At 53.6% G+C, this 49,522-nt stretch carries 49 protein-coding genes, 8 tRNA genes and 1 pseudogene; 9 read left to right on the top strand and 49 right to left on the bottom strand.

Going from position 1 to position 49,522, the window contains the following annotated elements:
• Positions 1 to 147 precede the first annotated feature (147 nt).
• The 5 genes from J2Z18_RS28900 to J2Z18_RS28880 all read right to left on the bottom strand — a co-directional run bounded on the left by J2Z18_RS28900 (position 148) and on the right by J2Z18_RS28880 (position 5,117).
• Entirely contained in the window at positions 148 to 1,200 is a 1,053-nt protein-coding gene (locus J2Z18_RS28900) for an ABC transporter substrate-binding protein (protein ID WP_144870176.1), read from the bottom strand.
• Positions 1,201 to 1,273: 73 nt separating this feature from the next.
• Positions 1,274 to 2,080 (bottom strand): ABC transporter permease, encoded by an 807-nt coding sequence (locus J2Z18_RS28895; RefSeq protein WP_007133009.1) that lies wholly within the window; start codon positions 2,078 to 2,080, stop codon positions 1,274 to 1,276.
• A complete protein-coding gene (locus J2Z18_RS28890; RefSeq protein ID WP_007133008.1) occupies positions 2,081 to 2,929 on the bottom strand; it encodes an ABC transporter permease in 849 nt (282 codons plus the stop codon).
• The gene (locus J2Z18_RS28885; protein WP_028406083.1) at positions 2,926 to 3,897 is read right to left on the bottom strand and encodes an ABC transporter ATP-binding protein; all 972 of its coding nucleotides are present in this window, start codon (positions 3,895 to 3,897) and stop codon (positions 2,926 to 2,928) included. Before J2Z18_RS28885 ends, J2Z18_RS28890 begins: the two co-directional genes overlap by 4 nt.
• Before the next feature lie 458 nt (positions 3,898 to 4,355).
• Positions 4,356 to 5,117, bottom strand: coding sequence for an SIMPL domain-containing protein (locus tag J2Z18_RS28880; RefSeq protein WP_028406084.1), 762 nt, complete (start codon positions 5,115 to 5,117; stop codon positions 4,356 to 4,358).
• Positions 5,118 to 5,393: 276 nt separating this feature from the next.
• Between J2Z18_RS28880 and J2Z18_RS28875 the strand changes: the two genes are divergently transcribed.
• Together J2Z18_RS28875 and J2Z18_RS28870 are read left to right on the top strand one after the other, a co-directional pair.
• Positions 5,394 to 6,842, top strand: coding sequence for an amino acid ABC transporter substrate-binding protein/permease (locus J2Z18_RS28875; RefSeq protein WP_028406085.1), 1,449 nt, complete (start codon positions 5,394 to 5,396; stop codon positions 6,840 to 6,842).
• A complete protein-coding gene (locus J2Z18_RS28870) occupies positions 6,835 to 7,563 on the top strand; it encodes an amino acid ABC transporter ATP-binding protein (protein ID WP_007133004.1) in 729 nt (242 codons plus the stop codon). The genes J2Z18_RS28875 and J2Z18_RS28870 overlap by 8 nt, the downstream gene beginning before the upstream one ends.
• 131 nt (positions 7,564 to 7,694) lie before the next feature.
• On the opposite strand, the gene J2Z18_RS28865 is transcribed toward J2Z18_RS28870, so the two are convergent.
• The 9 genes from J2Z18_RS28865 to J2Z18_RS28825 form a co-directional block, all read right to left on the bottom strand.
• On the bottom strand, positions 7,695 to 8,765 hold the full coding sequence (locus J2Z18_RS28865) for a sensor histidine kinase (RefSeq protein ID WP_210095694.1): 1,071 nt from the start codon (positions 8,763 to 8,765) through the stop codon (positions 7,695 to 7,697).
• On the bottom strand, positions 8,765 to 9,442 hold the full coding sequence (locus J2Z18_RS28860) for a response regulator transcription factor (RefSeq protein ID WP_210095693.1): 678 nt from the start codon (positions 9,440 to 9,442) through the stop codon (positions 8,765 to 8,767). Before J2Z18_RS28860 ends, J2Z18_RS28865 begins: the two co-directional genes overlap by 1 nt.
• Positions 9,443 to 9,490: 48 nt before the next feature.
• Positions 9,491 to 11,284, bottom strand: a complete 1,794-nt coding sequence (locus J2Z18_RS28855) for an ABC transporter ATP-binding protein (RefSeq protein ID WP_210095692.1) — start codon at positions 11,282 to 11,284, stop codon at positions 9,491 to 9,493.
• A 250-nt stretch (positions 11,285 to 11,534) separates the two neighbouring features.
• Positions 11,535 to 11,804: an HPr family phosphocarrier protein gene (locus J2Z18_RS28850; RefSeq protein ID WP_007133000.1), complete on the bottom strand. Its 270-nt coding sequence runs from the start codon at positions 11,802 to 11,804 to the stop codon at positions 11,535 to 11,537.
• Positions 11,805 to 11,904: 100 nt separating this feature from the next.
• The gene (gene whiA / locus J2Z18_RS28845) at positions 11,905 to 12,834 is read right to left on the bottom strand and encodes a DNA-binding protein WhiA (protein ID WP_028406089.1); all 930 of its coding nucleotides are present in this window, start codon (positions 12,832 to 12,834) and stop codon (positions 11,905 to 11,907) included.
• 5 nt (positions 12,835 to 12,839) lie between these two features.
• Entirely contained in the window at positions 12,840 to 13,820 is a 981-nt protein-coding gene (gene mgfK / locus J2Z18_RS28840) for a gluconeogenesis morphogenetic factor MgfK (RefSeq protein WP_007132998.1), read from the bottom strand.
• Positions 13,821 to 13,838: 18 nt separating this feature from the next.
• Positions 13,839 to 14,747 (bottom strand): RNase adapter RapZ, encoded by a 909-nt coding sequence (rapZ, locus tag J2Z18_RS28835; protein ID WP_007132997.1) that lies wholly within the window; start codon positions 14,745 to 14,747, stop codon positions 13,839 to 13,841.
• Between the two features lie 43 nt (positions 14,748 to 14,790).
• A complete protein-coding gene (locus tag J2Z18_RS28830; RefSeq protein WP_007132996.1) occupies positions 14,791 to 15,741 on the bottom strand; it encodes an ROK family glucokinase in 951 nt (316 codons plus the stop codon).
• 324 nt (positions 15,742 to 16,065) lie between these two features.
• On the bottom strand, positions 16,066 to 16,551 hold the full coding sequence (locus tag J2Z18_RS28825; RefSeq protein WP_051425170.1) for a hypothetical protein: 486 nt from the start codon (positions 16,549 to 16,551) through the stop codon (positions 16,066 to 16,068).
• Positions 16,552 to 16,959: 408 nt separating this feature from the next.
• Here J2Z18_RS28825 and J2Z18_RS28820 point away from each other — a divergent pair, with 408 nt between their 5' ends.
• From J2Z18_RS28820 to J2Z18_RS28805, 4 genes are read left to right on the top strand one after another with little or no spacing between them, the layout of a single operon-like run.
• A complete protein-coding gene (locus tag J2Z18_RS28820; RefSeq protein WP_007132994.1) occupies positions 16,960 to 17,886 on the top strand; it encodes an ABC transporter ATP-binding protein in 927 nt (308 codons plus the stop codon).
• Position 17,887: 1 nt separating this feature from the next.
• The gene (locus J2Z18_RS28815; RefSeq protein WP_007132993.1) at positions 17,888 to 18,634 is read left to right on the top strand and encodes an ABC transporter permease; all 747 of its coding nucleotides are present in this window, start codon (positions 17,888 to 17,890) and stop codon (positions 18,632 to 18,634) included.
• A 21-nt stretch (positions 18,635 to 18,655) separates the two neighbouring features.
• Positions 18,656 to 19,873: a sensor histidine kinase gene (locus tag J2Z18_RS28810; RefSeq protein ID WP_007132992.1), complete on the top strand. Its 1,218-nt coding sequence runs from the start codon at positions 18,656 to 18,658 to the stop codon at positions 19,871 to 19,873.
• On the top strand, positions 19,800 to 20,405 hold the full coding sequence (locus J2Z18_RS28805) for a response regulator transcription factor (protein ID WP_050954105.1): 606 nt from the start codon (positions 19,800 to 19,802) through the stop codon (positions 20,403 to 20,405). Before J2Z18_RS28810 ends, J2Z18_RS28805 begins: the two co-directional genes overlap by 74 nt.
• 342 nt (positions 20,406 to 20,747) lie before the next feature.
• Here J2Z18_RS28805 and J2Z18_RS28800 read toward each other — a convergent pair whose 3' ends face one another.
• From J2Z18_RS28800 to J2Z18_RS28790, 3 genes and pseudogenes are all read right to left on the bottom strand, one after another.
• On the bottom strand, positions 20,748 to 20,927 hold the full coding sequence (locus tag J2Z18_RS28800) for a hypothetical protein (RefSeq protein ID WP_007132989.1): 180 nt from the start codon (positions 20,925 to 20,927) through the stop codon (positions 20,748 to 20,750).
• 305 nt (positions 20,928 to 21,232) lie between these two features.
• Positions 21,233 to 21,849 (bottom strand): annotated as a pseudogene (locus J2Z18_RS28795) (DUF3891 family protein).
• A 61-nt stretch (positions 21,850 to 21,910) separates the two neighbouring features.
• Positions 21,911 to 22,114, bottom strand: a complete 204-nt coding sequence (locus tag J2Z18_RS28790) for a DUF4177 domain-containing protein (protein ID WP_007132987.1) — start codon at positions 22,112 to 22,114, stop codon at positions 21,911 to 21,913.
• Between the two features lie 174 nt (positions 22,115 to 22,288).
• Here J2Z18_RS28790 and J2Z18_RS28785 point away from each other — a divergent pair, with 174 nt between their 5' ends.
• Positions 22,289 to 22,663, top strand: coding sequence for a cupin domain-containing protein (locus J2Z18_RS28785; RefSeq protein WP_007132986.1), 375 nt, complete (start codon positions 22,289 to 22,291; stop codon positions 22,661 to 22,663).
• A gap of 300 nt (positions 22,664 to 22,963) precedes the next feature.
• Here the strand turns inward: J2Z18_RS28785 and J2Z18_RS28780 are convergent, their stop codons facing one another.
• The 5 genes from J2Z18_RS28780 to J2Z18_RS28760 form a co-directional block, all read right to left on the bottom strand.
• Positions 22,964 to 24,091: a VanZ family protein gene (locus J2Z18_RS28780; protein ID WP_210095691.1), complete on the bottom strand. Its 1,128-nt coding sequence runs from the start codon at positions 24,089 to 24,091 to the stop codon at positions 22,964 to 22,966.
• Positions 24,092 to 24,243: 152 nt separating this feature from the next.
• Entirely contained in the window at positions 24,244 to 24,651 is a 408-nt protein-coding gene (locus J2Z18_RS28775; protein WP_210095690.1) for a hypothetical protein, read from the bottom strand.
• Positions 24,652 to 24,912: 261 nt separating this feature from the next.
• On the bottom strand, positions 24,913 to 25,623 hold the full coding sequence (locus J2Z18_RS28770) for an HAD family hydrolase (RefSeq protein WP_210095689.1): 711 nt from the start codon (positions 25,621 to 25,623) through the stop codon (positions 24,913 to 24,915).
• A 113-nt stretch (positions 25,624 to 25,736) separates the two neighbouring features.
• A complete protein-coding gene (locus J2Z18_RS28765) occupies positions 25,737 to 26,231 on the bottom strand; it encodes a GNAT family N-acetyltransferase (RefSeq protein ID WP_210095688.1) in 495 nt (164 codons plus the stop codon).
• Between the two features lie 316 nt (positions 26,232 to 26,547).
• On the bottom strand, positions 26,548 to 26,880 hold the full coding sequence (locus tag J2Z18_RS28760; protein WP_210095687.1) for a DUF2642 domain-containing protein: 333 nt from the start codon (positions 26,878 to 26,880) through the stop codon (positions 26,548 to 26,550).
• 391 nt (positions 26,881 to 27,271) lie between these two features.
• Between J2Z18_RS28760 and J2Z18_RS28755 the strand changes: the two genes are divergently transcribed.
• Both J2Z18_RS28755 and J2Z18_RS28750 read left to right on the top strand, forming a co-directional pair.
• Positions 27,272 to 27,724 (top strand): GNAT family N-acetyltransferase, encoded by a 453-nt coding sequence (locus tag J2Z18_RS28755; protein ID WP_210095686.1) that lies wholly within the window; start codon positions 27,272 to 27,274, stop codon positions 27,722 to 27,724.
• A 92-nt stretch (positions 27,725 to 27,816) separates the two neighbouring features.
• Positions 27,817 to 28,299 carry a spore coat protein gene (locus J2Z18_RS28750; protein ID WP_144878565.1) on the top strand — a complete coding sequence of 161 codons (483 nt, stop codon included), beginning with the start codon at positions 27,817 to 27,819 and terminating at the stop codon, positions 28,297 to 28,299.
• A 288-nt stretch (positions 28,300 to 28,587) separates the two neighbouring features.
• On the opposite strand, the gene trxB is transcribed toward J2Z18_RS28750, so the two are convergent.
• The 27 genes from trxB to J2Z18_RS28615 form a co-directional block, all read right to left on the bottom strand.
• The gene (gene trxB, locus J2Z18_RS28745) at positions 28,588 to 29,541 is read right to left on the bottom strand and encodes a thioredoxin-disulfide reductase (RefSeq protein WP_007132977.1); all 954 of its coding nucleotides are present in this window, start codon (positions 29,539 to 29,541) and stop codon (positions 28,588 to 28,590) included.
• A gap of 126 nt (positions 29,542 to 29,667) precedes the next feature.
• The gene (locus tag J2Z18_RS28740; RefSeq protein WP_376773076.1) at positions 29,668 to 31,404 is read right to left on the bottom strand and encodes a tetratricopeptide repeat protein; all 1,737 of its coding nucleotides are present in this window, start codon (positions 31,402 to 31,404) and stop codon (positions 29,668 to 29,670) included.
• A 90-nt stretch (positions 31,405 to 31,494) separates the two neighbouring features.
• Complete coding sequence (locus J2Z18_RS28735) at positions 31,495 to 32,445, bottom strand: ribose-phosphate diphosphokinase (RefSeq protein WP_007132975.1); 951 nt, start codon at positions 32,443 to 32,445, stop codon at positions 31,495 to 31,497.
• Between the two features lie 173 nt (positions 32,446 to 32,618).
• Positions 32,619 to 33,473: a histidinol-phosphatase HisJ gene (hisJ, locus tag J2Z18_RS28730; RefSeq protein WP_210095685.1), complete on the bottom strand. Its 855-nt coding sequence runs from the start codon at positions 33,471 to 33,473 to the stop codon at positions 32,619 to 32,621.
• 12 nt (positions 33,474 to 33,485) lie between these two features.
• The gene (gene hisIE / locus J2Z18_RS28725) at positions 33,486 to 34,184 is read right to left on the bottom strand and encodes a bifunctional phosphoribosyl-AMP cyclohydrolase/phosphoribosyl-ATP diphosphatase HisIE (RefSeq protein ID WP_210095684.1); all 699 of its coding nucleotides are present in this window, start codon (positions 34,182 to 34,184) and stop codon (positions 33,486 to 33,488) included.
• Positions 34,181 to 34,939, bottom strand: coding sequence for an imidazole glycerol phosphate synthase subunit HisF (gene hisF / locus J2Z18_RS28720; protein WP_007132972.1), 759 nt, complete (start codon positions 34,937 to 34,939; stop codon positions 34,181 to 34,183). The genes hisIE and hisF overlap by 4 nt, the downstream gene beginning before the upstream one ends.
• A gap of 145 nt (positions 34,940 to 35,084) precedes the next feature.
• Positions 35,085 to 35,816: a 1-(5-phosphoribosyl)-5-[(5-phosphoribosylamino)methylideneamino]imidazole-4-carboxamide isomerase gene (gene hisA, locus J2Z18_RS28715; RefSeq protein WP_210095683.1), complete on the bottom strand. Its 732-nt coding sequence runs from the start codon at positions 35,814 to 35,816 to the stop codon at positions 35,085 to 35,087.
• Between the two features lie 24 nt (positions 35,817 to 35,840).
• Complete coding sequence (gene hisH / locus J2Z18_RS28710) at positions 35,841 to 36,449, bottom strand: imidazole glycerol phosphate synthase subunit HisH (RefSeq protein ID WP_007132970.1); 609 nt, start codon at positions 36,447 to 36,449, stop codon at positions 35,841 to 35,843.
• 5 nt (positions 36,450 to 36,454) lie between these two features.
• Entirely contained in the window at positions 36,455 to 37,060 is a 606-nt protein-coding gene (gene hisB, locus J2Z18_RS28705) for an imidazoleglycerol-phosphate dehydratase HisB (protein WP_007132969.1), read from the bottom strand.
• Positions 37,061 to 37,135: 75 nt separating this feature from the next.
• Positions 37,136 to 38,419, bottom strand: coding sequence for a histidinol dehydrogenase (gene hisD, locus J2Z18_RS28700; RefSeq protein ID WP_040740360.1), 1,284 nt, complete (start codon positions 38,417 to 38,419; stop codon positions 37,136 to 37,138).
• 113 nt (positions 38,420 to 38,532) lie between these two features.
• Positions 38,533 to 39,174: an ATP phosphoribosyltransferase gene (hisG, locus tag J2Z18_RS28695; protein ID WP_007132967.1), complete on the bottom strand. Its 642-nt coding sequence runs from the start codon at positions 39,172 to 39,174 to the stop codon at positions 38,533 to 38,535.
• Between the two features lie 64 nt (positions 39,175 to 39,238).
• A complete protein-coding gene (locus J2Z18_RS28690) occupies positions 39,239 to 40,435 on the bottom strand; it encodes an ATP phosphoribosyltransferase regulatory subunit (protein ID WP_007132966.1) in 1,197 nt (398 codons plus the stop codon).
• A gap of 246 nt (positions 40,436 to 40,681) precedes the next feature.
• A complete protein-coding gene (locus J2Z18_RS28685) occupies positions 40,682 to 41,905 on the bottom strand; it encodes an acyltransferase (RefSeq protein WP_007132965.1) in 1,224 nt (407 codons plus the stop codon).
• Positions 41,906 to 42,086: 181 nt separating this feature from the next.
• Positions 42,087 to 42,593, bottom strand: a complete 507-nt coding sequence (locus J2Z18_RS28680; RefSeq protein WP_007132964.1) for an acyltransferase — start codon at positions 42,591 to 42,593, stop codon at positions 42,087 to 42,089.
• A 14-nt stretch (positions 42,594 to 42,607) separates the two neighbouring features.
• A complete protein-coding gene (ppaX, locus tag J2Z18_RS28675) occupies positions 42,608 to 43,255 on the bottom strand; it encodes a pyrophosphatase PpaX (protein ID WP_007132963.1) in 648 nt (215 codons plus the stop codon).
• Between the two features lie 4 nt (positions 43,256 to 43,259).
• Positions 43,260 to 44,414 carry a prolipoprotein diacylglyceryl transferase gene (lgt, locus tag J2Z18_RS28670; RefSeq protein ID WP_007132962.1) on the bottom strand — a complete coding sequence of 385 codons (1,155 nt, stop codon included), beginning with the start codon at positions 44,412 to 44,414 and terminating at the stop codon, positions 43,260 to 43,262.
• 19 nt (positions 44,415 to 44,433) lie between these two features.
• Positions 44,434 to 45,372, bottom strand: a complete 939-nt coding sequence (gene hprK / locus J2Z18_RS28665) for an HPr(Ser) kinase/phosphatase (RefSeq protein WP_007132961.1) — start codon at positions 45,370 to 45,372, stop codon at positions 44,434 to 44,436.
• 348 nt (positions 45,373 to 45,720) lie between these two features.
• Positions 45,721 to 46,845: an ABC transporter ATP-binding protein gene (locus J2Z18_RS28660; RefSeq protein WP_007132960.1), complete on the bottom strand. Its 1,125-nt coding sequence runs from the start codon at positions 46,843 to 46,845 to the stop codon at positions 45,721 to 45,723.
• 104 nt (positions 46,846 to 46,949) lie between these two features.
• Positions 46,950 to 48,173: a PucR family transcriptional regulator gene (locus tag J2Z18_RS28655; RefSeq protein ID WP_007132959.1), complete on the bottom strand. Its 1,224-nt coding sequence runs from the start codon at positions 48,171 to 48,173 to the stop codon at positions 46,950 to 46,952.
• Between the two features lie 264 nt (positions 48,174 to 48,437).
• Positions 48,438 to 48,510 (bottom strand) — tRNA-Lys (locus J2Z18_RS28650).
• Positions 48,511 to 48,517: 7 nt separating this feature from the next.
• A tRNA-Tyr gene (locus tag J2Z18_RS28645) sits at positions 48,518 to 48,603 on the bottom strand.
• Between the two features lie 12 nt (positions 48,604 to 48,615).
• Positions 48,616 to 48,688: transfer RNA gene (locus J2Z18_RS28640), tRNA-Phe, on the bottom strand.
• A 91-nt stretch (positions 48,689 to 48,779) separates the two neighbouring features.
• Positions 48,780 to 48,856: transfer RNA gene (locus J2Z18_RS28635), tRNA-Asp, on the bottom strand.
• A 10-nt stretch (positions 48,857 to 48,866) separates the two neighbouring features.
• A tRNA-Thr gene (locus J2Z18_RS28630) sits at positions 48,867 to 48,942 on the bottom strand.
• A gap of 26 nt (positions 48,943 to 48,968) precedes the next feature.
• Positions 48,969 to 49,044, bottom strand: a tRNA-Val gene (locus tag J2Z18_RS28625).
• A gap of 9 nt (positions 49,045 to 49,053) precedes the next feature.
• A tRNA-Met gene (locus tag J2Z18_RS28620) sits at positions 49,054 to 49,130 on the bottom strand.
• Between the two features lie 33 nt (positions 49,131 to 49,163).
• Positions 49,164 to 49,255, bottom strand: a tRNA-Ser gene (locus tag J2Z18_RS28615).
• Positions 49,256 to 49,522: the final 267 nt, after the last annotated feature.

Genomic DNA, 49,522 nt, shown 5'->3' with positions numbered 1-49,522 from the left:
TGTTGGTCAAACCTCGATCTCTCCACCCGCATAGCGGGTGGTTTTTTGTTTCGCACGCTTCGCGAGCTCAACTGGCTAAAGCCGCAATAAAAAAAGCCCTGCCCCTATGGGCAAGGCTTATAAAAAAGGTGCTAAAGCACCAATTCTCTATCGTCCGCTCTTCAGCTCGGTCCACAAGCGATCATAGATCTGGAGAGCTTCTCCGACGTTATCGAGCCATTCCGTGCGGCCCAGCTCCTCGTCGGTCAAGTTGATCATGGTGTTGCTGCGATAGTCCTCGCTGTGGAATTCCATCGCTTTCGTATTCGGATTGCTGTATCCGATATATTCGTAGTTCTTCGCGCTGACTTCAGGCTCCAGCATGAAATTGATAAATTTCTCCGCCAGCTCCTTGTTCTTCGCGCCCTTCGGAATTGCATAGTTATCCGAGAAGATCGTTGCGCCCTCCTCCGGCACCACATACGCCACATCCGGATTTTCTTCCGCGATGAATGCAGCGTCACCGGACCATACCGTTGCAATCCAGCCTTCCTCTTGAATCATCTTCTGCTTGATGTTATCCGTGTCGAAGGCAAGGACGTTCGGCAGCAGCGTCTTAAGGTCCAGGGCCGCAGCGTTAATCTCGGCTTCATCCGTCGTGCTGTTGGATTTCCCTTGCTTCTTCAGCGCCATGCCGATCATTTCACGGTTGTCGTCCAGAAGCAGCACTTTGCCCTTGTATTCCGGATTCCACAAATCTTCCCAGCTGTTGATCTCATCCTTCACGTACTTCTTGTTGTAAGCAATCCCCGTCACACCGGACGTGTAGACGATGGAGTACTTGTTCCCCGGGTCAAAAGAAGGGTTCTTAAACGTCTCCGAAATATTGACGAAGTTCGGGATATTGTTCATGTCGAGCGGCTCCAGCAGGTCTCCTTCAATCATGGTCTTGACCATGTAATCGGACGGCTGAATCAGGTCGTAGCCGCTGCCGCCGGCCTTAATCTTCGCCAGCAGATCTTCATTGTTCGCGTAGTTGTCATACGTGACCTTTACGTTAAACTTCTTCTCGAAATCCTCCAGTACCTCAGGATCGAAGTTGTCAGCCCAGCTGTAAATGTGAAGTGTCTCCTTGCTTGATCCGCACGCAACCAGAAGGCTTGCGGACAATACGGCGACCAGCCCTGCAGCAAGCAGGCGGGTCCATCTTGATCTTTTCAATTCCCTATCTCCTCTCTTTCGTATCCATGATGGATATATCGGATCCTTCCCAAAAAGAAATGGAACATTTGCTTTAAATCGGCAGCGTTTTGTGTTTCTTATCCCCGCTGCCGCGGTTAAGAATATATTGAGCCAGCAGGATGAGCGTGATGCTCACCAGAATCAGTATCGTACATAACGCATTAATCTCAGGCGAAATTCCGCGCTTCACCTGGGCATAGATGTAGATTGGCAGCGTAGTCGAGCTTGGTCCGGCGACGAAGAAGCTGACCATGAAATCGTCAAGCGACAGCGTAAACGCGATCAAGGCCCCGGAGATAATACCCGGTGCGATCTGCGGCAGCGTCACATGCCGGAAGGCCTGCCAAGGCGTAGCGCCCAGATCCTGGGCCGCCTCGTCCAATTGCTTGCCCATTCCCGACAACCGGGCGCTCACCACTACATAGACATAGGATATGCTGAAGGTGATGTGGGCGATCATCACCGTCATCTTGCCGAGCGGAATATTTAATTGACTGAACAGCACGAGCAGCGACAGGCCCATGATAATATCCGGAATGATAACCGGTAAGTACAGGAGACCGTTCATGCCGCTGCGGCCTCTGCGTCCCAAATTTCGGAGCCCGAGGGCCGCCGCCGTTCCCAGCATTGTCGAGATGATCGTGGACACCACCGCCACGGTCAGACTGTTCATCAAGGCTTCCATCACGTTTCGGTTGTCGAAGAGCGAGATATACCAGTCGAAGGTGAAGCCTTCCCAGTTCCCGCTCAACCGCGTATCGTTGAAGGAATAAATGATGATAATCAGGATCGGCACATAGATAAACGCCATCATCAGGAAGGCGTGAATCGAAAGCAAAGGCTGGCGCTTCTTCTTCACTTATCTCCCCTCCCCTACACGTTGATGGCGGGCCTGCATCGCCCGGTTAAACAGCAGAATGAGCACCAGGGACGTGGCCACGAAAATGACCGACAACGCGGCGCCGAACGGCCAGTTGCGGGCTCCAAGGAACTGCGACTGGATGATGTTGCTGATCATGGAGGACTTGGCTCCGCCCAGGATGTCCGTGACGACGAACATCCCCGAGGTCGATACATAGACCAGCACCGATCCGGTCATGATGCCGGATTTGCTCTGCGGCAGCGTAATATGCCGAAATGCCTTCCATTTGGACGCGCCGAGATCGCTGGCTGCATCCAGGAGGCGCTTGTCCATCTGCTCCAGCGCTACATAGATCGGCAGCACCATGAACGGAATGAAGTTATACACCATGCCGAGCAGCACGGCGCCGTAGGTGTACAGCATCTGAATCGGCTCATCGATCCAGCCGAGCCACATCAGCAGGCTGTTGACAACGCCCTGTGTCCGAAGCAGCAGCACCCAGGCGTAGGTTCGAATCAAGAAATTAATCCAGAACGGAATCGTAATGAGAATCAGACCCCAAGTCTGGATTCGCGGGGATGCGCCCGCAATATAATAGGCAAGCGGATAACTGACCAGCAGACAGATGATGGTTGTTAGCAGCGACAGCACCAAGGTATCCCAATAGATCCCAAGATATAACGGATCGAAAAAGGTCTTGTAGCCTTCCATGCTGAGCTCGAACACCAAATTGCCTTGGGCATCCCGCGACAGGAATGAAATGCCGATCACAATCAGCATCGGGATGATCAGGAACAGGGACATCCAAAGCAGCACCGGGGTCAGCAGGAATTTCGATTTCCTCATGGCCCGATCATCACCTCATCCTTGTCGTTCCAATTCACCCCGACCCTCTCGCCGATCTTCCAAGGATGCTCCTCCGTAATATCGAGCGCGATCGTCACCTTCATCGGCTCGTCGTCCAGCTGGACAAGCAGCTTATGCACGCTGCCAAGGAACTGGACGTCTTCGATGACGCCTGTCTTCCTGCCGGCCACGCCGCGCTGCGGAACCAGCTTCTCGGGACGGACAGAGAACAGGCCCTCCGGCGAAGAGAAAACATTGTTCTCCCCAATGAATGTGGCAGCGAAGAGCGTTTGCGGCTTCGCATACACGTCGCGCGGCGTCCCGATCTGCTCGACCTTCCCTTGGTTCATGATGACGATCCGATCCGAGAGCATCATCGCTTCTTCCTGGTCATGCGTTACATAGACGAAGGTAATGCCGAGCGTCCGCTGCAGATGCTTCAGCTCCGACTGCAGGCTTTTGCGCAGCTGCAGATCCAGCGCGCCGAGCGGCTCATCGAGCAGCAGCACTTTAGGCTTGTTCGCAATCGCGCGGGCGATCGCCACGCGCTGCTGCTGTCCGCCGGAGAGCTGGTGCGGGAACCGTTCCCGCAGAGCGGTGAGCTGCGTCATCGCAGCCGCCTCCTCCACGCGTTCCTTGATGAGCTGGCGCGGCAGCTTTTTCATTTTCAACCCGAAGGCGATATTATCCTCCACCGTCATATGCGGGAACAGGGCGTAATGCTGGAATACGAGATTGAGATCCCGCTTATTCGCAGGCATCTCTGTCACGTTCTGACCCGCCAGCCATACCTGGCCCCCTGTCGGCTGTTCAAATCCTGCTATCATCCGGAGAATCGTCGTTTTGCCGCAGCCGCTGGGGCCCAGCAAAGTCAGGAATTCCCCTTCTTTAATAGAGAGCGACAGCGGATGCACGACCGCTTGTCCTTGGAAATGCTTCTCGATCTGGACAAGTTCAATCACATGCACCAACTCCTTGTTCAAAATGCGGCCTATCGGCACAGGGCCTCTTGATTTGACCGAACCTACAATTCCATTTCCATTAAGAAGAAACGGTAATTCCGCCCGTGTTCCAGCCTGTGCCGAAGGGGGATCCGTTTCTTGAGGGACGATGCTTTAAAGTCTCTTTAAGAAAAAAAAGCCATATCCATGGGTATGGCTTTACCGTTTGCTTCATATTTCGTTCGATGTTCACGCCGCGTACTGGCGGCTTTACGTTTTTCGCATATTCACTATACCTTGTTTTCCCTTTGTACACAACACTTTTCTTAGTAATTCGACAGGGGAAGCCCCGGATATTTCGCCGGATTCTGGATCCCATGGTGGATCGAACCGTCCAAGGCTTAGGGTTGCCAAATAGAAAAAACCGCCCCCCGCATTGCTAAGCGGTGACGGTCTCTTCTCTTGCCGGTTCCTCATAAAGGAGATTATTTCAGCTCATACTGCACGTACAGCTGGGTCGTGATTTTGATCTCGCCCGGCTTCACGGATGTCGCAGCGCCGCCGTCGGCCATCGAAGCCGTTTCCATCGACATCTTGTCATACATGCCGTACACAACGTTGTTGTTCACGGAGCCTTCGGTTACGTTTACGACAACCCCAAGCTGACGTTTGGAAGCCTTGGCGATCGCCTGGGCCTTGAGATCGGCATTCGCCATTGCCTTATCGATCACTTGAGCCTCGAATGTATCAGGATTCTCCACGGAGAAGCGGGCATTGCCGATCGAATTGGCCCCGGCTTCAGCCGCTGCATCCAGCACTTCGCCCACCTTGTTCAGATCGCGCAGCGTTACTTCAAGGGAATGATAAGCCGAGTAGTTTTGCACCTTGCGGCCTTCTTTTTCCGTATAAGAGTAATTTGGCTGCACATAGAACTGTTCGGTTTTAATATCTTTGTCGTCGATCTTCCAGGTCTCTTTCAGCACCTTGATAACCTTATCCATTTTTTGCGCGTTGGCCTTCTGCGCCGATTTAGCCGTCTCCGCATACGACTCTGCCCCAATGGACAAATATACGATATCCGGCTTCACGGATATCTCGCCCTTGCCGAGCACCGTCACGACATTTTGCTGCACCGCCTCGGCCGCATAGGCTTCCGTGGCGCCGCCGAATCCGGCCCAAGCCGTGCCGCCTGTCAGCAGAGCGCCTGCAATCATAATGGAACCTACCTGTTTGACCCATCTTTTCATGTGTGGTCAACCTCCTTTAATATTGGCCCGCTTCTGATGCTTGCCTTACCTCTCTAACGCAAACCGATTGGTAAATGTTGCATCACGTTTAAGCGGTTTCACAACTTTTTTTCCTTCATCGCCCCCTCTATTTCGCCATCCAGGAAATGCCAGTGGTTGCAGGCCGCTATGACAAATAAAATAGAAATAGAGGACGAAATAGGCAGCAGGATGTTAATGTAAGATGGTAAGTGGGTAACTAACTTAATATGTTGTTTTTAACATGAGGAGGTCATTATGAGATTAATACGGGGTGTAGTACTTGCCTTGGTCCTGCTGCTCGCTGCAACGACGGGCGTACCGGTGTTGGCGCAAAGCCAGGCGGATCAGCCGGGATCGGGCAAAACCTATCTGATCGGTACGGACGTCACGTTCGCTCCGTTTGAATTCCAGGATCCGAGCGGCGAATTCGTCGGCATCGACATGGATTTAATGAAAGCAATCGCCAAGGATCAGAACTTCAAATACGAGATCAGGCCGCTCGGTTTCAACGCAGCCGTTCAGGCATTGGAATCCGGCCAGGTGGACGGCGTGATCGCCGGCATGAGCATCACGGAGGAACGGAAACAGAAATTCGATTTCTCGGATCCTTATTTCGATTCCGGTGTCGTGATGGCCGTCCGTAAGGACCAAGAGGGTATTCAAAGCTACGAGGATTTGCGAGGCAAGAAGGTGGCGGTCAAAACCGGCACGGAGGGCTACAGCTTCGCCGAATCCATCGCATCGAAATACGGCTTCACGATCGTGCCGTTCGACGATTCGGCCCAGATGTACGATGATGTCAAAACCGGCAATTCCGTGGCCTGCTTTGACGATTATCCGGTGCTGGCTTACGGCGTCAAGCAAAATAACGGGCTGAAGCTCGTTACCGAGAAAGAACCCGGGGCATCCTACGGATTTGCCGTTCAGAAGGGGCAGAATCAGGAGCTTATGGAGAAATTCAACGCCGGGCTGGCTAATCTGAAAGCAAACGGCGAGTATAACCGCATTCTCGAAACATACGTTGGCGAGAACGCGGCCGGACCGGCTAACCAAAGCCGTCTCGGATTGATTGCCGAGTCGATGCCGATACTGCTCGCAGGCCTCGGCAAAACGCTTCTGCTCACATTCGTGTCGCTGTTTTTTGCCTTCTTCATCGGCCTGATCTTCGGCTTCATGAAGGTGGGCCGCAACAAATGGCTTCGGGGCATTGCGACCGTCTTTGTCGACATCTTCCGTGGCATTCCGCTGCTGGTGCTTGCCTTCTTCATCTATTTCGGTATTCCGCAGGCTCTCGGATTCACGATGTCGCCGCTGGTGGCTGCCATTCTGACTTTGAGCCTCAATGCCGGGGCTTACGTGACGGAGATTATCCGCGGCGGCATCCAGTCCATCGATCCCGGCCAGCTGGAGGCAGCACGCTCCCTTGGCTTGCCGTATCGCAAAGCCATGATGAAGATCATCATCCCGCAGGCTGTCAAAATCATGATTCCGACATTAATCAACCAGCTCGTCATTACGCTGAAGGATACGTCCATTCTGTCGGTCATCGGTTTGGTCGAATTGACCCAATCGGGTAAAATCGTCATTGCAAGAACGTTCGCATCGTTTGATATCTGGCTGACCATAGCGATCATGTATCTGATTGTTATCACCATTCTGACGAAGATTGCGAACCGTCTGGAAAGGAGGGTTCGAGTTGGGTAAAATCCGTGTAGAAGGACTGAAGAAGAGCTACGGCTCGAACGAGGTGCTGAAGGGCATCGACATGCAGGTACAGGAAGGCGAGGTCGTCTGCGTGATCGGCCCGTCGGGCTCGGGGAAGAGCACCTTCCTCCGGTGCATTAACCGACTGGAGGATATCACGGCCGGCAGAGTCATCGTGGACGAGCGGGACATCAACGATCCGAAGACCGACATCAACAAGGTACGGGAAAATATCGGCATGGTGTTCCAGCACTTCAACCTGTTCCCTCATTTCAACGTGCTGAAGAATATTATGTTTGCTCCGGTCGAGCTCGGCAAGCAATCGAAGGAGGAAGCGCGGGCCACGGCCCTGCGGCTGCTGGAACGGGTAGGGCTGTCCGATAAGGCGGAGGCCTTTCCTAGCCAGCTCTCGGGCGGACAGAAGCAGCGGGTCGCGATTGCACGGGCGCTCGCCATGAACCCTGACATCATGCTGTTCGATGAGCCAACGTCGGCGCTTGATCCGGAGATGGTCGGCGAGGTGCTCGGCGTCATGAAGGATCTGGCGCGCGAAGGGATGACGATGATGATCGTCACGCATGAAATGGGCTTTGCCCGCGAGGTATCCGACCGGGTCATCTTTATGGACGGCGGCTATATCGTGGAGGAAGGACCGCCCGCAGAGGTATTCGGCAATCCGAAGAACGAGCGGACGATCAGCTTCCTGGAGAAAGTGCTATGACGCTGAACGGCTGTAACCCAAGTGACAGCCGCAGCGTCTTGGCGTAAGGTTCCCACTTACCAACGCAACAAACAAAGACAAGGCTCACCGGACATCTCGCGATGGCAGGTGAGCCTTGTTGCGTCCGCCCCTCATTCGGGAGGAGGCGCAAGCGGCACCCTCACGGTAAAGACGGAGCCTTCTCCGGGCCTGGACAGCACGGTCACAGTCCCTTGATGGATGTCGACGATCCGCTTCACGATCGACAGCCCGAGTCCGCTCCCCCCGGCCTCACGATTTCGCGATTTATCCGCCTTGTAGAAGCGTTCGAAGATGCGCAGCTGATCCGCTTCCGACATCCCGATTCCCGTATCGGCAATCGTAGCAACGGCCTCTTCCCGGTCTGCCTTCAGCTCAATCGTAATCACGCCGCCCTCCGGGGTGAATTTGATGCTGTTGTGCAGCAGATTCATCCACACTTGACTCATTAAATCCTCCGACGCCCGGACTTCCACCTGCGCCAGCTCGAGATCCACTTGTATCCGCTTCGCCAGCCATTGCGGCTCACTTGCAAGCACCACGGCGCGAAGCTGCCCATCTAACCGGTAGGGCTGCATATCGAACGCGGTCCGGTCCCCTTCGAGCGAGGACAGCTTCAGCAGATTATCGCTAAGCTGGGACAAGCGTCTGCTCTCTCCCTCAATGATCTCCAGGTAATGATTCCTTCGCTCCTCCGTCAGCCGGGGATTGCGAAGCGCCCTTGCAAAGCCGCGAATGGACGTCAGCGGCGACTGGATTTCATGCGATACGTTCGAGATGAAATCCTGGCGCATCGTCTCCATCCGCCCAAGCCCTTCGGCCATGTCGTTAATGCCGGTCGCAATCATTTTAAATTCACCGGGCAGCTTATGCTCCTCCATCTTGACGTTGAAATCACCTTGAGAGATGCGGCGCATCGCATCAATCATTGCATTCAAAACGGCCATCTGCTTGTGTTTGAACATCAGTCCGATCAGCATAATGCATAAGAAGAATATCACGACGCCAAGAAACAAGTCGATGATCTGCGCGACATAAGCCGATGACGGCGCACCCGTCTTCGTGTACACGACCTTGGTCAGATAAGTCGCGGCCGTCCAGGAGACGGCCAGCACGGCGAAGAGGACAATGATCTGCAGGATCTCCCTCAGGATTCTCCATGCCCATTTGCCGGTTTTGCACACTAGTCCTCACACCCCTCCAGCCGGTAGCCGAGCCCGCGCACGGTGCGTATGCGAAACCGGTATTTCGCCTCGGGGAACCGCTCCCGCAGCCGGTTCACATGGACGTCGAGCGTCCGTTCATTCCCCTCGAAATCGTAGCCCCAAATATCCTCGATCAGCCGGTCCCGGGGCAGCGTGCTGCCCGGATAACTGGCCAGCTTGAACAGCAGCTCGAATTCCTTCAACGGCAGCGTGAATGTCTCCTCATCCGTCTTCGCTTCATAGGTGCGGCGGTTCATCTGCAGCTTGCCGGCGGTGACCGTCTGCGAGGCGGCCACCTGATACCGCTTCAGCAGCGCCTTCACCCGAACCACCAGCTCGGCCGGCTCAAAGGGCTTCACCAGATAATCATCGGTACCGAGCTCGAAGCCCTTCACAATCTGCCTGGTTTCCCCTTTGGCAGTCAGCATCAGCACCGGAACGCCGTCATGCCGGCGAATCTCCCGGCACAGCTCCCAGCCGTCCATATTCGGCATCATTATATCCATCACGACCAGATCAACGGGGCTCTGTTCCATCACGCTCAGCGCCGCCAGTCCATCCGGAGCTTCCAGGACGTCCATGCCGGCCTCCTCCAGAAACACCTTCACCAGCTCCCGAATATTCGGATCATCATCGACGACCAATATGTTTGCCATATCCATCCCTTTCTTTCCGAAGCATTATCCCCTGCCCCGGCCTGCTTCCTAGGCCTCCGGACTTTCGTTCATCTGTAACTGCTGAGCTGCAAATTCCCTGTACATCGCATGCTCCCGTACCAATTCCTCATGGGTGCCCCTTCCGGTAACGGCCCCCTTCTCGATGAAAATGATCTGGTCCGCGCCCACCACCGTCGACAGCCGGTGAGCGATAATAATCGTCGTCCTTCCGGCCATCAGGTTCTTCAGCGCCTTCTGGACTTCAATCTCGGAGCGGCTGTCCAGGCTCGAGGTCGCCTCGTCCAGCATCAATATTTTCGGATCCCGGAGCAGTGCCCTCGCAATCGCAATCCGCTGCCGTTGTCCGCCCGAAAGCTTGATCCCTCGCTCACCTACATCGGTATCGAAGCCGTTAGGCAGCTCATCGATAAATCCGTCCGCATAAGCCATTTCAGCCGCTCTCCGGATTTCCGCGTCGCTGATGTCCCGCTCCGTCCCATAACACAGATTCTCGCGGATCGTACCGACAATCATCGGGCTTTCCTGCGAGACATAACCGATCAATCCGCGCCAGGACCGTAGAGCAAATGTATGAATCGGATCCTGGCCAAGCTTAATCTGTCCCTCCTGCGGCAGGTAGAAACGTTCCAGCATGGAGAACAGCGTCGTTTTCCCGCCTCCGCTCGGCCCGACAACGGCCGTAACCGTCCCCGGCTCCATCCGGAAGCTAACATTCTTCAGCACCGGCTCACCCGGCTTGTAGCCGAAAGTCAGATGCTCAATCGATACCGGCTGGTTCGCATCAAGTACATCCATCCCGTCCTCGAACGCCTCTTCCTCGGCATCGAGCGCCTCCAAGATCCGCTCGGTAGCCCCCTTTGCCTTCTGAAGCTGGGTGAAGAACGTTGTCAGCTGCGTCATCGGCATGACGATCTGAATCAGGTATAGAATGAACGCCACGAGCTCGCCTGCCGTCAGCGCCCCGGTCGACACCTGCAATCCGCCGTAGCCGATGACGACGACGAGCAGCATCATCAGCACAAAGGACATCAGCGGCGCGATCCAGGCGGATACGATGCCTTCCTTAATGCCGAATCTCAACAGATTCCTTATACCTCTGCTGCCGTTAGCGTACTCCCGATTCTCCGCATTGGAGGCCTTGACCAGGCGGATCTCGGACAGCACCTGGCTGATATTCGCCGTAAACGATGCGGTCTCATCCTGCATGCCCAGCGATATTTTATACATTTTGCGTCCCAGTGGAACGAGGATTAGCGCAGCAATCGGTATCACAACGAACATGGTCAGCGTCATTTTCCAGTTCAGATACAACAGCACCCCGATGGATCCGACGATCGACACGATCCCGCTGGCGAAGCCGGCTGCATGATCGGAGATCAGGCCCTTAATGACGCTTGTATCATTCGTCATTCGGCTGACCGTTTCCCCTGACCGGTTATGATCGTAATAGCTTACCGGCAGCACCAGCAGCTTCTTCCACAGCCGGTCCCGCAGGGCGGCCACCATCTTCTGTCCCGTATAGCTCAGCAAATAGATCGAGAAGCCTGCGGCGATCGTCTGCACGATAAATGCGATGCCAAGCCCTATGATATGGCTCCGGTTCATATCCGTTAAGGAAAAGCCATCCACCAGGTTTTTCGTAAACATCGGAATGACCAGCCCGACCAGCGTCGAGACGACATTGAGCAGAATGGCGCCCACGAGCAGGGCCATCGGCGGCTTGGTCTCTTTCAACAGGCGGAAGAACGCCTGCGAGCCTGCCTTTCGATTCTCGTCTTGTGACGCCTGAAGATCGTCTGCCGTATTTTTCAGTACACTCATTGTTTCTCTTCCCTTCCCCGTCCGATTATTTATGGTGTAAGGTCAGAATAAAACAACAAGTTAAACTGAAGTTAAACAACAGCTTTCCGGCGCAGAAACAAAAAAAGGCGGAATCGCTTCCCCTTTTCTGTAAAGTCATATGTAGATCTAACATGCTCCGCGCGATGCATACTTGAGTACGGGGAACGTCGCCCGCCCATATATTAAAAAAAGCCTTGCAAACACAAGACTTTTCTTAAACATGGATGGCTTATTGGTTCTCGAGTTCCTCTTTGCTCACAAGATTAACCAGAGAAGTAACCGCTTGCTCGGCATCGGCTCCTTCAGCGCTAATATGCACTTCCGTACCCGAGCTGATTGCAAGGCTCATAATTCCCATGATACTTTTGGCATTTACTTTTTTATCATCTTTCTCAACAAAAATTTCAGATGAGTATTTATTCGCTTCCTGAACGAACAGCGCGGCCGGTCTAGCATGGAGCCCCGTCTTCAACCGAACGACTACCGGGTGCTTTGTCATGAAAATTACCCCCTATCTTATAAATCTGCGGTATTGAAAGCGTCTTGACATTTTATAATATTATACCATTTTAGCATACAGGACACTAGAAGAAAAAATGTCAGGTATTGCGGATCTTTTCGGCCATTTCATCGATCTTGCGCAGACGGTGGTTGACGCCCGACTTGCTGACGGTCCCCTTGAGGAGTTCCCCGACCTCTTTGAGGTTCATATCGGGATGAGCCAGCCGGATTTCGGCGACCTCCCGCAGTTTGTCCGGCAAATTCTCAAGTCCTACTTCCTTCTGAAGCAGCTTGATGTTCTCGATTTGACGAACAGCGGCACCGATCGTTTTGTTGAGATTGGCGGTCTCGCAGTTCACGATCCGATTCACCGAGTTGCGCATGTCGCGCATAATGCGGACATCCTCGAATTTAAACAGCGCTTGATGAGCGCCGATCAGATTGAGGAACTCAATGATCTTCTCGCCTTCCTTAATGTAGAAGATAAAGCCCTTCTTGCGTTCGATGCAGCGCGCATTCAGGCGAAACTGGTTAGCAAGCTCAACGAGGGACTGACAGTGCTCCTCATACATCGAAGCAATCTCGAGATGATACGAAGAACCCTCCGGATTGTTCACCGATCCGCCCGCCATGAAGGCACCGCGGAGATACGCCCGTTTACAGCAATTTTTCCGGATGATCTTCTCATCGATCCGGGACTGAAACAGAAATCCCTCGGACACGATGCGAAGCTCCTTCAAAATTTCCTGAACCTGGGCCGGAATCCGGACGATATATACGTTATTCTTCTTCAAACGCATTTTTTTACGCACCAAAAGCTCGGTATGCGCCTGGAAATGCTTCTTAATTAAGGAATAAATACGCCTTGCAATCGCGGCATTTTCCGTCGAAATATCCAAAATCACCTTTTTGTTGGACAGCTGAACAGAACCGTTCATCCGGATCAACGCGGACAGCTCGGCTTTCTCGCAGCAGTTTTGGCTTTCGACCATCGTTAGTTCCTTCTTCGTTTGTGCCGCAAAGGACAAGGTACTCACCCCTTTCGTGAAATCCAGTCTTGCACCAGCTGGAAAATATGGTTGCTCAGCTTGTCGGCATCATGCCGCAAGTATGTTCGAAATAGCACAAGCTTATCCGCAATGAGCTTATATCCACGGCTGGTCACCTCATCACGGTCCAAATAGACGGGCTTGGCACCCTTCTGGGCATACTTATCCTGAACCTGAGGCGGAATCTCTCCATCATTAACAATAACATAATCGAACAGGTGAAGACCAATATGGTCATACACCGCCTGGAGATGATCGCTCACCGTATAATTATCTGTCTCGCCGGGCTGCGTCATAACATTGCAGACGAAAATTTTAATCGCCTCCGAGGCGACGATCGCCTCAGACAGCTTCGGAACGAGCAGATTTGGCAAAATACTTGTATATAAGCTCCCTGGACCGATCAATATCGCATCCGCCTGCTGAATCGCTTCCAGCGCCTCCGGCAGCGGCTCGACATGCTCCGGCTCCAGGAATATCCGCTTGATGCGGCCTCCGGCCTCCGGGATTTTGGATTCACCGGTGACAATGGTGCCATCCTCCATCTCCGCGTGCAGGATGACGGCTTCACCGGCTGCGGGGAGCACCTGTCCGCGAACAACAAAAACCCGGCTCATCTCCTTGACTGCCGTGACAAAATCTCCGTGCAAATCCGTCATGGCAGCCAGGATCAGATTGCCGAGGCTGTGGCCGGCCAGTCCCGACCCTGACTTGAAACGGTATTTCAGTATATCCGATAGCAGCGGCTCCACGTCGGCTAGCGCCGTAAGCACATTGCGAATGTCTCCGGGGGGAGGCATCTGCAGCTCGCTTCGCAATATGCCGGAGCTTCCTCCGTCATCTGCGACCGTGACAATGGCCGTTATATCGAGCGGTTTTTCCTTAAGGCCCCGAAGCATAACGGACAGCCCGGTGCCTCCGCCCATTACGACAATGCGGGGGCGCTTTCTAGCTTGCACAGCCACATCTATCACTTCCCTTAATTAATGCCGATCCCGCTCGGAATCCCGGTGGCTCACCGATACGGACTCCGTCTCGCTTACGCCCAGCATCTTGCCGAGGTACTCCGCAATCGCTACCGAACGATGCTTGCCGCCGGTGCAGCCGATGCCGATGATGACCTGGCTCTTGCCTTCCTTGCGATACTGGGGGATCAAGAAATGCAGCATATCCAGCAGTTTTGTCAGAAAAGCCTGGGTTTCCGGCCATTTCATTACGTAGTCGTACACGTCGCTGTCCTGGCCCGTGTTCGGGCGGAGCTGCTCGACGTAATGAGGGTTCGGCAGGAACCGGACGTCAAAAACCAGGTCTGCGTCAATCGGAATGCCGTATTTAAACCCGAACGACGTAATGTTGACCGACAGAATGCTGCTTTCAAGATGCGTGAAACGCGAGATGATTTTCTCCTTTAATTTGAGCGGCTTCATATTGCTCGTATCGATCACTTGTGTTGCCGAGTTTTTCAGCTCTTCGAGCATTTTCCGTTCCAGTCGGATCCCGTCAAGCGGCATGCCTTCCGGAGCGAGCGGATGGCGGCGACGGGTCTCCTTATAACGCTGAACGAGTACGGAATCGGTCGCATCGAGGAACAGAATTTCACAGTGAATCGTGAAGTGATCCTTAATATAATTTAGCGATTCCGACAAGGCCGTGAAGAATTCACGTCCGCGCAGGTCGATGACCAGCGCAACCTTGCCGATCTTGCCCTTGGACTGATCGATCAGTTCCGCGAATTTCGGGATGAGCACCGGGGGCAGGTTATCCACGCAGAAGAACCCAAGATCCTCCAGACTTTGCACGGCCAATGTTTTACCTGCTCCCGACATCCCGGTAATGATGATCAGGGTGGCCATCGATGATGTGTTGCTGCCTCGTTCGGCTGCTTCCAGCATCAGCTTTCCCTCCCTTATAAGTTAAAATCGAATGATGAATTAACTACGAGCGCAGGTGAAGTCCGGCAGCGCCGACGACGCCGGCATCATTGCCAAGCTCGGCCGGCACAATACGCACGCCGCGCTGCAGCGGCTCCGGTGTCAGCTTCGCGAATACCGCCTTCACCTCATCGAACAGAATGTCGCCGGCTTTGGACACGCCGCCGCCGATAATATAAGCTTCCGGGTTCAGGACGGCCGATACGGCAGCCATCGATTTGCCCAGGTAATACGCTGCGCGATTTACGATGCGGATCGCCACTTCGTCGCCCGCCTTCGCCGCGTCGAACACTTCCTTGGCCGCGATGTTCTGCACGAGCGACAGGGAGGTGCGGTCTCCGCGCTCCACGGCGTCCTTCGCCATGCGAATGATGCCGGTAGCGGAGGATACGGTCTCCAGGCAGCCCATTTTCCCGCAGCCGCATTGGATGGCTTCCAGATCAGGGACAACCGAAATATGTCCGAGCTCGCCGGCCATTCCCCCGAAGCCTTGATAAATTTTGCCGTTAATGATGATGCCGCCGCCTACGCCGGTTCCCAGGGTATAGCATACACAGTTATCAACTCCGCGGCCCGCGCCGCTCCATGCTTCTCCAAGCGCCGCTACATTCGCATCGTTGTCTATTTTGATCGGCTTGCCAAGACGCTCCTCCAAAATGGCGCGAATCGGTACATCCTTGAATCCTACATTCGGTGCCAGAATAATGATGCCTTCACGAATGTTCGTGAAGCCTGCGAATCCGGCTCCCACTCCGGCCAGCTGATCCCAGGTGTATGGCGATTCCTCCACAATGTGACGCACATATTTTTCAATGTTGTCAATTACCGTGTCAACGCCCTTTGCTGTTTCCGTAGGCCCCTCAAACTTATGCAGAAGATGCCCTTCCTCGTCGCAAATTCCGACTTTGATTGCCGTTCCGCCCAGGTCGACACCGACGTAGATCTTCTCAGACATGTTACAAGCCACCTTTTTCCTTCTATAATTTATAGATTGCTCCTACTGTACCCACTATAATTGAAGGCACCCCTGCGGTCAAGAGAAGACAAGGGGATAGAAATCCCTTATAGGCCGCAGAAAGTCGGGATGTCCAAGGTGCTCATGACCCCCTTAACAAAAACAGGCACCGTTTCATTTTTTATACCTATTGCCAGCGTCACTAACGAATTGATCGCGCCAACCCTCAAATCATCCGGTACTGGGCATGTGGGCTAAAGGCTGCAGAAATGTTGGATAGCGAAAAAAGAACACCGAATCTAACTCCGGTATTCTTACTCGCAATCAATACAGGTCGTATTTCCGCAAAACTTGGTTTTTCAGGGAAGTTTTAAACGCAAGGTCCTGCTGCTCCATAGGCATATCGGAATCATCGGTATTATCCAGGTTAAATTTACCGTTGTTCATGTTGATGATGCTGTACTGGCCGAACGTATTGTCTTTTAGAAAAAGAATGTACCTGCTGCCCTTCTTCAATTCGCGGTAATCATCCATAATGATTTTCGTCTTTTGGTTCCCGGACTCTTCTATAATGCATAACGGTTCAATGAACTCCATCATCTCGCCGATGTCTATCCCGTCCGGTTGTTTGATAACCTTCTCGATCCTCAGCTCGGTCATTGTATAGAAATCCTGGATCATTCCATCTTCAAAATATTGCGCCATATGTTCCCGATCCTCAAAATCCTTAATCGGGGAACCGATAACGATCACGTCCGCGGCTTGATCGAGTTCCTCGATCGTATCGAATGCGATATATTTGGCATCCATATTAACTGTTCCTGTTATTGGACGATCTTTATCCGGATTCCCTGCACTCGTTGCAAAGTATAAAGATGATGCAGCAAGAATAGATACAGCTACTAAAAATATCGTGCTTTTTTTGATGAGAACTTCCCCCTTCCATCTATTCTCCCCATTGGCCTTATTGCATTTCTATTGTCCGTTCTTGGTAAGAATGTCAGCCGATTGATATATAGTAGACGCTCTAAGAATGGTAAAAGTTATATGGGAAAATGTTTGGCATGAATTCCATCACTAAACCAATCGTCCAGCTGTCTCCCTGCAACATGACAAAAGTCATTTCAAACCGGTGACATCCTTTACTAACGTGCCTTTCCCGCTCCCGATATCATGGAATCATAAGATCACGATAACGAAAACGGGGGTGCGTAACCTATGATTCAACAGCTAAGCGGCGAACCAATCGTCGAGCTGAAGCAGGTGACCAAAACGTTCGGAAGCAAGAAAGCCGTGAACCGAGTATCCTTTACGATTGAGCGTGGATCCATTACGGCCATTCTCGGGCCTAACGGGGCGGGCAAATCGACCGCGATCTCCATGATGCTGGGGCTCAAGGACACAAGCGAAGGCGAGGTCCTTCTCTTCGGCCAGAGCCCGAAAGATCTCAAGGTTCGGGAAAAGATCGGGGCGATGCTCCAAGAGGTGAGCGTCATGGACGGCCTGCGAACGCGGGAGATCATCAACCTGATCCGCAGCTATTATCCGAATCCGATGACGCTCGAGGAAATCGCAGCGCTCAGCGGGCTCACTCCCGAGGAACTCGGCAAATGGGCGGTGAAAATGTCCGGCGGCCAGAAACGCAAGCTCAGCTTCGCGCTGGCTATCGCCGGCAACCCCGAGCTGCTGTTCTTCGACGAGCCGACGGTGGGTCTCGACACGTCCGCCCGCCGGCTGTTCTGGCAGACGGTCCGAGGTCTCAAGGCCCAAGGCAAGACCATTTTGTTCACCACGCATTACTTGCAGGAGGCTGACGATATAGCCGAACGCATCGTGCTCTTTCACCAAGGCCAAGTGGCGGCCGACGGTACGCCTGAAGCCATCAAATCCAAGCTTACCCGGCGAACGGTTTCCTTCATCGCGGATGCGGACGGCCAGCAGGTGATACGGCTGCTTCATGAGGTGCCGGGCGTAACGGATGTCTACGAGCAGGACGGGCGGCTCATCGCCGTCACGAGTGATACGGACACAGCGCTGGCGGCACTGTTCCGTGCCGGACTCACCGTTCGCGATATCCGGATCGATCAGGGCAGTCTGGATGAAGCATTCGATCAGTTAACGATGAGTCAAGGGGAGGCGGGTTAACATGAAAAACCTGAAGTTGATTACGATTCAATGCCGGATGGAGCTGCTGCGGATGATTCGCAATCCGTACTATATATTCTGGTCTTTGGCCATGCCGATCTTGTTCTATTTCATCTTCACCCGCATCGTGGATACCGGCGCAGCCGAGGCTGGCCAGTGGCAGGCGCATTACCTCATGTCGATGACCTCCTTCAGCGTCATGGGCACGGCCATTATGTCGCTTGGCATCCGGCTCGTTCAGGAGCGGGTGCAGGGGTGGTCGATCTATATGCGGGTAACGCCGCTTCCGGGCAGCGTCTATTTCTTCGGCAAAATGTTCGTGCAGGCGATCATGCACCTGCTCTGCATCGTTGTTATTTTCACTGCCGGCTATCTCATCAACGGCGTCTCGCTCTCCTTCTGGCAGTGGCTGTTCAGCGGATTGTGGATCCTTATCGCCTCCATTCCTTTCCTCGCGCTCGGTACGCTGATTGGAGCCATGAGGCGCGTCGATACGGCCAGCGGCGTCAGCAACGGCATTTATCTGGCGCTGGCCGTGACCGGCGGCATGTGGTTCCCGATCGAGGCCATGCCAGGCTTCATGCAAGCGATCGGCAAGTGGATGCCTTCCTACCATTTCGGCGGCGGGGCATGGGCCATTACGCGCGGCGAGGCACCAGGCTGGGATCACATCCTGATTTTGACGGGATATTTGCTCGTATTTATGATACTATCCACCTATATTCGGAAAAAACAACAAGCCGATTAAGGGGATGAGTGTGATGGATATATGAGAGGACAAAGATTCGAGGTGTTTCCGCGCCACATGGGATTCTTCCCCTATCTGTGGCTGGTGTATGTAATATTGCCGATCTACAACATGTTCAAATTCGATTCGTGGAAAATGGGCATCGGCTTCTTCCTGCTAGCGGTATTTCTTTTTACGTACCGTCAGCTGTATTTTGAAGTAGAGAAGCGATCGTTTATGTATTGGCTGTTAGTCCAGCTTGCCGTCATCTTCATCTTGTCCACCTGGTATCACCCTACCTTTATGTATATGGGCTTCTTCTCCGCCAACTTCATCGGCTGGTACATTGATGACCGCCGATTCAAAACGGCTATGCTGATCTTCTTCCTTGTCGAAGCGATCCCGCTGGCGCTCTATGCACCAACGCTCGAAACCGCCGATCTCTTGGTGCTCATTCCATTCTTCTTGATCATGCTGCTGTCGCCGCTCGGCTTCCGTTCTCTGAGCAGGCGGCAGAAGCTGGAACAGGAGCTTGCGAAAGCCAATGAGCAAATCCGCAATTTGATTAAAGGCGAAGAACGGATGCGCATCGCCCGCGACCTTCATGACACGCTTGGCCATACGCTGTCGCTCATCACGCTAAAGAGCCAGCTCGTGGAGAAGCTGGTGACGAAGGACCCGATGAAGGCCCAGGCGGAAGCGCGCGAAATCCAGAATACGTCCCGTGCGGCCTTGCGCCAGGTGCGCGAGCTTGTCGCTGAAATGCGGACAGCCACGCTCCCCGAAGAAATCCGGGATGCCCGCATGATTCTGGACAGCGCCGGGATTGAGCTGGTTTGTGAAGGAAATGAGCGGCTGGAAGGAATTCCGGATCTGGCTCATAATATTCTCAGCCTCTGCCTGCGCGAGTCCGTAACGAATGTGGTGAAGCATAGCAAGGCCAGCCAATGCCGGATTCGGATGGAAACGCTGGAGAATGAGTGGCGGATGATCGTCGCCGATAATGGGGTTGGTCTCCCGAACGACAGTCCGCTTCCCGCTGAGGGGAGCAACGGCCTGAAAGGAATGGCTGAACGGCTGTCGTTGATCGGAGGGACGATCGAAGCCCGCTCTAACCAAGGAACGATCATTACCATTCGCGTACCGATCGTCATCAAGAACGAGAACCGGAAGGAGGAGGATACACATGAGCATCCGAGTGGTGATCGCCGAGGATCAGCGCATGCTTCGGGGCGCACTGGCTTCTTTGCTAGATTTTGAGGAGGATATCGATGTGATTGGGCAAGCAGGCAATGGAGATGAGGCTCTGTCTCTGATTGCAGCCCACCGTCCCGATATTTGCCTGCTGGATATCGAGATGCCGGTTCGCAGCGGCCTGGAGGTGGCTGAGGAGATCAAGCGTCTTGGCTATGAATGCCGGGTCATCATCCTGACCACCTTCGCAAGGCCGGGCTATTTCGAGAGGGCGGTCCAAGCAGGCGTTCAAGGATACTTGCTGAAGGATGAGCCGAGCGAGCGGCTGGCGGAAGCGATCCGCCGCGTCATGGACGGCCGCCGGGAGGTTTCGCCCGAGCTTGTCTTCGGGACGATGCGAGATGCGAACCCGCTTACGGAACGTGAACGGGAGGTGCTCCGTCTGGCTGCCGGCGGAAGCAGTTCGAGCGAGATTGCCGCCAAGCTGCATCTATCCTACGGCACGGTCCGCAACTACATGTCTGAAATCTTGAGCAAGCTGGGGGCGAAGAATCGAATCGAGGCGATTACGACTGCGGAGGAAAAGGGATGGATTTGAAGGAATTCTGCCGGGCCGCGTTGGTTCCTGAGTCTGAACGTTGCTCTTCGCCAAAAGACCTCTTGCGTGGAACTTTCGTCCTACCCGTCTCCCCGCCAATTCTCCACCGGTTGTCCTGGGTTCTGTCCCTTCGAAGGCAGCGGCAGCGGTCAGCGCCTTTGATGCCTGCACGTCCTCTCCTATCCTACGAGTGGAAGGCTTGGCTAGACCCCTATTTTAGATTTAGTGAATACTATCACATTCATATCAATGATTGGAAAGGGGCACCATTGACGCCAAGTTCAATTCGGGGGCATGGAGCCCCCAGTAGTATGCTGTTTATAACTCGCACGAGTGCTGCACCTACGATTTATTTTTAAAATGGAGGACGATATTGCCTATCCCGCCTAGCGCGAACAGCAGCGACACGAGGCCGAATCCCCACTTCCATGAGCTGCGGTCGGTGATAATCACCACGACCAAAAAGGCTATCGCCGCTAAAAAATTCAACATGGCTACGATCAAAAACTCTTTTTTCTTCATCCTTCAACCTCTACAATCTGACAGGATTTTTCCATGGCTTCAAACCGGATCATACCATATTCCAAAAGAAAAATGTCTCTCGACGTACTCACAGAATACAGACCGCGTTAAACGGTTAGTTTTTCTTACGGTATCGGGCAGCAGATCCTCCGAAGTAATTATTGTCTGATATCTTCAAAAATACGTATAGCCTGCACACTTCCGGCTACGGAACGAAGAGAACCTTCTGCTCGGTCCATGGAGCATGCTCAAATGCCTTCGCGATGCCTTCTTGTTTAATCTGCGCTTTCCGCACATGCTTATTCTTAAGGCACAACCGGCCACTCCCGCTCGAACAGAAACGGGCTCAGCCTGATCTCTTCGCCGCCCAGCCATTCAGCCGCAACCCGCTGTCCATCCACGGACATATCAAAGCCATCCCTGAACCACGGATGCTCCTCTTCCTTGGTCGCGCCGGGAGCGTTCATGCATACATAAAGCGAGAGATCATCGCACAGCTGAAGCAGCGCAAACTGCCGTTGGATTGTCTCCTCATCCGGAAAAGGATGCTGACTCTTCAGCCTCTCCTGGCGCTCCAGCTCCGCATGATAAAACTCCACGAAGGGCGCTTCGGTCGCATTTTTCATAAACGACGCATAATGAAGGCTGCATAAGTACCCTGCATAGGGGCTCATCGCTTCCGTTTCGTCAACCCCCTTGGCATACATCAGCAATTTCGGCAATGTCGGATAATCAACAAAAGTAAAGGGTACCCCGACCGCATCATCCAGATGGGCGTATCATCCATTGGCAGCCAGGCCCGATCATGCTCGGCGATTGCGAGCAGCACTTCTTCCACTACCGTTTCATCCAGGAACAGCTCTTTCCGGAAGCCCCGGGCAACGTCCCCGGAGAACCGGCCATGGTCGTCCTGAGTTGTCATCACAAACGCATCTTCCGTCTCCCGAATGATCACTGGATCCACTCCCTCTTTCCTTTGGTCACTACTCAAGATATGCTTTCCGCTTCAGAACGGCAATAATATCATTGGACTGGCCCTGATACATGCTTGTATCGAAGCACGACACCAATTCCCAACCGTCGATCCCGTAGCTGTTCAGCAAATCCTCGAATTCCTCCTCATCAACCTTGCCCCCGAGAAATCCCCGTGTCTTAAATTTCAAAGTTTTATACTCCCATTTATCCATGAAACGTCACTCCTGTATGTTGTTCTTCAAGGCTTCCATCAAATCCGCTTTGACATGTGTGGTTCGCGAGTACGGATCTCTCCCTTGTATGCGAGAATTCACCGTGGTGCTATTCACCTTATGTTATCATACAATAGATCGTTTTTGATGAATTTTCCAAGAGGAGATGAGGCTTTGAAGATATTCCGCTTTGACATGGACGCCGGACGCCCGATTTCCGTATACGGCAGCCAGCATCTGATTATGTCGAAAATACTCATGAGTCAAGCAGCCATCCCCATTCACCACATCGGCTGCATGCACATCGGCGCCGGGGGCGTGGTCGGAGAGCATCCGGCATCGTCGGACCAATTGTTTATCGTTGTTGAAGGAGAAGGCTGGGTTACCGCCAATCATGGACCGAGAACGAAGGTGATTGCTGGACAGGCCGTGCTGTGGAAAAAAGGGGAGTGGCATGAATCCGGCTCCGAGCTAGGCATGACCGTCATCGTTGTTGAAGGGCCCTTGATTGAGCCCGATATGCCCGAAGCTGACGTTTATATAGGTTGAATAATTGATTTCCATACTTTCGACCGCTATTGATATAGCATCCGGCTGCCCCTGCTGAACCTACCGGTTGGCCGACATAAATATAAAAGCCGGTGTCTTGGGCTTACGCTTATACACCGGCCGTACTTCTTGATCTGTCCTTCATGGACGATTTCATTGGATTTGTTTGCTTCTTCAGCCGACCTGAATCTCCATCCCCGGCTCCTGCCGCATGCCATGGTATGAATCGAGTGCAGGCACAATGGCCAATATCGATAATATCCTTGGCTTTATCGAGCCTCTTCTTGAAAGAAGTAACGATCAGACAGTATTCCCTTCGCTTCGCCCCGCCGCAGGCTGTCTTTTCTCCGCGATCACCTGTCTGGTTCCGCTCTTCGCCTCATGCAGCAGCGTCCGTTCATGGTTGAAGAGACACCGCAGCAGATGGACCATGACAACCCCGTCGATCAGCAGCATTCCCATGACATACAAGGCATACAGAAAGCCAGAGCCCGGGAAGCTCAGCGTTATCAGCAGGGCATGAATGCCGCCCCACACGACGTACAGCAGCCCATTCCGGATAATGATCTCCTTCAGCTTCAGATGTTCGCCCTGCCCTTGGATGCGAATCCGTACGATCCATTTGCCTACCGTCTGCCCCTCCAGCATATACGGAATTACGATATAGTACAGAATGACAACGATGAAATACGCGGCCTTCACGTTCAGCACCACGGACATAATCCCGATGACCGGCAACGTAATCATCGCATCGATGCCAAAAGCGATTGCTCTTCTTGTATAGCTGACCCGCTTCTTGGACAGGTCCACCTTCTCATCCAACCGATCCATCCGCGGCAGATGGTTCTTCATCCAATCGGCCAGCACGAAGCCGACCATCCCGCCGAGCGTGTTGGTCAGCAGGTCATCTACATCAAACAGCCGATAAGGGTGGTCATAGAAGCCGTAGATTCCGGTAACCTGGGTTACCTCAAAGAACAGCGACAGACCGAATGAAGCGACCAGGCACGTAAGCCAATTCACCCGGGCATAATAACGGAGGAACATGCCGAACGGCACGACCAGCAGGATGTTGAACACCACCTGCAGAAAAGCCCGTTCCTTGATCAAGTGGATATACGTCCCCGGCTCCGACAGAACCACCTGGGTTTCCTTCACAATATCGTGAATAAAATTGAGCGGAATCCACTGGATCACCGAGGACACGTCCATCGGTGCATTATGTCGAGATGCCGGCAGCGGGAGCAGCACGAGGTACACCGCATTGAGCAGATAGAGCAGGAACAGATACAGAAGAAACCCGCGAAATTTATTGAAATAGCCATACTTGCGGTATTGCACGATCAGAAACGGGACCGCACACAGCAAGGCTGCTATGGGAAAAGTCAAAAATGCATACGATATCGGGAACAAATACGCCTCCAGCACGCCCCGTTCACTCCCTTCATGATGTTTCTATTTATAGTTTACAAGGTCCAGGTTAAATCGGGGGAGCGCCTTCGTTTAAAAAAGGGTTAAAATCCACCAGCTCCGTCCCTTCTCCTTCTTGGAGATGGACGGTTCTTGGACAGGTATAGACCTCACCGTTTACGGGGAACCCTGCCGAAGCCGATTGAGGGTGGAAGGGTCAGCAGGAACTGTTCGCGTCCACTCCCCCAGTCTATGGTGAGGATCAGTTCCTTATCAGGATCCATCATATCGAGCAAAGAACTATAGTCCAAGGTGGAGAGGGTTTCTTTCATGCCGGCATAGTCCGTCCCCGCAATGATCTCGCCTTCCGAGAAGCGTCCTTTTCGATCCTCCAGCCGGTAGGTAATTCTACCGCTGCCTAGCGGCGCCTTCCCGACATACTGAAGCTTTAATTTCCCGCCAAGCTCGTCCTGAAATACGGTCTGCTTCGCATTAACCTTATCCTTATGCGTAACGGTATAGTCCGCCTTCCACGCCGCACCTTTGCCGGCAAACTGCATCGTTTTCGTTCGATTCATGCCCGCACCTTCTTTAACCTTGTGATCAGTACGTAGCTATAACGCAGTTTCGGGGTAAAAGGTTTGGGGTTATCGTAACCGAATTCTCCAAACCTGCTTCCTATCCGAGCCGGACTCCTTTAGCCGAAAAAACAAGCGTCTTCGGTTAGCCCGGGACGCTTGTTCAAGCTTGTTCTAACTTGTTATAGATTGTTAAAGCTTTCTAGTTCAGAAGCCGCTGGATTTTAGCGAACACAGTCCATATATGGCATTTTCGTTGCCTCACGTCCTTGCCTCTTCCTTATGATGGCCATGCAGCACCTGCTGAGCCTCATCCAAGGTTGTGCAAATGTAATCGGGCTCGATCCCTTCCGCCTGCGGTTTGCCCAGCCGGTTGAGCCACATCGCCCCAATGTCCAGGCTCTGCGCACCCCGGATGTCGCTCGTTAAAGAATCGCCGATATGGATCACTTCGTCTGCTTTTAACCGGTACTGCATGAATGCCTCCCGGAATAACTCCGGCCTCGGCTTGTACGATCGTACATCCTCGCTCGTAAGGATTCCTTGTACTTGAATGCCGTGATAGGTGACGGCAGACTCAATGTCCGACCTGTCGATATTCGACAAGATAAACACGGGCGTTCCGGTTCGCTGGAGCGACTCCAGGAAAGGCTTCGTATCCGGGTACAGCCTCGGCCTAATCCAATGCTCGAATTGAAGCTCGATGATTTCCTCTGCCCTCGCGCTTGATCCGAAGTGCCTGATCGTCTCGGCAAGCGACTCTATGCCAATCGTCCGCTGGGATTTAAAGCCTTCCCCATGGCTGCTGCGGAAGATGCGCGAAAACTCGCTCCACCAGTATCGTCCGATTTCCCGAAGCGTGCATTCGATCGAAGCGCTCTCCCGAATCTGTTCGCAGATCAAGGGAATGATATCGTCATCTTCATGAACCAGCGTACCGTAAAAATCAAGAAATACCGCGCGATACTTCACTTCACAGCTTCCCTTCTCCCATGATCTTTCGAGCCTTAAGGGTTCCGCAGCAAGCCCAATGCCTCCTCTGCCTGAATGGACCTTGATAGGGCTGATGCCGCCCGCCCTCATTTTTATACGACGTCCGCTACCATTGTAATGGATGTGCCAACCTCTTGAAACCCAAAGCGACTATATAATTTCACTGCTGCCGTATTCTCCGGCGCTACACTTAGGGATAACCGGGAGATGCCTCTGGATTTCGCTCCTTGAAGCAACGCCGTCATCAGCGCCGTTCCAATCCCTTGTCCCCTGCTCTCCGGCAGCAGGGCCATGCCAAGCTCCGGAATTTCGTCACTGACGTAGCCGAATCCTTTGTTCGCCTCGTCAAAATACCGCAGGGTAATCGAGCCAATCGGCTTTCCTTCCCCGTTGGTCGCGATATATCCCAGATCGCCCTCTCGGCCCCAGCCCTCCACATATTTCCTCATGAAGGGTTCGTTGAGGATATCCCTGCTAAAGGGCTCCGCCCCATCAGGCACATACAGGGATTCGTACAGCATATCCCAAAGGAAGGGCTCGTCCTGTGCTGTCGCCACTCGAATGTTATACGAATTTAATGAAGTCATGAAAAATCCACCTCCCTTGCTATCCCGCACTTTAGTCTCTGGATCTATAAAAAACGGTCGAAATATCACCGGATACATCTTCCTGCTTATCGTCGGTTGAGAACGAAAAGCTTAGGTAATATGGAAACGACACAAGCCTGCCCCATAGCTGGTGCTGCCATGAGAACAAACGAAGCCGGATCTGTCGTTTATAAAAGGCGTCTCCAATAGACGCCTTCCGGATCCTGTATACATATTGGCGGTTTATACCGCCCGATCCTGCTGCAGCGGCGGTAAAAATCAATTATAGCCAAACTAAGATGACGTAAGGCTCCTGCTAATAGGGAACCCCTTCAAAGTACACCACCTGTGCCAACCGAATATGCAGCGCCTTGTTATCCCCGACGGTCAGCTGGATATGGTCTGCGGCGACCCCGGAGAGGATGCCCTCTACTTTTCCCGCTGTCGTTACGACGGTAATTTTGGCCCCTTTATGCTTGAGCAGATGGTCCATAAACATTGGCTCTACAAGGGTTACGTAATTGACATGCTGCGGAACAGCCAATGTTCGCGGTGCATGGTACCCAGTAGTCGTGGGGGGGGCAGAATAGAAGCTGCTCGGCGAATATCCGGTCGGCGGCGGGTATCCGTAAAATCCATAGTTGTTCAAGCGCAAGTCCTCCCTTGTCATAAATCATCCTATACCTTATGTATGAGCGAATTCGGATCGCTATGTTTATCCTGGGGCATTTTTCGAGGGAATCCGCTCAGGTGCAAGAGTTAGCGCCTTTCCCGATTCCCATTTGCAGCCGAGTGTGGAGGCGCTAATTGGTATTCTTACCGCGTGCCTCTCCCGACGCGTGATTTAATGATCACTGCTGGTACGATGATCAGCATCGACGTTCGGACGACAAGCCATGCGCTTGCTCCACTCGCACAAGAAGCCACGGGGCGGGCGCTGCTTGCATGAGAAGCGTGAGCGAGCCCTTTTTTGTGATAAAATAGCAAACATAATGCTTCGATTTCGAGATTGGAAGTGGAAGATGAAAGGAGACGACGCTATGAACATCCGACGGCTTATTTCTGGTGAAACGCCTCCCATGGATCTGCTGCTGCTCGCGGACCCTTCAAAGCGCCTGGTGGAGGACTATATCCATCGGGGACATTGCTACGTCGGCGAAGTCGATTCCGCAGTTATCGGCGTATATGTTCTGCTGCCTACGCGGCCCGATACCGTCGAACTCGTCAATGTCGCCGTAGCGGAAGAGCGGCACGGCCAAGGCTTCGGCAAGCAGCTGGTCAACCATGCGGTCAGTCAGGCTAAAGAGCTCGGATTCGCCACCATTGAGGTCGGTACAGGAAGCACCGGTGTCGCCCAGCTCGCATTGTACCAAAAGTGCGGCTTCCGCATGACGGAGATCGACCGGGATTTTTTCGTCCGGCATTATGAAGAAGAGATTTACGAGAACGGGATGCGGCTGCGGGATATGGTACGGCTATCCCAGGATCTATAAACTCCTAAGAACTCCGGCAGGATAGGCACCTTCCTCCGCGTGATTGAATAGGCTATCACATATTTCATCACATGGAGGAGACAAGAGAGGATATGAAGCATAATCCCAAGCATCTGGCGTGGCATGAGACGCTCGAGATGCACGAATTAACGGCCTTCCAAGCTAACAACCTGATGGGGTTCAAGATGGCGCTCGGCGATATTCAAGACCCGCAGCTGCACAGCCTGTACATCGAGGCGATCCAAGGCGTGGAAAACAACCTGAAAGAGCTGCTTCACTATTTCCCGGAAGCCCCTGTCGGCACCCGCAAGCTGTCCGAGGCTGATTTGACCGCCTATTATGCCGGCCATCTGCTCGGCTTCGCCAAAACGTCGGTCCGCAATTACGCGATCGCCATTACCGAAACCGCGACCCCAAGCCTTCGCGAGACGCTGCAGAAGCAGCTGAACAAAGCGATTGAGCTGCACGGGAAAGTGTACTACTTCATGTATGAACGGGGCTTGTACCCTTCCTACAATCTGAAGCAGCTGCTTTCGAACGACGTCAAGAACGCCAATAAAGCGATCAGCTTGTAGTTGGAGTTCCGGCCGGCTCGGCTTTACTCTACCCTGCCTGGCCCGGACCCCTTCTCACGGCTTTCATCGGACATTGGAAGTGCGGCGGTTAACGGGTTACGTTAAGGTCCAACTGCAAGTTTGTTCAGGCAATGACTTACGGATGGATCCACAAGTTTGAGATCCGCATCATGCACAACAAAGCCCCCGGCTTCGGCTGCCCCGGACATGGCGACTTGTCGTCGACATCCGTAAGGCGCTGTAAGCTCGGGGGCTTCTTCGAACTTCCTGCTGTTTGAACAACCTCTATTATGGGTTGAGCGTTTCGCTCCAGTCATGCACCATATGGCCTTCGAGGAATTTCTCGCAGTCCATCGCAGCCATACAACCAGTGCCTGCTGCGGTGATTGCTTGACGATACCGCGTATCCTGCACGTCGCCGCAGGCAAATACGCCTGGAATATTCGTCTCGGTCGTGCCTGGCTTAACCAGGATATAGCCGGTCGGATCCGTTGTAATCTGACCGCCGAGGAAGCCGGTATTCGGGGTATGGCCGATCGCCACGAACACGCCTTCGGCTTCGATCAGCTCTTCTTCGCCGGTCTCATTGTTTCTTACCTTCAGGCCTTTCACGCCCGTTTCGCTGGTCACGACTTCTAGCGGCGTACGGTCGAGTGCCCATTCGATCTTCTGGTTCTCCCGGGCGCGATCCTGCATAATCTTCGAAGCGCGCAGCTCCGTACGGCGATGAACCACCGTAACGCTGGAAGCAAAGCGCGTCAGGAAGCTCGCTTCCTCCATTGCGGAGTCGCCGCCGCCGATGACGATGATCTTTTTGCCGCGGAAGAAGAAGCCGTCGCAAGTCGCGCAGGTGCTTACCCCACGGCCTACATTCTCCTGTTCGCCCGGAATGCCCAGATATTTGGCGGATGCGCCGGTAGATATAATGACCGACTCTGCCAGAAGCTGACCCATTCCTTCAACGTTCACCTTGAACGGCCGCTCGGAGAAATCAACGGACTCCACCCAAGCGCTCTTGAATTCGGCTCCGAAGCGCTCCGCCTGCTGGCGCATATTGTCCATAAGCTCCGGACCCATGATACCTTGCGGGAACCCTGGGAAGTTCTCAACTTCGGTCGTGGTTGTCAGCTGCCCGCCGGGCTGCATGCCCTCGATGACGAGCGGCTTCAGGTTTGCGCGTGCCAAGTAGATGGCTGCCGTCAATCCGGCAGGCCCGGTTCCGATTACGATGGATTTATACATAGATACAGCCTCCTAGTATATAGGGTGATTGAATGCTTCTACATCCTATTCATGACTTAACCGCGATTCCATGATGCAACAGGAACGCTTGCCTATCCTCTGATCCATTGATTCGCTAACCCATACTTAAATATTCTCTGTAAATGGGCGGAAATTATGATCCGATTGCGCCTCGTCCCCGCAAACACTGTTAATTTGACGTGCATACCGGCTGACCGTCGAAGGCGAAATCCCGTAACGGACGGCAACCTCCTCGTAGGTCAGATTGCGTCCGCGCTTCTTCGCGGTCCAATATTCCAGCGCCGCCGCCCAGCCCTCTACGTTTCGGATGTTCGGGATGTCCGGATACAGACGGCTGAGAAAGTCGGTCCAAAGATTCTCCATCTCTTTCTTCAAGAAGGCATCGGACCGCATGTCCATCGCCTGCTCCGCTCTCTCCAGAACTGCCTTCCAGGAAGGCAGCCAGTCGGGCAGCACCTCCCGGGTTTTGACCGGAGCGCCGTCGCGGTCTTCCCTGCGGTCCGCAATCCGGTTGCTTGCCGACTCCATATGCTGCAGCACAAGGCGGGCAGCCGTCTTCAGCTCCGCTTTCTCCCCAGGCTCCTGAAGGAAGGATTGCAGCGCATGCTGCACCTCTTCATCGGCAATCAGCTCGAGCGTACGGATAACCTGCAGCTTCGTCTGCGGATCACCATGCCGGAGCGCCCAGAAGAATGAAGAACGGATCAGCGGATTCTGCTTCGCTTCCTCGGTCAATTGATCCCCATCCTGCTCCCACCGTCTGAACTGCTCCTCAAACGGCAAGTGATAGTGATAGCTGACCTTCATTTGATCGGTTCCCGTCTCCTTGCGCTTCTGGAGCTGAGCCAGGTAGAAATCGGGAATGACCGACTCGGGATCAAGCATCGCGGCATGGCGCCAGTATTGCTCCGCCTTCTCGTAACGGCCGATATTGCAGGCAGCCACGGCGGTATAATGATACACGCTTGGATCGGAACTAAATTCTTCATGCTTCAGCAGCCGCCGGAAATGGCCGTATGCCACCTCATGCTGCCCAAGAATGCCCATCGTCGTTGCCAGCTTGAATACATGCTCCAGGTGAAACGGCACCGTGATGCGCAGCATGTCCATCAGACGGTCGCGCTGCTCCACGTCTCCCTCATGCTGATAGAAGATCGCCAGGTTGCACAAGCCGTGCAGATTCCCCGGCTCCTGATCCAGCACCTCGCCGATCGTCCGTTTCGCCGAATCGAATCGTCCCATATAATAATAGGCAAGCGCCAGATTGTTGCGCGCGGCAAGGAAATCCGGATGCTCCTTCACAATCTCCTCCAGCTGCTTCACCGCCTGCGCGAATTTGCCCTCTTCCAGCAAAGCGCGGGCATGCTCATGCTCAACGACGCCTTCCCGGCTCTTGATGCGGTTCAGCTTGGCAGGACGATTGAGCTCATACTGCAGCAGCTCCATCATCTCCTCCGCCTCATCCAGAAACTGCCCGTTCGGGTCTTCTTCCAGATAAGTGACCAGCGCTTCCTCCGCTTTCTCAAACTGCTCCATATTGGCATAGTTGTTGGCCATATAGAAAAAGCATTCCGTCATCGACGGATCGACCTGCTCCAAAATGTGGGCGAGCACCTCGTTCGAAGCTTTATAATCTCCCGTCTCTGATAATATACCCGCCATATTGCAATGATTCACCGGATTATCCGGTTCATATTCAACAGCTTTGCGAAAATATTTAAGCGCCTTGTCATATTGGTAACGATCCAGCGAGCGAACCGCCCGATCGAAGAAAAAGTTCGCATTCATTTCGATAGATATAATGTTGTTAGGGTCACTCGACCCGTATGGATTTCCATTCACGAAAAGCAAGGCACCTCCTTTTAACTTGCTCCTCTATCCAGAACAGTATAACACAAGTTACAACATCATTTGCAGAAAAAAGACACCAGCTTACACACCGGCGTCTTTGAATAAAGTGGCGATGGATCCGCCCTCAAGTATAATTTGGGTAGCCTGCGCCAGCATCGGCGCAACCGACAGTACTTTCAGCCGCATCCGGCAGTGATGCTCCGGCAGCACGATCGAATCCGTTACGACAATTTCTGCAATATGGCCATGATCCAGCCGGTCCAGCGCTTCGCCGGAGAATAGGCCGTGCGTCGCGCAGACGATCGCATCCTTCGCCCCGCGCTCCTTAAGTCCCTCCACGACCTGGACGATGGTGGTGCCGGTATCGATCAGATCCTCGATGATGATAGGCGTGCGGCCGGCCACATCGCCGATCACGTGCGTAATGACCGACTCGTTATGGGCCGGCCGCTGTTTGATCATGATCGCGAATGGGGATCCCAGCCTGCTCGCCAGCTTCTCCGCCGTTTTCGCCCGGCCTGCGTCCGGGGACACGATAACCGGCTGCTCGATGTTCTTCGTCTTCAAATACTCCGTAATGAGATCCAGCGCTGTCAGATGATCCACCGGAATATTGAAGAAGCCCTGGATGGCCGGCGCATGCAGATCGATCGTAATCACCCGGTTCGCCCCGGCTGTCGTCAGCACATCAGCCACCATCTTAGCGGAGATCGGCTCACGCGGAGCCGACTTGCGCTCCTGTCTCGCATACCCGTAGTAGGGTACGATAATATTGATTGTTCTTGCCGAAGCCCGCTTGGCCGCATCGATCATGACCAGCAGCTCAACGAACATTTCATTGATAGGCTGGGAAAAAGACTGCAGGAGAAACACATCGCAATTGCGGATGCTCTCCTCGTAGTGAACGTAGATTTCGCCGCTCTGGAAGCGGGAAATTTTAATCTTACCCAGCTCCACGCCCAGCTGCCGGCTGATGCTTTCGGCTAGCTGCGGATTGGACGTTCCGGCGAACAATCGAAGGGTACGATACATGGGGACCTCCTGACACAATAAATGGTTTAGGCGCATGCTGCACACCCGTCGATTAGGAAAGCGCTGTCGCGAAATCAGGCTGCCCCCTCCCCGCAAGGCCCGCACCTCGCGAGCATCGGGGAGGAGAACAGCCGTCCGTACGAGCATGTCCCGATCAATATCTATATATCTTATTATACATCGTTTTCTTCATCATTCAAAAAATGACCATCCAAAGGCACCATCTCCCGCTTTCGCCCGCGGAAGGTCGCAATGCGCCGTACCCCCAGATCAGCCAGCAGCGCCCGTGCCTTATCCAGATGCTCCCCGAGCTTCCCGGGCTGGTGCGCATCCGAGCCGAGCGTCAGCGGAATGCCAAGCGCAATCGCTTCCTCCAGCATACGGCGGCTCGGAAACATCTCCTCGCAGGCCTTGGATAGGCCGGAAGCATTCAGCTCTATCGCCTTGCCGCTTTTGGCGACGGCTGCAAGCGCAGCGTTTTCCAGAGCGATCACTTCGTCCGCCTGCTCCTTGCCCGGTCCGTAGCCGAACCGTTTGATCACATCCAGGTGGCCCATAATATCATAGAATCCGGTCGCTGCGGCCTTCTGCACCGCATCGTAATATTGGCGGTACACCTCGAGCGGGTCCTTCCCTTCCCAGCCTTGGGTCTGGCGATAATCCGTGATGTCCCACTCGCCCAGGAAGTGAACCGAACCGATGACATAATCCCAAGGATACTCGGCGATGATCCGTTCGATCTGCTCCTCATAGCCTTCGATATAGTCCCCTTCCAGTCCGATCCGGATATCGATCTGGCCTTGGTAACGGTCCTTTAGGAGGAGGCACTCCTCTACGTATCGGGGGAGCTCCTCCATGGGCATCGCCATTTCGGGATAATAGGAAGCAGGGTCAACGTGAATGAGCGGCATATGATCCGATAAGCCAAGCTGATCGTAGCCAAGCTCAATCGCACGCTGCACATATTCTTCGAGTCGCCCCTCCGCATGTCCGCAGCGGACATGGTGCGTATGATAATCGATATGCATCGATACTCCCCCCTAATCGCGGCGCGGACGTTCGTGACGGCGGCTCAGCTCGGCCATGATCTCATCAAGCGGAAGCTTCCGCTCCTGCAGAAGAACCAACAGGTGGTAGATGAGATCGCTGACCTCCAGCTTCAGCTCGGCGTTATCCTTATTTTTGGCAGCGATGATCGTTTCGGAGGCTTCCTCGCCGACCTTCTTCAGGATTTTATCGACGCCTTTATCGAATAGATAGGTCGTATAGGCACCCTCCGGCCGTTCCACCTCACGCTGCGCGATGACTTCTTCCAGCTCGGCCAGCACGGCGAACCGGTCACTAGCAGCTGCCTGTCTGTCAGTATGGCCTTGTGTCGTGTCTCCGGCCTTTATCTCCCGATAGAAGCAGCTCGTTTCCCCGGTATGACAGGCGGGCCCTTTCGGTTCCACCTGCACCAGCAGCGTGTCCCCGTCACAGTCATAGGCTATCGAGACCACCGCTTGAGTATTGCCCGAAGTGGCGCCCTTATGCCATAGTTCCCCGCGGGAACGGCTCCAGAACCAGGTTTCGCCGCTCTCCAGCGTCCGCTTGAGCGATTCCCGGTTCATATAAGCCATCATCAGCACCTGCTTGCTGCTTGCATCCTGCACGATCGCCGGCACCAAGCCGGCCGCATCCCAGCGAATATATTCGCTTGCCTGCTCCAGGATCAGATCCTTTCCTATATCCTCGCTCACCGTACATTCACTCCTTTTACTCTAAGCTGCCCTTTCAAATCGGGAATGGAAATTTCTTTATAGTGAAAAATGGTTGCCGCCAGCCCGGCATCGGCTTTGCCCTTCGTAAACACATCGTAGAAGTGCTCCTCGTCACCCGCACCGCCGGAGGCGATAACCGGAATCCGAACAGCCGATGATACGGCTGAGGTTAAGGCCAGATCGAAGCCGTCCTTCGTTCCGTCCGCGTCCATGCTCGTCAGCAAAATTTCGCCTGCCCCTAAGGATTCCGCCTGCTTCACCCAATCCAGCGCCTTGATACCGGTTGGCGTTCGGCCGCCGTGCGTGTAGACCTCCCATTCGTCCCAGTCCTCGTTGTACTTGGCGTCGACCGCCACCACGATACACTGGGAGCCGAATTTGCGTGCCCCTGCCGAGATCAGCTCCGGCTGCTTAACCGCCGCCGTGTTAATCCCGATTTTGTCCGCACCTGCGCGAAGGATCCGCTTCATATCATCCACGGAGGAGATGCCGCCGCCAACCGTAAACGGAATCGCGATTTCCCCGGCCGTCCGCCGCACGACCTCTTCCATCGTCGCCCGCCCCTCCACCGAGGCCGAAATGTCCAGGAACACCAGCTCATCTGCACCTTCGCGATCATACAGCGCTGCGAGCTCCACAGGATCTCCCGCATCGCGGAGATTTACAAAGTTAACGCCTTTTACTACCCGCCCGTCCTTTACGTCCAGGCAAGGGATAATCCGTTTTGCCAGCATGGTTTCGTCTCCTCCCCCTGTTAACCAACATATGATCGATACCATGGCGTTCGAATCCCTATGAACCGATCACCCATCAGGACCACTTGGCTTTTACTTTTGAGCAAAATCCAACGAATCCCTCCATCATCCTGCAGCGCGGGCCTTACCCGATTCGCTGAACCGCCTCGGCCAGGTCAATATGGCCCGTATACAGCGCTTTGCCGACAATGGCACCGCCAACGCCGTCTTCGCGGTGTGCGCTCAGCGCCAGCAAATCCTCAAGCCGGGTTACGCCTCCCGAGGCAATGACCGAACGTCCGCTTGCTTTAGCCAGCGCTACAATGGCCTCCACGTTCGGGCCCTGCATCATCCCGTCGCGGGAAATATCCGTGAAGATGAATGTCTCGGCGCCTTTGGCTGCCAGCTCCTTCGCTAATACTTCGGCCTGCACCTCGGAGGTTTCGAGCCAGCCCCGTGTTGCGACATATCCGTTCCGGGCGTCGATTCCGATCGCGACCTTGTCGCCGTACCGGCCGAGCACCTCCTCTGTGAAAGCGCGGTCCTCAATCGCTGCCGTACCGATGATCACCCGGCTGACGCCGAGTCCGAGCAGCCGCTCCACATCCGCCAAGGTTCTAAGGCCGCCGCCGACTTGAACCGGCACATTGACGCTCGACGCAATGCTTCCGATAATCTCATCATTGACCGGATGGCCGGCTTTAGCTCCGTCCAAATCGACGAGGTGGATGAACGATCCGCCCTGTGACTCCCAAGACTTGGCCACTTCCAGCGGATTGTCGTTGTACACCGTTTCCTGGTTGTAATCGCCCTGCACAAGCCTAACGCATTTTCCGCCGCGAATATCGATGGCCGGATATATGATAAAAGAGGACATCCCCATACCCACTTTCCATTCAATTTAGGTTAAAGCTAAGAAATTACGGAGCAGGCTCATGCCGAGCTCCCCGCTCTTCTCCGGATGAAACTGCATGCCGTATACGGAGCCCCGGCCGACAATCGCCGTTACCGGCTGACCGTAATCGGTCACCGCCAGCAGATCCTCCTGCGCCTCAGGGAGGACATGGTAGGAGTGAACAAAATACACATGCCCTTCCTCAAGCCCGGCCAGCAGCGGGTGCTCCGGCTTCTGAAACTGCAGGGCATTCCATCCCATATGCGGCACTTTATAATCGCCTCCGGCAAACCGGACAACCGAGCCGGGCAGCATATCAAGCCCTTCATGGTTCCCATGCTCCTCGCTCCGGCTGAACAGAAGCTGCATGCCGAGACAAATTCCAAGCAGCGGCTTGCCAACAGCGGCAGCTTCCTTCATGACCGCATCCAGCCTGGTCTGCCGCAGCTGCTCCATCGCATCTCCGAACGCGCCGACCCCCGGGAGAATTACGCCATCTGCAGACAGAAGCTCCTCACGATCCCCCGTGACAAGCGGCTCGAAGCCGAGCCGCTCCACTGCCTTGCTGACGCTGTGCAGATTGCCCATGCCATAATCGACGATTGCAATTGCCATAGAGGTTAGAGCACTCCCTTCGTGGATGGCACGCCCGTCACCCGCGGGTCGATGCTGGTCGCTTCGTCCAAGGCACGGGCGAGCGCTTTAAACACCGCTTCGATCATATGATGGGTATTCTGTCCGTAATGAACGATGACATGCAGCGTAATCCGCGCCTCAAGCGCCAGCTTCCAGAGAAACTCGTGCACCAGCTCGGTATCGAACGATCCAACCTGCCCGGATGGGTATTCGGCCCGATATTCGAAGTGCGGACGGTTGCTGATATCAACGACCACCTGCGCCAGCGCCTCATCCATCGGCACGAATACGCTCGCGTATCGTTTAATGCCCCGCTTGTCCCCGAGCGCTTCCCGCAAGGTCTGTCCAAGGCAGATGCCGATATCCTCAACCGTGTGGTGATCATCAATTTCGATGTCGCCCTTGGCCTTCACGCTGAGATCGAAATGGCCATGCTTCGTAAACAAATCCAGCATATGGTTAAGGAAGGGAACATCCGTCTCCAGCTCGGAAACTCCGGTTCCGTCTACGTTCAGCTTTAAGGTAATGTCCGTTTCATTCGTTGTTCGGCTCACACTGGCGGTGCGGCCTACCGCTTCAAAACTGCTCACGATGATACCCCCTATATAGTCTTGTGTCATGATCGTTATACGGTATAATTAGCATCCCTGCTATAACCGGTATAATTAGCGTTCCTGCTCGAGCCGGATGGCGATTGCCCGGGCATGGCCCTCCAGCCCCTCGCGCCTTGCCAGCTCCATAATCTGCTCGCAGTTAGCAAGCAGCGCCTCCCGGCTGTAATAAATCAGGCTCGACTTCTTAATGAAGTCGTCCAAATCCACCGGGGACGCGAATCTCGCCGTGCCGTTGGTCGGAATGATATGGTTCGGTCCTGCAAAATAATCCCCCACCGGCTCCGAGCTGTACGGGCCGAGGAATATGGCTCCGGCATTCTCGATCCGCCCGGCCAGCGACATCGGCTCCTCGGTGACGATCTCCAAATGCTCCGGCGCCAGGCGATTGATAAGCTCGATCCCCTCAGCCAGGGACTCCGTAACTACGACCGCGCCATATTGGTCGATGGATGCTCTGGCGATATCGCGCCGCGGCAGAAGCTTCAGCTGCTTCTCCACCTCAGCGGCGACCGCCTCGCCAAGCTTGCGGGACGGCGTCACCAGGATAGCCGAGGCCATTTCGTCGTGCTCGGCCTGAGACAGCAGATCAGCCGCGATATAAGCAGGCTCCGCCGTGTCATCCGCCAGAATGGCAATCTCGCTCGGTCCGGCAAGACTGTCAATGTTGACGGCGCCATACACTTCGCGTTTCGCCAGCGCCACAAATATGTTGCCCGGTCCGCAAATTTTGTCCACTCGAGCTATGCTATCGGTGCCGTAGGCCAATGCGGCAATCGCCTGAGCGCCGCCTACGCGGTACAATTCCGTAACGCCGGCCTCCGCGGCAGCTACCAGAATATAAGGGTTGATCCCTTCCTCTCCCCCGGTGGATGGCGGGGTTACCATGACGATTTCGGGAACGCCGGCCACCTGAGCCGGAATGACGTTCATCAGCACCGACGAAGGATATGCCGCCTTGCCCCCGGGTACATATACTCCGACCCGCTTCAAAGGGCGGATAATTTGCCCGAGTATGCTTCCGTCCGGTTGAACGTCCATCCATGAATTCCGCTTCTGCTTCATATGGAAGGCGCGAATATTGTCCGCCGCCGCCCGGATCGCTTCCACGAACGATGACTCTACCTTCTGATAAGCGGCCTGCAGCTCTTCGTCCGTAACGCGGAGCTGCCCGGCCGTCAACCGGATCCGGTCCAGCTGCTCTGTATACCGCAGCAGCGCGGCATCGCCTTCGGTCCGCACCGCCTGTACGATCGTTTTGACGATTTCATTCTGCTCCGGTGTGCCATAGTCATTTTCCCGATTCAATTGAAAGTCGGATGCTGATACTACCTTCACCATGATCTCCCCCTATCCCGCTTGATTCCTGACGTAACGCTGATGTCCGATTTCTTACGTGGTGTTTCTTCTTTATCGATTCGTATACCCTGCTGCCTATACGCCAAGCCGTTTTAGCGGTTAACTTGCCCTTCCGTTATAACCTGCTGCAGCCGGTCGCACAATGCCTGAATTTCATTATTCTTCATTCGGTAGCTGACGCGGTTCGCAATAAGACGGCTTGTAATTTCGAACAGGCTCGTCATTTCAACCAATCCGTTCTCCTTAAGCGTCTGTCCGGTCTCCACCATATCCACGATGCGGTCTGCCAGACCGATCAGAGGCGCGAGTTCAATCGAGCCGTTCAGCTTGACAACCTCAACCTGTTGTCCTTGCTCGCGGAAATACTGGGAGGCCACATTCGGATACTTGGTTGCGACCCGCTGGTGAATGCCGGGCTTCCAGTCCGGCAGCCCGATGATGGACATCCTGCATCTTGCAATGCCTAAATCAAGAAGCTCGTAGACATCCTTGTTCTCCTCCAGAAGCACATCCTTGCCGACAATGCCGATATCGGCTACGCCATACTCGACATAGGTCGGCACATCGACCGGCTTGGCCAGAATGAATTCCATGTCGGCTTCCGGCAATGGGATGACCAGCTTCCGCGTCTCATCCACATCGAGGGGAATCGGCAGTCCGGCTGAACGGAACAGCGCGGAGGCTTTTTTATATATACGCCCTTTGGGCATCGCTACTTTCAACGTTTCCGTCACGTTCAATCCTCCTGACTTAACCTTGATTGAAGCTCTAAATCTCGCATATTCTACTCCGCCGGGACTACTTTAGTGTAATGATTTCCCGGTAGCCTTTGTTCAGTAAGCTGCCTGCTGCGCCTGATGAGCCTCCGACGTGCTCGGTCTGATCGTTCTCACGAATCAACGATGTTACTACCGTGAGGCCTTCTGCCCGCAGCTTCGCCGCTTTGGCCAAGCCTTCCTCCCGGCACTCCGCCGTATAGCGGACCAGGATCGGGAGCGGCTCTTCCATCGCCGCGCCTGGAACGCCATCCAGAATCCGATTGGTCTTCAGCGCAAATCCGGTAGCCGGAACATCGCGGCCAAACTGCTTCAACAGCTTGTCATAACGACCGCCGTTCGCCACAGGCGATCCCAGCTCTGCGGCATACCCTTCAAACGTGATCCCTGTGTAATAGGAGAAGTCTCCGAGCAGCGTCAAATCGATCATTACATGTCCCGATACCCCGTAAGCCTCCAGCACTTCCCACACATGACCCATGTGCTCAATGGAGGAGCGCGCTAGCGGATTGCTGCTAATCTCCAATGCCTGCTCGGCGATCTCTTTGCCTCCGCGAAGCCGGAGAATGCCTTCCAGCTGCTCCTGCTGCCGTGCCTCCAGCTTCAACCCGGCGATGGTTCCCCTGTAGCCGACGTAGTCGCGATTGAGCAGATCCTGCTTCAGATTTTCCTGATCCTCCGTCCGTTCCGGGAGTACCTCCTGCAGCAGACCGTTCAGGAACCCCATATGTCCCATGGCGATTTTGAACCGTTCTACCCCGGCAGCCCGCAATGATTCAATCGCCAGCGCGATAACCTCGGCATCCGCTTCCGGTGAGTCGTCGCCGACAAGCTCAACGCCGGTCTGGAAAAATTCCGCCTCTCTCCCAGCCTCCTCCTCGATTGCCCGAAACACATTCGCATGGTAGGACAGTCGAACCGGAAGCGGCTCATCCTTCAGCAGCGAAGACATAACCCGGGCGATGGGCGCAGTCAGATCCGACCGCAGCACCATCGTGGTGCCCCGTTTATTGAGAAGCTTAAACAGCTTTTGGTCCGACGTGGAGCTAGCCACGCCTACCGTATCGTAATATTCCATCGTCGGCGTCATAATTTGCCGGTATCCCCAGCGATCCATGCAAGCCAGCACCTCACGCTCGATCCGGCGCAGCTTGGCGACCGCATGCGGGAGATAATCCCGGACGCCTGCCGGTTTCTCGAAGCCCTTCGGTTTAGACATGATCCCACCTCAAATTCAGTCCGTTTTGCGATTTACTTCAATATGGTAAAGTGTTAACTTGCTAATAAGATAAAGAATAATATTGGCTATATTACCATGAATGTAACCTTATCGTCAATGGAATGCAAACACATTACTCGGGCGCACGATTTTTTTACCCCATATACTCGCAAAAAAAACCGTCCGGATTCCCGGACGGTTCGCATGAGTGCAGCATTCTCTTTACTTCGCAGTTCAGTATTCGGATTAGAGATCCACCGATTTTCGGCTGTCACCGGTAACTGTGTCCTTCGAATGGGACGGCGCCGGTGTCTTAGGAGCCCGCTTGAGCGAACGCGGAATGCTTCCGAGCAGCACCCAAGCCCCAGGAATCCACCGCATAAAGGCTTGTACGGCCAGCCCGCTTACGATCAGCGCGGTTACCATTCCGCCATAGACCCAGATCAAATAATCGTCGGTTACCGGGTTCAGCTTCGGATCGAGCTCCCGATAAAGGAACAGCCACAACGGGTGAACCAGGTAGATGGCGAAAGACAGCTCGCCGATTCGTGTTAAGAGCTTCACGAGCCACTTCCAGCCGCCGTGGTACAGCCAGTTGGCCAGCTGCATCAGGACGAGTGCGGAGAAGATGGTATGCAGGTTCCAGAGCAGCTCGTACAGCAGGGAATCGTATTTGGCTCCGTGCAAGCGTTGGTTGTACCAGATCTGCACATGCGTCAGCGCCATGAACAGCCAGCCTCCCCATAGCACAACCGTTCCGGCTTTCTGCCTTGCACTTTGCTTCCACCAGGATAAGGTAAGCCAGTCCTTAAACTTGTCATAATGCATAGCAAGAAATGCACCAAGCATATAATAAGCCAAATAGGAAATGGCCAAGCTTCCTTTAAACTCGTACCGCAGCTCGTATTTATTCCAGATAATAAACGCCCACTGCAGCAGGAATCCGATCGGCACGGCCCACCGGACCAGAAAACGGGAAGACTTGAACAGTGCCAGGAAGATCGGAAACAGAATGTAGAACTGTAAGCTGATAAACACAAAGTATAAGTGCGTGTAGTTCTGACCGCGAATCAATCGCTCGAAAAAGACCGGCAGCTGTGCCGACAAATCAAATGACGGGCCCAAGTAGCCGTTTTGATACATCCGGACAAAGAAATACAGGATCGAGAACAGCAAATACGGGAGCAGAATGTACAACAAACGCCGTTTATAGAAGTTCCCGATTAATTCTTTAGTCAATGGTCGGTCCGCATAGTTATAGAACAGAACGAAGCTGCTCAGAAATATAAACGAAGGCGTTCCATATTTAAAGAAGATATTGATGAAGTTAATAATATAGTAAAATCTCGAATCAATTGCATCGACCGTGGCAAAGGATGTCGCATGAACGTGCAGCACGCCCAGAATCGCTAACGCGCGGTAAATATCCAACTGCGGCAGCCGCTCCTTCTTGATCAGCGTAGCAGACATGTCGAGCGTCGCCTCCTTGTATCCATTTTTTCATATCTTTTTACATGTATCACGCTTCGGAACCGACAAAAAAGTCCCTCAAGGCGCATCATACCCAAGGGACTATAAGTTCGCTTCTTGACGATCCTCTATCATTCTACAATAAATCCTGTCGAATGGGAACCATTCCTGCCGCATTGCCTCATATTGACTCGTTTTCCGCTGCTGCCCTTCCCAGCTCTCGCAGCGGGTTTCCCCCTACGAATGCCCCGGGAGCAACGTCTTTATGTACAACGGAACCGGCTGCAACTACCGCGCCGTCCCCGATCGTAACGCCCGGCAGAATCGTCGTATTGGCACCGACCAGCACATTCTCTCCAATCCGCACCTCGCCAAGACGGTACTCCTTAATCAGGTATTCGTGCGCGAGGATCGTCGTGTTGTACCCGATCACCGAATTCTCGCCGACCGTGATTTTCTCGGGAAAGAACACATCCACCATAACCATCAATCCGAAAGCGGTATGCTTGCCGACCGTCATGCCCAGCATACGGCGATAGATCCAGTTCTTCATTGGAAGAATCGGGCAATAACGGGCAAGCTGAATGAAAATGAAATTCTTGACACCTTTAAACGGACTGACCGTGCGATAGATCTGCCACAGCGCATTCGGTCCCTCGACCGGGTAACGGGTTAACTTTCTGGCCATGCTGCCCCAAACTCCTATTCTTTAGGAAGTCCTACGATGTCATACAGGTCTCTCATATCCCGAATGATGTAATCCGGTTCGTATGCTTGAAGCTGCTGCTCCCCCTTAAGCGACCAGGCCACGGCTGCGGCCTTCACGCCTGCCGCTTTGGCGGACTGGATGTCCACCGGGCTGTCGCCGATCATGAGGGTCGTCTCCGGGTTTGCTCCCAGCCGCTCCACCGCAGTCAGCACGGGCTCGGGATGCGGCTTCGGATGCTCCACGTCGTTTACCGTCACAATCGCAGACATAAACCGCTCCAGATCATATTTCTCCAGCGTCATCATGGTCGATGGCCGGATCTTCGTGGTAACGACGCCCAGTGCAAGTCCATGTTTATAGAGTCGCTCCACCACTTCGTTTACGTGAGGGAACGTTCGCACCATCTCATCATGATGAAGCGCGTTGTAGGAGCGGTACGCTTGAACGAAGGAACTCACATCCTCCGCGCCGGAGAAAGCCTGAAGCTGCTGCTCCAACGTCGTCCCCATATGGGGAATGATTTGTTCCCGCGTCAGTGGACCCGTCTGTCGGGACTCGAAGATATGGAGAAAAGATGAAATAATCAATTCATTGGTATCGATAATGGTGCCATCCAAATCAAACAGTACGGTTTCAATCATGCTGCTACTCCTTTTTATCCTCCGTGTCCGGCTTCAAGGCCGGATCCTCTGTATACGAATCAGACTCCCCATTGCCCGAATCGCGCGGGGTTGCGGGGCGATCCTCCTCCTGGATTTTGACGTTAGCGTCTTCCTGCACCTTATCGGTTCGGTTTGCGGACACCGGCTCAGAAGCCTTGGCAGCCGAAACCGGACTCTTCCCGGCTTGCGGGTCGGCTTCTGGCGCTTCGGAGACTGCCTTTGTGGAGACAATCGGGTCCAGGTACCGTTCGTTGGCTTTTCCCGTCACCCGCCGCACGATAATGAGCACAATGCCCCCGATCACGAGCAGGATCGACAAGAGCTGCGATATCCGGATGTTGCCATAAGCCGGGTCCAGATACCCGAGCTCGAAGCCCATCCATCTCATTGGAGCCCACAGCGTATTGTTGATGAAGTCTGCCACGGGTTGTGCTCCCTGGAACGCCAAGCTGTCCGTTCGAACAGCTTCGATAAAGAACCGCCCGATGGAATACCAGATAAAGTAACCGATAAACAGCTCGCCGGCCCGCAGAAACCGAAGTCTCCGTATAATCAGGACCAGGATGATGCCGACAACGTTCCATAACGACTCATACAGGAAGGTCGGGTGATGAAAGACTCCCTGCACATTCATTTGATTGACGATAAAATCCGGCAGGTTCAGCGTGTTGCGCAAAAAGGACTCCTCTACCGGTCCGCCGTACGCTTCCTGGTTCACAAAGTTTCCCCAGCGTCCGATAATTTGACCGGCGAGCAAGGACGGCGCACAGATATCGGCAATCCGCCAGAACGAATAGCCTTTCCTGCGCACATAAATGACAGCGCAAATAACGGCGCCGATCAGCGCACCATAAATGGCGATCCCGCCATTCCAAATTTTGAACACGTCCAGGAAATTATCCTTGTAGTCTTCCCACTTGAAAGCCACATAATAAATACGTGCAGCAATGATTGCGGATGGAACCCCAAGCAGCAGCAGATCCATGAAAAATTCCTGCGGAATACCGAACCGTTTCCCTTCCCGAATGGCCAAGAGCAGCCCGACCAATGCGCCTAAGCCCAGAATCAGGCCATACCAATGAACACTCAGCGATCCAATGGAGAACGCCACTGGATCGATAAGTAATGTTTGCGTCATAACTTAACCTCCCCTAGTCCTAATCCAAGTCATCCATATCTTCGTTAATCGTTGCTGTTAATTTGTTCGTAAACTGAAGTGCCGCGTTGAGTCCCATTTGCTTCAATCGGTAATTCATTGCCGCAACTTCAATAATAACCGCAAGGTTACGCCCAGGACGAACCGGAATGGTCACTAGAGGAATGTCGGTATCAATAATGCGTGTCGTCTCTTCATCCAATCCCAAACGGTCATACTGCTTATCCTGCTGCCAGGCCTCCAAACGAACGACCAGCGTGATTCGTTTGTTGTTCCGGACGGCACCGGCGCCGAACAATGTCATGACGTTGATAATGCCGACTCCGCGGATTTCCAGCAGGTGACGGATTAACTCCGGCGCCGTGCCATGAAGCTGAAAATCGGAGGTTTGGCGAATCTCCACCGCATCGTCCGCAATTAAGCGATGTCCCCGCTTCACCAGCTCCAGGGCGGTCTCGCTTTTCCCGATCCCGCTTGAACCGGTGATAAGCATCCCTACGCCATACACATCGCATAATACGCCGTGGATCGTAGTCGTCGGAGCCAGTCGACGCTCTAGGAAGCTCGTAAATCGGCTTGTTAAAATGGTAGTTGCCATACTGCTCCGCAGCACCGGCAAGCCCTTCTCTTTGCTGACTTCAACTAACTCTTCCGGCACTTCCAGGGAACGGGTTACGACAATGCATGGTGTTTCATCCGTGCACAGGCTGCGCATCCGCTCCTTTCGCTCCTCAGGCTTGAGCATACCGAAAAATGCCAGCTCTGTCCGTCCCAAAAGCTGTACGCGCTCACGCGGATGGTATTCGAAATAACCTGCCATCTCTAGACCCGGGCGGTTAAGATCATCCGTTGTAATCTGACGTTTCAAGCCCTCCTCGCCCGAAATGACCTCCAGCTGGAATTGTTGGACCAGCTCGGACACTTTTACTTTCTTGGCCATGGTCTTACCCCTCTTCATCCAGTATGTAAACATCATAACGAAGCCTGCCTTAATAGGCTGAAAGACCCGTTATCCATGATTTGTTTCATCGGTTGTCGCCGGTTTTACGGCGATGCCAAACTTCATCATGCAATGATGTGGCCTTAGTACGCAGCTGTCTCAATCCTATTCTTAGCATTCGTGATGTAGGCCCTGCTTTGTGCTTATCTTATCGAAAAAAACCAAGGATTGCAATTCAGGTTATCGCTCATGCTGCTGATTTCATATCATGGTCACCCTCATCGAATACCTAAAAAAACCGCCCTTGAGGGGCGGTTTTTCAAGAGTTAGCCGTTTCTGCCTTGGGGATTAGTCCTCCACCAATACGTTCAATTCGGACTCTTTATCAAAGATATGAACTTTGTTCATGTCGATAGCCAATTTCACATTGTCGCCTTCACGAGTAGTGGAACGTCCGTCAACGCGGCCGATTACGGTATCCGTACCAAGTCCGCTCAGGTACAAGAGCATCTCGTGACCGAGGTTCTCTGTAACGTCAACTTTAGCCGTGAAGATTGTGTTCGGGGAAGCTTCCAGGAATACTGGCTCTTCATGGATATCTTCTGGACGAACACCCATAATAACTTCCTTGCCGATCATCGATTTATTCTTCAGAAGCTGTGCCTTACCGCCTGGAACCTGTACATTCAGTCCATCGGCAGTAAAGTATACGCCGCCGTTCTGCTCGGACAGCTTACCGTTAATAAAGTTCATGGTTGGGGAACCGATGAAGCCTGCAACGAACAGGTTTCTTGGGTTGTTGTACAGCTGCTCCGGAGAGTCGGCTTGCTGAATGATACCATCCTGCATAACGACGATACGGTCACCCATCGTCATGGCCTCTGTCTGGTCGTGCGTTACGTAGATACAAGTGGTTTCAAGGCGCTTAACCAGCTTTGTGATTTCTGCACGCATCTGACCGCGGAGCTTCGCATCCAAGTTGGAAAGCGGTTCGTCCATCAGGAAGACTTGCGGATCGCGGACGATCGCACGGCCCAAGGCAACGCGCTGACGCTGACCACCGGAGAGAGCCTTCGGCTTGCGGTCCAGCAAATGCTCGATATCCAGAATTTTTGCTGCTTCACGTACACGCTTGTCGATTTCGTCTTTCTTCACTTTACGGAGTTTCAGGCCGAATGCCATGTTCTGATATACGTTCATATGCGGATACAACGCGTAGGACTGGAACACCATCGCGATGTCACGATCTTTAGGAGCTACATCGTTAACGACGCGGTCGCCAATGTAGAGTTTACCTTCGGAAATTTCCTCAAGACCTGCGATCATACGCAGCGTTGTGGACTTACCGCAACCGGACGGACCTACCAATACCAAGAATTCTTTATCTTTAATATCAAGATTCACGTCGATTACCGTTGCTTTATCCGCACCTGGATACTTCTTGTAAATATGCTCTAAGCGTACACCTGCCATGTGCATTTGCCCCCTCTTAGGAAAGTTATGAAATCGAATACAATTTATAATATTATATTACCTGATGGGCACCTGACTTGCTATACACAATCTGCACAAAAAACCTATTTCCTTTTCGTCACTTTATACAATAGCAGTGTTATTTTCACTAATACCGCATCGCTGAAGCTTCGAACGTCCAGCCCCGTTTCCTGCTTGATCTTATCCAGGCGGTACAGCAGCGTGTTCCGGTGGATATACAGATGCTTGGCCGTCTCACTGACGTTGCAGTCCAGCTCGAAGAAGGATTCCAGCGTCGATAACGTCTCGCTATCCTCGAACAGATCGGTATGACCGGCGGCATACTCTCGTAAAAATAAATTGCGCTGGTATTCGGGAATACTGTATACCAAACGTTCTAAATGAAGCCCGGTCGACAGGTGTATATGTTCCTTAACCTGAAACGTACGCCCGATGGTCATCGTTTCCCTCAGCATGTTCACCGCCTGCGGAAGGGCGTGTAAGGCATTTACGGAAGGTATGGCCGATATATGAAAGTCCCCGACCCATTCCGTAGAGATCAGCTCGTATAGCCCCATACAGAATAAGGCCAGCGAGTCCTGCTCCCCTTCGGCAGTAAGCTCTTCTTTATCATCCACAATGCCCACCAGCAGCTGCTGCTCTGCCAGAATGAGCCATTCCTTCTCATGCAGCGGCACAAGTACAATGTCTCCGTCAAAATAGCTCCGTAATAGTCGCTGCAATGCCTTATAGCTCGGGGCCGGGGCATGTTCGCTTTCATTCAGGAGCAGAAACGGCACCATATCCGCCGACAGGCTTGAACGGATCGGCAGCTCTTCAGGCAGCTCGGCAACCTGCTCACCTGCTTCCAAGCACTCCTTCAGCCATGCGCCCAGCTGCTGTGCAGAACGCTCCTCCTCAGCTTTAGAACCGCTCTTGGCATTTAAAGATGAGGCTCCTCGCAGTGTGGAGAGCCATAGCTCAATGAGCCGGATTTCCGAAACGGTTAAATCCCCCCGGGCCGCTGCAATCACGATACCCGGTTTCTGCATTTGGATCGGGATCCAAATCTCACCGAGTGCTTCGTTGTCATAGGCACCGGCTGCCGTTAGCGTCATGGACCTGGCTTGTCCGTGCTGAAATTGAGGACTTTTCGCCTTGGATTGAGTCGACCGCTTGCCTTGTGACCCGCCGATACTCACCGCATCATCTTGAGAAGCCGCTAGCGCCTTAGCGAGTTCTCCATATTCTTGCTCATTCAATGTTTTCAATCTCAGGGATATGCCCAGGGTCTGCTCCAGCTGCTGAACGATGTGCTCCATCTCCATTGATGTCCCCACCACTTTATCGTTTTTTTCTTATTTTAGCACACGAACCGCCGGGAGCGACAATATCATGCGGGTAGCCTCAACAAATCTTCTTACCGCGTGTCTCTCGCGGCGCTCGGTCTAATGATGACTGTTGCACGATGATCAGCGTCGACGCTCGGACGGTAAGCTTCCCCTTCTCCCGTTCAAATCCCCCTACAACTCAAGCCTAGAAAAACAGAAGAACAACAAAAAAGCCGCCAACAATGTTGACGACTTTTGAGATGAGCCATGAAGGACTCGAACCTTCGACACCCTGATTAAAAGTCAGGTGCTCTACCAACTGAGCTAATGGCTCGTGATACTGGTGGAGGATGATGGATTCGAACCACCGAACTCGTACGAGAACAGATTTACAGTCTGCTGCGTTTGGCCACTTCGCTAATCCTCCAAAATATAAAGGTGGCTCGGGACGGAATCGAACCGCCGACACGAGGATTTTCAGTCCTCTGCTCTACCGACTGAGCTACCGAGCCATATGTAATTGGCATAAAAATAAAGTGCGGAGTGTAACACTTCCCACTTTAATCTGTGGAAACCGATTCACTTTTATGCTGGTAAATAAAATGGCGGAACTGACGGGATTCGAACCCGCGATCTCCTGCGTGACAGGCAGGCATGTTAGGCCTCTACACCACAGTTCCGCATTTTAGATGGTGCCGGCGAGAGGACTTGAACCCCCAACCTACTGATTACAAGTCAGTTGCTCTACCAATTGAGCTACACCGGCGCATATAAGGACGCACAAAATATTCATGGTGGAGGCTGAGGGGATCGAACCCCCGACCCTCTGCTTGTAAGGCAGATGCTCTCCCAGCTGAGCTAAGCCTCCGAATATGTATGGTAGCGGCGGAGGGGATCGAACCCCCGACCTCACGGGTATGAACCGTACGCTCTAGCCAGCTGAGCTACGCCGCCATAACAAATTCCTATGCATTCAAGTTATATCAATGGCGGAGAGAGAGGGATTCGAACCCTCGCACCGCTTACGCAGTCTAACCCCTTAGCAGAGGGTCCCCTTATAGCCACTTGGGTATCTCTCCATCATAACTTATTATGCAGTTTCAGAGATTGAACCCTGAAAACTAGATACGAAACGTCTTTGCGTTGTTTAGAATCCGTAGCGTTATCCCTTCAGATCCTCAGATCTTTCCGGGCCCCGCCAAAGTAATCGGAATCAGCTTCAAAGCTTTTCTTCACTTTGGTGGGTTTATCTTTATGCTTCCGTAGCGAGCTTTCTTTCAGAAAGCTTTTAGGATAAGCCCTCGACCGATTAGTATTGGTCAGCTCCATGCATTGCTGCACTTCCA

It is taken from the genome of Paenibacillus lactis (assembly GCF_017873605.1).
GTDB classification, from domain to species: domain Bacteria; phylum Bacillota; class Bacilli; order Paenibacillales; family Paenibacillaceae; genus Paenibacillus_AQ; species Paenibacillus_AQ lactis.
This window is presented reverse-complemented; position numbering and strand designations above follow the sequence as displayed.

Coding starts and splice junctions, on each gene's coding strand:
- J2Z18_RS28890 (WP_007133008.1), bottom strand. CDS start 2,929: ATGAGGAAATCGAAATTCCTGCTGACCCCGGTGCTGCTTTGGATGTCC.
- J2Z18_RS28880 (WP_028406084.1), bottom strand. CDS start 5,117: ATGAAAAGATGGGTCAAACAGGTAGGTTCCATTATGATTGCAGGCGCT.
- J2Z18_RS28875 (WP_028406085.1), top strand. CDS start 5,394: ATGAGATTAATACGGGGTGTAGTACTTGCCTTGGTCCTGCTGCTCGCT.
- J2Z18_RS28860 (WP_210095693.1), bottom strand. CDS start 9,442: ATGGCAAACATATTGGTCGTCGATGATGATCCGAATATTCGGGAGCTG.
- J2Z18_RS28855 (WP_210095692.1), bottom strand. CDS start 11,284: ATGAGTGTACTGAAAAATACGGCAGACGATCTTCAGGCGTCACAAGAC.
- J2Z18_RS28850 (WP_007133000.1), bottom strand. CDS start 11,804: ATGACAAAGCACCCGGTAGTCGTTCGGTTGAAGACGGGGCTCCATGCT.
- rapZ (WP_007132997.1), bottom strand. CDS start 14,747: ATGCTGGAAGCAGCCGAACGAGGCAGCAACACATCATCGATGGCCACC.
- J2Z18_RS28830 (WP_007132996.1), bottom strand. CDS start 15,741: ATGTCTGAGAAGATCTACGTCGGTGTCGACCTGGGCGGAACGGCAATC.
- J2Z18_RS28825 (WP_051425170.1), bottom strand. CDS start 16,551: ATGGATGCCAAATATATCGCATTCGATACGATCGAGGAACTCGATCAA.
- J2Z18_RS28820 (WP_007132994.1), top strand. CDS start 16,960: ATGATTCAACAGCTAAGCGGCGAACCAATCGTCGAGCTGAAGCAGGTG.
- J2Z18_RS28815 (WP_007132993.1), top strand. CDS start 17,888: ATGAAAAACCTGAAGTTGATTACGATTCAATGCCGGATGGAGCTGCTG.
- J2Z18_RS28810 (WP_007132992.1), top strand. CDS start 18,656: ATGAGAGGACAAAGATTCGAGGTGTTTCCGCGCCACATGGGATTCTTC.
- J2Z18_RS28805 (WP_050954105.1), top strand. CDS start 19,800: ATGAGCATCCGAGTGGTGATCGCCGAGGATCAGCGCATGCTTCGGGGC.
- J2Z18_RS28800 (WP_007132989.1), bottom strand. CDS start 20,927: ATGAAGAAAAAAGAGTTTTTGATCGTAGCCATGTTGAATTTTTTAGCG.
- J2Z18_RS28790 (WP_007132987.1), bottom strand. CDS start 22,114: ATGGATAAATGGGAGTATAAAACTTTGAAATTTAAGACACGGGGATTT.
- J2Z18_RS28775 (WP_210095690.1), bottom strand. CDS start 24,651: ATGAATCGAACGAAAACGATGCAGTTTGCCGGCAAAGGTGCGGCGTGG.
- J2Z18_RS28765 (WP_210095688.1), bottom strand. CDS start 26,231: ATGACTTCATTAAATTCGTATAACATTCGAGTGGCGACAGCACAGGAC.
- J2Z18_RS28755 (WP_210095686.1), top strand. CDS start 27,272: ATGAACATCCGACGGCTTATTTCTGGTGAAACGCCTCCCATGGATCTG.
- J2Z18_RS28750 (WP_144878565.1), top strand. CDS start 27,817: ATGAAGCATAATCCCAAGCATCTGGCGTGGCATGAGACGCTCGAGATG.
- trxB (WP_007132977.1), bottom strand. CDS start 29,541: ATGTATAAATCCATCGTAATCGGAACCGGGCCTGCCGGATTGACGGCA.
- J2Z18_RS28735 (WP_007132975.1), bottom strand. CDS start 32,445: ATGTATCGTACCCTTCGATTGTTCGCCGGAACGTCCAATCCGCAGCTA.
- hisJ (WP_210095685.1), bottom strand. CDS start 33,473: ATGCATATCGATTATCATACGCACCATGTCCGCTGCGGACATGCGGAG.
- hisF (WP_007132972.1), bottom strand. CDS start 34,939: ATGCTGGCAAAACGGATTATCCCTTGCCTGGACGTAAAGGACGGGCGG.
- hisA (WP_210095683.1), bottom strand. CDS start 35,816: ATGTCCTCTTTTATCATATATCCGGCCATCGATATTCGCGGCGGAAAA.
- hisH (WP_007132970.1), bottom strand. CDS start 36,449: ATGGCAATTGCAATCGTCGATTATGGCATGGGCAATCTGCACAGCGTC.
- J2Z18_RS28690 (WP_007132966.1), bottom strand. CDS start 40,435: ATGTCTAAACCGAAGGGCTTCGAGAAACCGGCAGGCGTCCGGGATTAT.
- J2Z18_RS28685 (WP_007132965.1), bottom strand. CDS start 41,905: ATGTCTGCTACGCTGATCAAGAAGGAGCGGCTGCCGCAGTTGGATATT.
- J2Z18_RS28680 (WP_007132964.1), bottom strand. CDS start 42,593: ATGGCCAGAAAGTTAACCCGTTACCCGGTCGAGGGACCGAATGCGCTG.
- ppaX (WP_007132963.1), bottom strand. CDS start 43,255: ATGATTGAAACCGTACTGTTTGATTTGGATGGCACCATTATCGATACC.
- lgt (WP_007132962.1), bottom strand. CDS start 44,414: ATGACGCAAACATTACTTATCGATCCAGTGGCGTTCTCCATTGGATCG.
- hprK (WP_007132961.1), bottom strand. CDS start 45,372: ATGGCCAAGAAAGTAAAAGTGTCCGAGCTGGTCCAACAATTCCAGCTG.
- J2Z18_RS28660 (WP_007132960.1), bottom strand. CDS start 46,845: ATGGCAGGTGTACGCTTAGAGCATATTTACAAGAAGTATCCAGGTGCG.
- J2Z18_RS28655 (WP_007132959.1), bottom strand. CDS start 48,173: ATGGAGATGGAGCACATCGTTCAGCAGCTGGAGCAGACCCTGGGCATA.